The organism is Streptomyces wuyuanensis (genome assembly GCF_900103455.1).
Lineage (GTDB): Bacteria > Actinomycetota > Actinomycetes > Streptomycetales > Streptomycetaceae > Streptomyces > Streptomyces wuyuanensis.
This window is the reverse complement of the sequence record NZ_FNHI01000013.1, coordinates 1-52,180: the sequence shown is the minus strand read 5'-3', so window position 1 is coordinate 52,180 and position 52,180 is coordinate 1. Positions and strand designations below refer to the sequence as shown.

General features: G+C 71.5%; 72 protein-coding genes, 1 tRNA gene and 1 pseudogene (1 of these 74 cut by a window edge). 11 read left to right on the top strand and 63 right to left on the bottom strand.

Going from position 1 to position 52,180, the window contains the following annotated elements:
- Both BLT82_RS19850 and BLT82_RS19845 read left to right on the top strand, forming a co-directional pair.
- Positions 1-2,410, top strand: partial view of a phosphoribosyltransferase gene (locus BLT82_RS19850; protein WP_093656664.1) — the 3' portion only. Its footprint begins 122 nt before the window's first position; the window shows 2,410 of its 2,532 coding nt (coding positions 123-2,532); its start codon lies off the left edge, out of view; it ends in the stop codon at positions 2,408-2,410.
- A complete protein-coding gene (locus BLT82_RS19845) occupies positions 2,407-3,384 on the top strand; it encodes an HAD family hydrolase (RefSeq protein WP_093656662.1) in 978 nt (325 codons plus the stop codon). Before BLT82_RS19850 ends, BLT82_RS19845 begins: the two co-directional genes overlap by 4 nt.
- Positions 3,385-3,583: 199 nt before the next feature.
- Here BLT82_RS19845 and BLT82_RS19840 read toward each other — a convergent pair whose 3' ends face one another.
- Positions 3,584-4,246: a DedA family protein gene (locus BLT82_RS19840; RefSeq protein WP_244292050.1), complete on the bottom strand. Its 663-nt coding sequence runs from the start codon at positions 4,244-4,246 to the stop codon at positions 3,584-3,586.
- Positions 4,247-4,603: 357 nt separating this feature from the next.
- On the opposite strand from BLT82_RS19840, the gene BLT82_RS19835 reads away from it, so the two are divergent.
- Together BLT82_RS19835 and BLT82_RS19830 are read left to right on the top strand one after the other, a co-directional pair.
- Positions 4,604-5,752, top strand: coding sequence for a sensor histidine kinase (locus BLT82_RS19835; protein WP_093656660.1), 1,149 nt, complete (start codon positions 4,604-4,606; stop codon positions 5,750-5,752).
- Positions 5,743-6,396, top strand: a complete 654-nt coding sequence (locus tag BLT82_RS19830; protein ID WP_167746045.1) for a response regulator transcription factor — start codon at positions 5,743-5,745, stop codon at positions 6,394-6,396. Before BLT82_RS19835 ends, BLT82_RS19830 begins: the two co-directional genes overlap by 10 nt.
- 18 nt (positions 6,397-6,414) lie before the next feature.
- On the opposite strand, the gene BLT82_RS19825 is transcribed toward BLT82_RS19830, so the two are convergent.
- From BLT82_RS19825 to BLT82_RS19815, 3 genes are all read right to left on the bottom strand, one after another.
- Complete coding sequence (locus tag BLT82_RS19825; protein WP_093656658.1) at positions 6,415-6,633, bottom strand: FmdB family zinc ribbon protein; 219 nt, start codon at positions 6,631-6,633, stop codon at positions 6,415-6,417.
- 29 nt (positions 6,634-6,662) lie between these two features.
- On the bottom strand, positions 6,663-7,250 hold the full coding sequence (locus tag BLT82_RS19820) for a DUF4383 domain-containing protein (protein WP_093656656.1): 588 nt from the start codon (positions 7,248-7,250) through the stop codon (positions 6,663-6,665).
- A gap of 348 nt (positions 7,251-7,598) precedes the next feature.
- Positions 7,599-8,969, bottom strand: a complete 1,371-nt coding sequence (locus BLT82_RS19815) for a hypothetical protein (RefSeq protein WP_093656654.1) — start codon at positions 8,967-8,969, stop codon at positions 7,599-7,601.
- 458 nt (positions 8,970-9,427) lie between these two features.
- Here BLT82_RS19815 and BLT82_RS19810 point away from each other — a divergent pair.
- Positions 9,428-9,499 (top strand) — tRNA-Val (locus tag BLT82_RS19810).
- Positions 9,500-10,033: 534 nt separating this feature from the next.
- Positions 10,034-10,264, top strand: a complete 231-nt coding sequence (locus tag BLT82_RS19805; protein ID WP_093656651.1) for a helix-turn-helix domain-containing protein — start codon at positions 10,034-10,036, stop codon at positions 10,262-10,264.
- A 372-nt stretch (positions 10,265-10,636) separates the two neighbouring features.
- Here BLT82_RS19805 and BLT82_RS38570 read toward each other — a convergent pair whose 3' ends face one another.
- The gene (locus tag BLT82_RS38570) at positions 10,637-10,771 is read right to left on the bottom strand and encodes a hypothetical protein (RefSeq protein ID WP_280142492.1); all 135 of its coding nucleotides are present in this window, start codon (positions 10,769-10,771) and stop codon (positions 10,637-10,639) included.
- Positions 10,772-11,089: 318 nt separating this feature from the next.
- On the opposite strand from BLT82_RS38570, the gene BLT82_RS19790 reads away from it, so the two are divergent.
- Positions 11,090-12,130 carry a helix-turn-helix domain-containing protein gene (locus BLT82_RS19790; RefSeq protein ID WP_093656645.1) on the top strand — a complete coding sequence of 347 codons (1,041 nt, stop codon included), beginning with the start codon at positions 11,090-11,092 and terminating at the stop codon, positions 12,128-12,130.
- On the opposite strand, the gene BLT82_RS19785 is transcribed toward BLT82_RS19790, so the two are convergent.
- The 32 genes from BLT82_RS19785 to BLT82_RS19640 form a co-directional block, all read right to left on the bottom strand.
- Positions 12,127-12,354, bottom strand: a complete 228-nt coding sequence (locus BLT82_RS19785) for a hypothetical protein (RefSeq protein WP_093656643.1) — start codon at positions 12,352-12,354, stop codon at positions 12,127-12,129. The two genes, BLT82_RS19790 and BLT82_RS19785, sit on opposite strands and share 4 nt — an antisense overlap.
- 783 nt (positions 12,355-13,137) lie before the next feature.
- Entirely contained in the window at positions 13,138-13,485 is a 348-nt protein-coding gene (locus BLT82_RS19775) for a hypothetical protein (protein ID WP_093656641.1), read from the bottom strand.
- Between the two features lie 20 nt (positions 13,486-13,505).
- Positions 13,506-13,751: a holin gene (locus tag BLT82_RS19770; RefSeq protein ID WP_093656639.1), complete on the bottom strand. Its 246-nt coding sequence runs from the start codon at positions 13,749-13,751 to the stop codon at positions 13,506-13,508.
- 11 nt (positions 13,752-13,762) lie between these two features.
- Complete coding sequence (locus BLT82_RS19765) at positions 13,763-14,704, bottom strand: N-acetylmuramoyl-L-alanine amidase (RefSeq protein ID WP_093656637.1); 942 nt, start codon at positions 14,702-14,704, stop codon at positions 13,763-13,765.
- Positions 14,704-15,009, bottom strand: coding sequence for a hypothetical protein (locus BLT82_RS19760; protein ID WP_093656635.1), 306 nt, complete (start codon positions 15,007-15,009; stop codon positions 14,704-14,706). Before BLT82_RS19760 ends, BLT82_RS19765 begins: the two co-directional genes overlap by 1 nt.
- A gap of 61 nt (positions 15,010-15,070) precedes the next feature.
- Complete coding sequence (locus BLT82_RS19755) at positions 15,071-15,520, bottom strand: hypothetical protein (protein WP_093656633.1); 450 nt, start codon at positions 15,518-15,520, stop codon at positions 15,071-15,073.
- 12 nt (positions 15,521-15,532) lie between these two features.
- A complete protein-coding gene (locus BLT82_RS19750) occupies positions 15,533-18,913 on the bottom strand; it encodes a hypothetical protein (protein ID WP_143041509.1) in 3,381 nt (1,126 codons plus the stop codon).
- A 4-nt stretch (positions 18,914-18,917) separates the two neighbouring features.
- The gene (locus BLT82_RS19745; RefSeq protein WP_093656629.1) at positions 18,918-21,188 is read right to left on the bottom strand and encodes a phage tail protein; all 2,271 of its coding nucleotides are present in this window, start codon (positions 21,186-21,188) and stop codon (positions 18,918-18,920) included.
- 212 nt (positions 21,189-21,400) lie between these two features.
- Entirely contained in the window at positions 21,401-21,901 is a 501-nt protein-coding gene (locus BLT82_RS19735; RefSeq protein WP_093656627.1) for a DUF7426 family protein, read from the bottom strand.
- Positions 21,901-22,371: a phage tail tube protein gene (locus BLT82_RS19730; RefSeq protein WP_093656625.1), complete on the bottom strand. Its 471-nt coding sequence runs from the start codon at positions 22,369-22,371 to the stop codon at positions 21,901-21,903. The genes BLT82_RS19735 and BLT82_RS19730 overlap by 1 nt, the downstream gene beginning before the upstream one ends.
- A 12-nt stretch (positions 22,372-22,383) precedes the next feature.
- Positions 22,384-22,812 carry a minor capsid protein gene (locus BLT82_RS19725; RefSeq protein WP_093656947.1) on the bottom strand — a complete coding sequence of 143 codons (429 nt, stop codon included), beginning with the start codon at positions 22,810-22,812 and terminating at the stop codon, positions 22,384-22,386.
- Between the two features lie 16 nt (positions 22,813-22,828).
- Entirely contained in the window at positions 22,829-23,179 is a 351-nt protein-coding gene (locus tag BLT82_RS19720) for a minor capsid protein (protein WP_244292049.1), read from the bottom strand.
- The gene (locus BLT82_RS19715) at positions 23,176-23,487 is read right to left on the bottom strand and encodes a hypothetical protein (protein WP_244292048.1); all 312 of its coding nucleotides are present in this window, start codon (positions 23,485-23,487) and stop codon (positions 23,176-23,178) included. The genes BLT82_RS19720 and BLT82_RS19715 overlap by 4 nt, the downstream gene beginning before the upstream one ends.
- A complete protein-coding gene (locus BLT82_RS19710; protein ID WP_093656623.1) occupies positions 23,484-23,885 on the bottom strand; it encodes a hypothetical protein in 402 nt (133 codons plus the stop codon). Before BLT82_RS19710 ends, BLT82_RS19715 begins: the two co-directional genes overlap by 4 nt.
- A 12-nt stretch (positions 23,886-23,897) precedes the next feature.
- Positions 23,898-24,404, bottom strand: coding sequence for a hypothetical protein (locus BLT82_RS19705; RefSeq protein ID WP_093656621.1), 507 nt, complete (start codon positions 24,402-24,404; stop codon positions 23,898-23,900).
- On the bottom strand, positions 24,404-24,928 hold the full coding sequence (locus BLT82_RS19700; RefSeq protein WP_093656619.1) for a hypothetical protein: 525 nt from the start codon (positions 24,926-24,928) through the stop codon (positions 24,404-24,406). Before BLT82_RS19700 ends, BLT82_RS19705 begins: the two co-directional genes overlap by 1 nt.
- 14 nt (positions 24,929-24,942) lie before the next feature.
- Positions 24,943-25,947, bottom strand: coding sequence for a major capsid protein (locus tag BLT82_RS19695; protein WP_093656617.1), 1,005 nt, complete (start codon positions 25,945-25,947; stop codon positions 24,943-24,945).
- A gap of 15 nt (positions 25,948-25,962) precedes the next feature.
- Positions 25,963-26,748, bottom strand: a complete 786-nt coding sequence (locus tag BLT82_RS19690; protein ID WP_093656615.1) for a hypothetical protein — start codon at positions 26,746-26,748, stop codon at positions 25,963-25,965.
- 97 nt (positions 26,749-26,845) lie between these two features.
- Positions 26,846-27,004: an Rmf/CrpP fold protein gene (locus tag BLT82_RS37205; protein WP_167746044.1), complete on the bottom strand. Its 159-nt coding sequence runs from the start codon at positions 27,002-27,004 to the stop codon at positions 26,846-26,848.
- Between the two features lie 13 nt (positions 27,005-27,017).
- Positions 27,018-28,085 (bottom strand): hypothetical protein, encoded by a 1,068-nt coding sequence (locus tag BLT82_RS19685; RefSeq protein ID WP_093656613.1) that lies wholly within the window; start codon positions 28,083-28,085, stop codon positions 27,018-27,020.
- Between the two features lie 12 nt (positions 28,086-28,097).
- Positions 28,098-29,243, bottom strand: coding sequence for a phage minor capsid protein (locus tag BLT82_RS19680; protein ID WP_093656611.1), 1,146 nt, complete (start codon positions 29,241-29,243; stop codon positions 28,098-28,100).
- A gap of 3 nt (positions 29,244-29,246) precedes the next feature.
- Positions 29,247-30,779 (bottom strand): phage portal protein, encoded by a 1,533-nt coding sequence (locus BLT82_RS19675; protein ID WP_208867987.1) that lies wholly within the window; start codon positions 30,777-30,779, stop codon positions 29,247-29,249.
- A complete protein-coding gene (locus BLT82_RS19670) occupies positions 30,766-32,061 on the bottom strand; it encodes a PBSX family phage terminase large subunit (protein ID WP_093656609.1) in 1,296 nt (431 codons plus the stop codon). Before BLT82_RS19670 ends, BLT82_RS19675 begins: the two co-directional genes overlap by 14 nt.
- Positions 32,051-32,608 (bottom strand): helix-turn-helix domain-containing protein, encoded by a 558-nt coding sequence (locus BLT82_RS19665; protein WP_244292047.1) that lies wholly within the window; start codon positions 32,606-32,608, stop codon positions 32,051-32,053. Before BLT82_RS19665 ends, BLT82_RS19670 begins: the two co-directional genes overlap by 11 nt.
- Positions 32,609-32,679: 71 nt before the next feature.
- Entirely contained in the window at positions 32,680-32,943 is a 264-nt protein-coding gene (locus BLT82_RS19660) for a hypothetical protein (RefSeq protein ID WP_093656607.1), read from the bottom strand.
- A 345-nt stretch (positions 32,944-33,288) separates the two neighbouring features.
- The gene (locus BLT82_RS37200) at positions 33,289-33,426 is read right to left on the bottom strand and encodes a hypothetical protein (RefSeq protein ID WP_167746043.1); all 138 of its coding nucleotides are present in this window, start codon (positions 33,424-33,426) and stop codon (positions 33,289-33,291) included.
- Positions 33,427-33,502: 76 nt separating this feature from the next.
- Complete coding sequence (locus tag BLT82_RS19655; protein WP_093656605.1) at positions 33,503-34,123, bottom strand: hypothetical protein; 621 nt, start codon at positions 34,121-34,123, stop codon at positions 33,503-33,505.
- Positions 34,120-34,629, bottom strand: a complete 510-nt coding sequence (locus BLT82_RS19650) for a hypothetical protein (protein ID WP_093656602.1) — start codon at positions 34,627-34,629, stop codon at positions 34,120-34,122. The genes BLT82_RS19655 and BLT82_RS19650 overlap by 4 nt, the downstream gene beginning before the upstream one ends.
- Positions 34,626-34,799, bottom strand: coding sequence for a hypothetical protein (locus BLT82_RS37195; protein WP_167746042.1), 174 nt, complete (start codon positions 34,797-34,799; stop codon positions 34,626-34,628). The genes BLT82_RS19650 and BLT82_RS37195 overlap by 4 nt, the downstream gene beginning before the upstream one ends.
- Positions 34,799-35,647: a protein transporter Sec31 gene (locus tag BLT82_RS19645; RefSeq protein WP_093656600.1), complete on the bottom strand. Its 849-nt coding sequence runs from the start codon at positions 35,645-35,647 to the stop codon at positions 34,799-34,801. The genes BLT82_RS37195 and BLT82_RS19645 overlap by 1 nt, the downstream gene beginning before the upstream one ends.
- A gap of 75 nt (positions 35,648-35,722) precedes the next feature.
- Positions 35,723-35,875, bottom strand: a complete 153-nt coding sequence (locus BLT82_RS37190; protein WP_167746041.1) for a hypothetical protein — start codon at positions 35,873-35,875, stop codon at positions 35,723-35,725.
- Positions 35,875-36,189 (bottom strand): hypothetical protein, encoded by a 315-nt coding sequence (locus BLT82_RS19640; protein WP_093656597.1) that lies wholly within the window; start codon positions 36,187-36,189, stop codon positions 35,875-35,877. The genes BLT82_RS37190 and BLT82_RS19640 overlap by 1 nt, the downstream gene beginning before the upstream one ends.
- A gap of 145 nt (positions 36,190-36,334) precedes the next feature.
- Here BLT82_RS19640 and BLT82_RS19635 point away from each other — a divergent pair, with 145 nt between their 5' ends.
- The gene (locus BLT82_RS19635; RefSeq protein ID WP_244292046.1) at positions 36,335-36,595 is read left to right on the top strand and encodes a hypothetical protein; all 261 of its coding nucleotides are present in this window, start codon (positions 36,335-36,337) and stop codon (positions 36,593-36,595) included.
- A 57-nt stretch (positions 36,596-36,652) separates the two neighbouring features.
- On the opposite strand, the gene BLT82_RS19630 is transcribed toward BLT82_RS19635, so the two are convergent.
- From BLT82_RS19630 to BLT82_RS19510, 25 genes are all read right to left on the bottom strand, one after another.
- Positions 36,653-36,832: a hypothetical protein gene (locus BLT82_RS19630; protein WP_093656595.1), complete on the bottom strand. Its 180-nt coding sequence runs from the start codon at positions 36,830-36,832 to the stop codon at positions 36,653-36,655.
- A 64-nt stretch (positions 36,833-36,896) separates the two neighbouring features.
- Positions 36,897-37,616 carry a hypothetical protein gene (locus BLT82_RS19625; RefSeq protein WP_093656593.1) on the bottom strand — a complete coding sequence of 240 codons (720 nt, stop codon included), beginning with the start codon at positions 37,614-37,616 and terminating at the stop codon, positions 36,897-36,899.
- A gap of 91 nt (positions 37,617-37,707) precedes the next feature.
- The gene (locus BLT82_RS19620) at positions 37,708-38,340 is read right to left on the bottom strand and encodes a WDGH domain-containing protein (protein ID WP_093656591.1); all 633 of its coding nucleotides are present in this window, start codon (positions 38,338-38,340) and stop codon (positions 37,708-37,710) included.
- A 2-nt stretch (positions 38,341-38,342) separates the two neighbouring features.
- Positions 38,343-38,735: a hypothetical protein gene (locus tag BLT82_RS19615; protein WP_093656589.1), complete on the bottom strand. Its 393-nt coding sequence runs from the start codon at positions 38,733-38,735 to the stop codon at positions 38,343-38,345.
- Positions 38,728-38,952, bottom strand: coding sequence for a hypothetical protein (locus BLT82_RS19610; protein WP_093656587.1), 225 nt, complete (start codon positions 38,950-38,952; stop codon positions 38,728-38,730). Before BLT82_RS19610 ends, BLT82_RS19615 begins: the two co-directional genes overlap by 8 nt.
- A 91-nt stretch (positions 38,953-39,043) precedes the next feature.
- Positions 39,044-39,412 carry a hypothetical protein gene (locus BLT82_RS19605; RefSeq protein WP_093656585.1) on the bottom strand — a complete coding sequence of 123 codons (369 nt, stop codon included), beginning with the start codon at positions 39,410-39,412 and terminating at the stop codon, positions 39,044-39,046.
- Positions 39,413-39,485: 73 nt separating this feature from the next.
- A complete protein-coding gene (locus BLT82_RS37185; RefSeq protein WP_167746040.1) occupies positions 39,486-39,662 on the bottom strand; it encodes a hypothetical protein in 177 nt (58 codons plus the stop codon).
- A gap of 29 nt (positions 39,663-39,691) precedes the next feature.
- Positions 39,692-40,099 carry an RRQRL motif-containing zinc-binding protein gene (locus tag BLT82_RS19600; protein ID WP_093656583.1) on the bottom strand — a complete coding sequence of 136 codons (408 nt, stop codon included), beginning with the start codon at positions 40,097-40,099 and terminating at the stop codon, positions 39,692-39,694.
- Positions 40,100-40,377: 278 nt separating this feature from the next.
- The gene (locus BLT82_RS19590; RefSeq protein WP_093656579.1) at positions 40,378-41,178 is read right to left on the bottom strand and encodes a hypothetical protein; all 801 of its coding nucleotides are present in this window, start codon (positions 41,176-41,178) and stop codon (positions 40,378-40,380) included.
- Positions 41,179-41,267: 89 nt separating this feature from the next.
- A complete protein-coding gene (locus BLT82_RS19585) occupies positions 41,268-41,639 on the bottom strand; it encodes a VVA0879 family protein (RefSeq protein WP_093656577.1) in 372 nt (123 codons plus the stop codon).
- Complete coding sequence (locus tag BLT82_RS19580; RefSeq protein ID WP_093656575.1) at positions 41,636-41,818, bottom strand: hypothetical protein; 183 nt, start codon at positions 41,816-41,818, stop codon at positions 41,636-41,638. The genes BLT82_RS19585 and BLT82_RS19580 overlap by 4 nt, the downstream gene beginning before the upstream one ends.
- Positions 41,818-42,303 carry a helix-turn-helix domain-containing protein gene (locus BLT82_RS38005; RefSeq protein WP_093656573.1) on the bottom strand — a complete coding sequence of 162 codons (486 nt, stop codon included), beginning with the start codon at positions 42,301-42,303 and terminating at the stop codon, positions 41,818-41,820. Before BLT82_RS38005 ends, BLT82_RS19580 begins: the two co-directional genes overlap by 1 nt.
- Positions 42,296-42,532 carry a hypothetical protein gene (locus BLT82_RS19570; RefSeq protein ID WP_093656571.1) on the bottom strand — a complete coding sequence of 79 codons (237 nt, stop codon included), beginning with the start codon at positions 42,530-42,532 and terminating at the stop codon, positions 42,296-42,298. Before BLT82_RS19570 ends, BLT82_RS38005 begins: the two co-directional genes overlap by 8 nt.
- Positions 42,529-42,924 carry a hypothetical protein gene (locus BLT82_RS19565; RefSeq protein WP_093656569.1) on the bottom strand — a complete coding sequence of 132 codons (396 nt, stop codon included), beginning with the start codon at positions 42,922-42,924 and terminating at the stop codon, positions 42,529-42,531. The genes BLT82_RS19570 and BLT82_RS19565 overlap by 4 nt, the downstream gene beginning before the upstream one ends.
- On the bottom strand, positions 42,921-43,226 hold the full coding sequence (locus tag BLT82_RS19560; protein ID WP_342029417.1) for a WhiB family transcriptional regulator: 306 nt from the start codon (positions 43,224-43,226) through the stop codon (positions 42,921-42,923). The genes BLT82_RS19565 and BLT82_RS19560 overlap by 4 nt, the downstream gene beginning before the upstream one ends.
- Positions 43,223-43,525 (bottom strand): WhiB family transcriptional regulator, encoded by a 303-nt coding sequence (locus BLT82_RS19555; protein ID WP_342029416.1) that lies wholly within the window; start codon positions 43,523-43,525, stop codon positions 43,223-43,225. Before BLT82_RS19555 ends, BLT82_RS19560 begins: the two co-directional genes overlap by 4 nt.
- Positions 43,522-44,304, bottom strand: coding sequence for an ERF family protein (locus tag BLT82_RS19550; RefSeq protein WP_244292045.1), 783 nt, complete (start codon positions 44,302-44,304; stop codon positions 43,522-43,524). Before BLT82_RS19550 ends, BLT82_RS19555 begins: the two co-directional genes overlap by 4 nt.
- Positions 44,301-45,353, bottom strand: coding sequence for a YqaJ viral recombinase family nuclease (locus BLT82_RS19545; protein ID WP_093656567.1), 1,053 nt, complete (start codon positions 45,351-45,353; stop codon positions 44,301-44,303). Before BLT82_RS19545 ends, BLT82_RS19550 begins: the two co-directional genes overlap by 4 nt.
- Complete coding sequence (locus tag BLT82_RS19540; RefSeq protein ID WP_143041508.1) at positions 45,350-45,604, bottom strand: hypothetical protein; 255 nt, start codon at positions 45,602-45,604, stop codon at positions 45,350-45,352. Before BLT82_RS19540 ends, BLT82_RS19545 begins: the two co-directional genes overlap by 4 nt.
- Positions 45,604-45,843: a hypothetical protein gene (locus tag BLT82_RS19535; RefSeq protein ID WP_093656563.1), complete on the bottom strand. Its 240-nt coding sequence runs from the start codon at positions 45,841-45,843 to the stop codon at positions 45,604-45,606. The genes BLT82_RS19540 and BLT82_RS19535 overlap by 1 nt, the downstream gene beginning before the upstream one ends.
- Before the next feature lie 195 nt (positions 45,844-46,038).
- The gene (locus BLT82_RS19530; RefSeq protein WP_093656561.1) at positions 46,039-46,398 is read right to left on the bottom strand and encodes a hypothetical protein; all 360 of its coding nucleotides are present in this window, start codon (positions 46,396-46,398) and stop codon (positions 46,039-46,041) included.
- A 72-nt stretch (positions 46,399-46,470) separates the two neighbouring features.
- On the bottom strand, positions 46,471-46,878 hold the full coding sequence (locus BLT82_RS19525; protein WP_093656559.1) for a hypothetical protein: 408 nt from the start codon (positions 46,876-46,878) through the stop codon (positions 46,471-46,473).
- Entirely contained in the window at positions 46,875-47,147 is a 273-nt protein-coding gene (locus BLT82_RS19520) for a phiSA1p31-related protein (RefSeq protein WP_143041507.1), read from the bottom strand. Before BLT82_RS19520 ends, BLT82_RS19525 begins: the two co-directional genes overlap by 4 nt.
- A 79-nt stretch (positions 47,148-47,226) precedes the next feature.
- Positions 47,227-47,493, bottom strand: a complete 267-nt coding sequence (locus BLT82_RS19515; RefSeq protein WP_093656555.1) for a hypothetical protein — start codon at positions 47,491-47,493, stop codon at positions 47,227-47,229.
- The gene (locus BLT82_RS19510; protein WP_093656931.1) at positions 47,477-47,779 is read right to left on the bottom strand and encodes a hypothetical protein; all 303 of its coding nucleotides are present in this window, start codon (positions 47,777-47,779) and stop codon (positions 47,477-47,479) included. The genes BLT82_RS19515 and BLT82_RS19510 overlap by 17 nt, the downstream gene beginning before the upstream one ends.
- A gap of 269 nt (positions 47,780-48,048) precedes the next feature.
- Between BLT82_RS19510 and BLT82_RS19505 the strand changes: the two genes are divergently transcribed.
- Together BLT82_RS19505 and BLT82_RS19495 are read left to right on the top strand one after the other, a co-directional pair.
- On the top strand, positions 48,049-48,420 hold the full coding sequence (locus tag BLT82_RS19505; RefSeq protein WP_093656553.1) for a helix-turn-helix transcriptional regulator: 372 nt from the start codon (positions 48,049-48,051) through the stop codon (positions 48,418-48,420).
- Positions 48,421-48,927: 507 nt separating this feature from the next.
- Complete coding sequence (locus BLT82_RS19495) at positions 48,928-50,076, top strand: tyrosine-type recombinase/integrase (RefSeq protein ID WP_244292044.1); 1,149 nt, start codon at positions 48,928-48,930, stop codon at positions 50,074-50,076.
- A 261-nt stretch (positions 50,077-50,337) separates the two neighbouring features.
- On the opposite strand, the pseudogene BLT82_RS19490 reads toward BLT82_RS19495, so the two are convergent.
- Positions 50,338-51,532, bottom strand: a pseudogene (locus tag BLT82_RS19490) (tyrosine-type recombinase/integrase).
- Positions 51,533-51,965: 433 nt separating this feature from the next.
- Here BLT82_RS19490 and BLT82_RS19485 point away from each other — a divergent pair.
- On the top strand, positions 51,966-52,180 hold a 215-nt coding region (locus tag BLT82_RS19485; RefSeq protein ID WP_208867986.1), incomplete at its 3' end, for a transposase.

Here is a 52,180-nt window from a genome sequence, read left to right as displayed (position 1 = left end):
GAAACGCGCGCACCTGCTGGTGTCGCACGTGCTCGGCAAGCACGTGCCGCAGAAGCCCTCCGTCGTGTACGGCCACGGGTACGAGCTCGGCCTGCGCGTCCGGGGGCTGCTGGGGCGCGAGGAGGCCGGGCGTGCCGTCGTCCTCGGATACGCGGAGACGGCGACGGGCCTCGGCCACTCGGTCGCCGACGGACTGGCCCTCGCGCCGTACCTGCACTCCACGCGCCGCCCCGTGGACGGCGTGGGCAGGGCCGGCGGTTTCGAGGAGTCCCACTCCCACGCCACCTCGCACCTGCTGCTGCCCGAGGACCCGAAGCTGCTGGCAGGCGAGGGGCCGCTGGTCCTCGTCGACGACGAGTTCTCCACCGGCAACACCGTCCTGAACACCATCCGAGACCTCCACGCCCGCCATCCGCGCGGCCGGTACGTGATCGTCGCCCTCGTCGACATGCGCTCGGCGGAGGACCTGGGCCGGCTGGACGACTTCGCCCAGGAGATAGACGCCCGCATCGACCTGGTGGCGCACGCGGGCGGCACGGTCCGCCTCCCGGAGGGCGTCCTCGCGAAGGGCCAGGCCCTGGTCGCGGCCCATGAGGCCGCAGCCGCCGCTCCCGCACCCGGCGGCCCGGGCGCCGCTCGTGTCGTGCGCGTGGACCTGGACTGGCCCGCACACGTCCCCGACGGCGGCCGGCACGGCTTCACGCCCGCCCACCGTGCCGAGCTGGAGGCGGCCCTGCCCGCGATGGCGCAGCGCCTCGCCGAGGCCCTGGGCGGCCTCGGCCCGGCGGAGCCCGGGGGAGCCCGGCCGCGTACGGCCGGGGCCGCCGCGCCGCCGGAGACGGACCGCTCCCCGCGGGTCCTCGTACTCGGCTTCGAGGAGCTGATGTACGCGCCGCTGCGGCTCGCGCTCGAACTGGAGCGGAGCGGCGCCGCGCTCGAGGTGCGCTACTCGACGACCACACGCTCGCCCGTGCTCGCCGTCGACGACCCCGGCTACGCGATACGGACCCGGCTGGTGTTCCCCGCCCACGACGAACCGGCCGACGGCCCGGGCGAGCGGTACGCCTACAACGTCGCCGACGGAGGCTTCGACGCGGTCGTCGCCGTCGTCGACTCGGCCGCCGACACGGCCGCCCTGCACGCCCCGGACGGACTGCTCGCCCAGCTCGCCGCGCACATACCGCACGTCGTGCTCGCCGTCGTCCCCAGTCACCTCCCCGCTCCCGAGAGGGAACCCATGCTGCCCGAGCCGCTCCGCGGACCCGAGTTCTCCTCCTACGCGCCCGACGAGGTCGGCTGGCTGCTCCAGGACCTCTCGGACGTCGAACTCGAGGCGCCCACCGAGGAGCGCGAAGAGGCGATACAGAGCGGTGGCGCGCACTACGCCGAATCGCTGCCCGTCGAGTACCAGCCAAGCGACGCCTACCAGGAGCTGTTCCACGCGGCCCTGGAAACCTCCGCCGCCCGGATCGCCCGCGCCGTCGGCGCCGTCACCGACACCGTCCTCGCCGAACTCCCCCAGCGCCGTCCCGGGACGCCTCCGCACGAGCGCCGCCCCGTCCTCGTCTCGCTGGCCCGCGCCGGTACACCGGTCGGGGTGCTGATGCGCCGCTGGGCCCGCCACCGCCACGGCCTGGACCTGCCGCACTACGCGGTCTCGATCGTCCGCGGCCGCGGCATCGACGCCAACGCACTGCGCTGGCTCGCCGCCCACCACGACCCGGCCGACGTGGTGTTCGTCGACGGCTGGACCGGAAAGGGCGCCATCACCCGTGAACTGGCCGCCGCGCTCGGCGAGTTCGACGGCTTCGTCCCGGAGATCGCGGTGCTCGCAGACCCCGGTGGCTGCGTTCGGACGTACGGCACCCGCGAGGACTTCCTCATCCCCTCCGCCTGCCTCAACTCCACGGTGTCCGGGTTGATCTCGCGCACGGTCCTGCGCACCGACCTGGTCGGGCCGCACGACTTCCACGGCGCGAAGTACTACCGCGAGCTGGCCGCGGCCGATGTGTCCGGCCACTTCCTCGACACCGTCGAGGCACGTTTCGACGAGGTGACCGACGCCGTCGACGCCGACGTCAAGGAACTGCTGTCCGCGGACCGCGCCCCCACCTGGGCGGGCTGGGCGGCGGTGGAGCGGATCAGCGAGGAGTACGGCATCCACGACGTCAACCTCGTCAAGCCCGGCGTCGGCGAGACCACCCGGGTACTGCTGCGCCGCGTCCCCTGGAAGATCCTCGCCAAGCGCGGCGCGGGCGCCGACCTGGACCACGTACGCATGCTCGCCGAACAGCGCGGCGTGCCCGTCGAAGAGGCCGACGACCTGCCCTACAGCTGCGTCGGCCTGATCCACCCCCGCTTCACCCGCGGTGCGACCGGAGCCGACGGAAAGGCGGTGGCGGCCCAGTGACCTCCCTGATCACCAGCGACCTCGACCGGACGCTCATCTACTCGGCGGCCGCGCTGCAGCTGACCGTCCCCGACGCCTTGGCGCCCCGGCTGCTGTGCGTCGAGGTGTACGAGCGCAAGCCGCTGTCGTACATGACGGAGGCCGCCGCCGTACTGCTCACCGAACTCGCGGACCACGCCGTGTTCGTACCGACCACCACCCGCACCCGCGAGCAGTACGGCCGGATCCGGCTCCCCGGCCCCGCTCCCCGCTACGCGATCTGCGCGAACGGCGGCCATCTGCTGGTCGACGGCGAGTCCGACCGCGACTGGCAGCGCGCGGTCGGCGCCAGGCTCGCGGACGAGTGCGCCTCGCTCGCCGAGGTCCGCGCCCATCTGCTCGCGGCGGCGGACCCGGCGTGGCTGCTCAAGGAGCGGGTCGCCGAGGACCTCTTCGCCTATCTCGTCGTGGAGCGCTCGCTGCTACCGGACGGCTGGACCGCGGAGCTGTCGGCCTGGGCGGAGACGAAGGGCTGGACGGTCTCACTGCAGGGCCGCAAGATCTACGCCGTGCCGAAGCCGCTCACCAAGAGCGCGGCGGTCCGCGAACTCGCGCGCCGCACCGGGGCCGAACGCGTCCTCGCGGCGGGCGACTCCCTCCTCGACGCCGATCTCCTGCTGGCCGCGGACCACGCCTGGCGCCCGGGCCACGGTGAACTCGCCGACACCGGCTGGGCGCCGCGCCATGTGACGGCGCTCGCAGAGCGGGGGGTCGGGGCGGGTGAGGAGATCCTGCGCCGTTTCACCGCGACGGTCACGCGCGCGGTCGGGGACGCTGACGCCGAACCGGTAGAGGTACGGGCGGAGTTCCGGGCGGAAGCGCCCGCGGCCGGCGCCGCCGCGGGCACGACGGGCGTCGCCGCGCCCGCCGCCGACGGGACGGCCCGGCCGACGGTGCCGGCACCCGGTGCGGCGGAGACGCCGGCCGCACTGTAGACGGGCCGGCGGCGGCGCCCCGGTACGCGGCCGCGGGCACGGACCGGCGACCGGGCCGGTTCGGAGGCACGGGCCGGGTCACAGGGGTACGGGCGCGGACCGGCGACCGGGCCGGGTCACAGGGGTACGGGCGCGGACCGGCACCCGCCGGGGCGGCGCGCGTGGCCTTCCGCCGGCCCGGACGTACGCCCGGGGAGGGTCAGGCGCGGCGCGCGCCCTTCCCCGGCCGCAGCAGCCGTACCGCCACGAACAGCACCGCCGCGCCCAGCGCGGCGACCAGCACCACCTTCGAATAGGCGTCGACGTACCCCGACACCTGCGTCCAGTTGTCGCCGAGCGCGTACCCGGCGAGGACGAACGCCGTGTTCCACAGCGCGCTGCCGAGCGTCGTCAGCGTCAGGAACACGGGCAGCGGCATGCGTTCGATGCCCGCCGGTACCGAGATCAGACTGCGGAAGACCGGGATCATCCGGCCGAAGAACACGGCCTTCGTGCCGTGGCGGGCGAACCACGCCTCGGTCCGTTCGATGTCCGTCACCTTCACCAGGGGCAGCCGGGCCGCGATCGCCACCGTACGGTCCCGGCCGAGCATCGCCCCGACCCCGTACAGCGCGAGCGCGCCCACGACGGAGCCGAGCGTCGTCCACAGCAGCGCGGCGAACAGGTCCATCCGTCCGGTCGCCGAGGCGAACCCCGCCAGCGGCAGGATCACCTCGCTGGGTATCGGCGGGAAGAGGTTCTCCAAGGCCACGGCGATGCCCGCACCGGGCGCGCCCAGAGTGTCCATGAGGCTGTTGATCCAGCCCGGTGCGCCGCCGTCGGGCATCGGGTCCGCGGCGGCGCGCACGATCATCGGGTCCATGGCCGCCACGCTAGGAGAGCGGACCTGAAGGGACCCTGAAGGCGACCGCACATCGTCCTGTGGAGATCCGGCGGGCAGAACTGCGGTTTTCCGCAGTGCGCGGGGGAGTGACGGCCCGTTAGCGTGACCGGTCACGAGGCCGGGCCGACCGGACGCAGCGCCCCGCGGGGCCGCGATGAGCGAGGACGGAGGACGGGACCGGCCAGACGCAGGGGCGGGGAAGGGCGGGGAGCCGTGGGAAGCGAGGGGCCGGGGGACCGTGGGGCGATGAGGGACGAGCGGCCGGGGGACCGGGGAGAAGCAGGTGACCAGGGGGCCGGGGACCGGGGAGAAGCGGGTGACCAGGGGCCCGGCGGGATGAAGGACATCGCCGTACGGGGGGCGTGGTACGCGGTCGGACTCGCTCTCGGCGCCGCCACCGCCGTCGCCGAACTGCTCTTCTTCGTCCTCGCCGGCCTGGCCCTCCTCCCGGTGCTCGCCTGGCCGCGCGGGCGGCGGGCGGCACTGCGCCGGGCAGGCGCGGCGGGCGGTCGCCTGACGGCGATGGAGCGCCGGCGGCTCGCCCGGTTCCTCGCCGTGCCGGTCCCGCCCGCGCACGGGAACGGACAGGGGACGCGTTACCTGGCCGCACGCTGCCCCCTCGGCCTGCTCGGCGGCGTGGTGCTCGGCTGCGCCGCCATCGGACTGGCCTACGGCAGCTTCGTCTTCTGGGGCTGGCTGGTCACCGACATCAAGTACCTCGGACTGGTGGCCGTGACCAGCCTGGCCGGGTTCCTGCTCCTCTTCCTCGCCGCTCAGGGGATCTTCGGCGTGGCGCTCCTCGAGGGCCAACTGGCGCGGCACTTCCTCGGACCGAGCCCGCAGGACCGGCTGGAGCGGCGGATCGCGCAGCTCGCGACCACCAGGGCCGGTGTCCTCTCCGCCGTCGACGACGAACGCCGCCGCATCGAACGCGATCTGCACGACGGCGTCCAGCAGCGGCTCGTCGCCCTCGGCATGCTGCTGGGCCGCGCACGCCGCAGCCGCGACCCGGAGCGCGCCGGTGAACTGCTGCGCCAGGCACACGAGGAGAGCCGCCGTGCGGTGGCCGAACTCCGGGACGTGGCCTGGCGGATCCATCCGGCGGTCCTCGACGAGGCCGGTCTCAGGGCGGCCCTGGAAACCGTTGCGGAACGCACCCCGCTGCCCCTCACCCTGGAGTACGCGGTGAACGGAGCGGGTCTCGCGAGAACGGTCGAGACCGTCGCCTACTACGTCGTCTCCGAGACGGTCACCAATGTCGTGAAGCACTCCGGCGCCACCCGCATCGGCGTCAGCCTCAGCCGCGACGGCGCGGCCGGCCCGCTGCGACTGCGGGTCGAGGACGACGGCCGCGGCGGCGCCGACCCGTCGGGCGGCGGACTCACGGGGCTGGCGAGCCGGGTCGCCGCCCTCGACGGCCGGCTCGCGGTCCACAGCCCTCCCGGTGGTCCCACCGTCGTCACCGCGGAGCTGCCGTGCGCCTGATACTCGCCGAGGACTCGACCCTGCTCAGGGAAGGGCTCGTGAGGCTGCTCGCCGAGGAAGGCCACGAGGTGCTCGCGGCCTTCGGAGACGCCGAGCGGCTGCCGGCAGCCGTCGCCGCCGAGCGGCCGGACGTCGTGATCGCCGACGTCCGTATGCCGCCCACCCACACCGACGAGGGCCTGCGGGCCGCGCTGGAGATCAGGCGCACCTGCCCGGACGTGGGGGTGCTGGTGCTGTCGCAGTACGTGGAGAAGCGCTGCGCCACCGAGCTGCTGACCGGCGACCACACGGCGGGCGTCGGCTATCTGCTCAAGGACCGGGTCGCCCAGGTCGACGAGTTCCTCGACGCGCTGGAACGGGTGGGGGACGGGCAGGCCGCCTTCGACCCCGAGGTCGTCCGCCGCCTCCTCGTGCGCAGCACGCACACGGACCCGCTGGCCCGGCTGACCGGGCGTGAGGGCCAGGTGCTCGCCGAGATGGCGCAGGGGCACACCAACGCGGCGATCGCGGCGCGCCTGCACGTGTCGCTGAGCGCGGTCGAGAAGCACATCAACGCGATCTTCGACAAGCTGGGGCTGACCGGGGAGTCGGCGACGGGGTACAGCCGGCGGGTGCTGGCGGTGCTGCGCTACCTGGACACCTGAGCCCGCGCGCGGCGTGCGTCAGCCGCAGCAGCCTCCGCCGCAGCAGCCACCGCCACCGCCGGAGGAGGGCGCGGGGGCCGGCCCCGTGCTCGTACCCCCGACCGCGACCGCCGACAGCAGTTTCACGGTGTCGTCGTGCCCCGCGGGGCACGACGCGGGAGCGGAGGACTCGGCCATGGGCCGGCTCAGCTCGAAGGTGTTGTCGCAGGTGCGGCAGCGGTACTCGTAACGGGGCATGGGGACAGACTAAGGGCTGGCCCGGTCGGTCAGCCCTGACGGCCGGCCTCGGGCAGCCCGCGCGCACGCGTCCGCTCCGCACGCGCCTGCTCCTCCGTGGCCGCCTCGTCGGGGTGGCGGGCCTTCCAGTACGGGTTGTCGTGGGGGAGCGTGCTGCTCACCCGCCCGTACATCCCGAACCACATCAGCATGACGCCCACGACGAAGCTGAAGAGGACGTTCTGGATACGGAAGTTGAGGAAGTTGGCGCCGGTGTCCAGCAGGCCGAGGTTCACGAAGCCGCTGACGATGAAGAGGACGCCGAGCACCATGTTGAGGGTGGAGGCGAAGTTCCCGCCGATGACCATGCCGACGAACAGCAGCAGCCCGACGCAGATGGACAGCACGCTCAGCGCGCCGTTGACGTTGAGACCGCCCACGGTCTCGTTTCCCGTGTCGAAGAAGCCGATGTTGTGCGTCAGCCCGAGGATCCCGAAGGCCAGCAGGATCAGGCCCATGAGCCCGGCGCCGTAGCGGTAGACCTGGTTCAGCTTGTGGTCGACGGGCAGATGCTCGTCCAGGGCGACGTGCATGCCGCTGGGGTTCTGCGTGGCCTGCGACGTGTGCGGGGATGCCATTGCGGCCTCCTTTGGCCGTGCGTACCTCAATACAGGATCCGCCCGCTCCGGCACACGGACAAACGGGACGCCGGACCGGCGGGGCGGTCCCCGGCGCCGCGGGGGTGGGGCGGGGTTGGGCGGCGCTTGGCGGGGTCCGGTGCGGGCGTCGGGTGTGGTGCGGGCAACGGGGCCGATCGGCGAGACGCGCGGAACGGTGGCCGCGGGCCGGAGCGCGCACCCGACGGTGTCGGGCGAGCGGCGTTTTGCGGCCGTCAGGCCCTGGCCCGTTCCGTCGCGCCGGGCCGGACGGTGGCCGCTGCGGACCGCTGAGGACCGCACCCGAGGACGGGGCGGACCCCGGCTCGGTCAGGCCGTCGCGCCGCGCTCGCTGCGGATCTGCTCCACGACACGGGCCACGGCCTGCCGTACCGCTTCCAGCTCGGTCAGGAAGTGCCAGTAGTCAGGGTGGCGCCCCTCGAGTCCGGCGATCGCGCGATCGAGCCGGGCGACGGAGTCGTCCAGCGGACGGGCATGATGCGGATCGGGGGTGTTGCGGCCCGCCATGGCGAGGCGCTGGGCGTCGCGGATGGCGAACCGGGTGCGCTGGATCTCCTGCTCCGGATCCTCGGCGACGGCGTCGAGACGCCGCAGCCGGTCCCCGGCGGCCGAGACGGCCTCGTCCGTGCTGTTCAGCAGGGCCCGGACCGTGCCGAGCAGGGCGGTGGCATCGGGCCAGCGCTGCTCGTCGCGTGCCTTGGCGGCCTCCTTGAGCTTCTCCTCGGCTCGGCGCACGTTCTCGTTCGCCTCGGCGGGCACGGGCTGCAGGTCCTGCCAGCAGGCGGCGGTGAAACGGCGGCGCAGCTCGCTGAGGACGGGCTCGACACCCTCCGCGCGCGTGGTGAGGGCCTGGGCGCGGGTACGCAGCGACACCAGACGCTTGTCGATCTCGGCGGCCCGCTCGGGAAGCCGCTCTGCCTCGGCCCGTATCGCCTCGGCCTCCCTCACCACCCGGTCGGCGCGCTGAAGGGTCTCGGGCACACCGTGCCGGCCGGCGCCCTCGTTGAGCCTGGTCAGCTCGGGGGCCAGGGCGGCGAGCCGGGCGGCCAGGTCGTCCGCGCGCATACCGGAGGCGCGCACGGCGTCGAGCCCGTTGCTCGCGGCGAGCAGCGCCTGCCGGGCCCGCTCCACCGCGGGAGCGAGCCGGGCCAGCTGGGTCTCCGCCGTCTCGAGGAGCGGCCCCAGGCTCCGGGCGAACCGGTCCAGCTCACCCTTGACCCGGACCAGCTCGTCCTTCGCGCCGGTCAGCTCCGTACGCGCGCGCACCGCCACCGACGGGTCCAGGTCGTCCCGGTCGAGGTCGTGGGCGTCGACGGCGGTGATGTACGCGTGGCTGACCTCGTCGATCCGCCGTCCCAGCGCGGCGAACTCCTCGACCGCGCGTCGGGCACCCGGGGAACTGTCGACGGCCGTGATCGTCTCGATGGAGATCCGCAGGTCACGCTGGGCGGTGTCCAGCTCGTAGAACGCCGCCGCCGCCGCGTCCTTGGCGGCTTGGGCGTCGGCCCGCTGGCTCTCACCGCGGCCGCCGAACCACCGCCGCGTCCCGCCTCCGGCGAACGCGGCGGGCAACGCGGCGACCACCAACGGCAACGGCAGCAGCAACAGGGCGACCGCATCCCGCACGACACCCGCTCTCGCCTTCGCTCCTTCGCGCGGCCGTGCGTGTGTCGCCGTCACATCCCTCTCCCGTGCCGTGTCCGCCCTGCCGGTTCATTCTCCCACTGGGTAAGGACGAACACACGGGCCTGTCAGTTCGCGCTTCGCGCGACGATCCTGCGGAGACCCGTGCGAACGGCACGGTCGGCGAGCGGTGCACGGGCGCGGGGCGCACGCCTGCCGAGGCGTGCGGCGACGGCGGGGCCGGCGGCGACGACCGCGCGAATGGTCACGGGAAGGCGCGCTGCGACGGGGCGGCGCGACTGCGAGCCGAGCGGCGGGCCCGGCGACGCCCCGACGCCTGGCCCGCGCGGCTGAACGGCGCCGTCACCCTGCCCGGCGGCCCAAGCCGGCGCGGCCGTCCATGGCGGCGCTCGGCCCCGCCCGGCCGAACCTCGGGCCCCTCACCACGGAGGATCCCCATGTGATCTGGTTTGCGGCACCCGCCCCGGGTCCATGTAGGCTGTTGCCTCATTCTCGGGTGCGTAGCTCAGGGGTAGAGCGCTGCTCTTACAAAGCAGATGTCGGCGGTTCGAAACCGTCCGCGCCCACGGTGCTAAGTAGCAGGTGAGAGCCTGTTTCGGCCCCTCGTTCAAGATCGAACGGGGGGCCGTTCTCGCGCCCGGGGCCACATCGGGGCCACATCCCCACGGCGGCGGTCACAGGCGCTCACTCGATTGAGGGATGGACTATTGCCGTGTGAGCCGTAAAGTGGCGCTCGTGAGAGGGGCAGGTGTGTCTCCCCGCGCACGCCTGACGCGTGCCTCTCATGTCCCGTGGCCACCATCGGGGAGGATGGAGTCACAGGAGGAAGGCCCCCGCCGGAGTTATCGGTGGGGGCCTTCTGCGTGTCAACGTAGACCGCCCCACGCGCCGAAGCACGCGGGGCGGGACGCCTTGGCCGACTCTTGCCAGTCTGGCGTCTGACGGCCGGCGGCGGACGCGTGGACGCCTGCCCGGCCGCTGGGGTGCCGCTGCTGACTTACTGTCCAGTACGGCAGTCGGTGGTCATACCCACTCGCAAGATCGCTAAATTTACCTGGGCGGGTAAAGACTCAAGTTCGTGATCATCAGAAGTTGGTCGGATGCCGTCCGACCAGCCCGACTGGGTCCACGCCCGGCGCCGGGCCATCGGCGCTCACATCCGTATCGCACGTGAAAACGCCCAATTCAGCCAGATTCGTCTCGGTGAGCTCTGTGGTGTCGACCACAAGACGATCCACCGCGTCGAGTACGGCATGAGCGACCCGAGCCTCAGCCTGCTGCTCCGCATCGCCCACCACGTCGACGTGCCCCTCAGCGACCTTGTGCGGTGAGCCCTACACCGGCGGCGTCCCCGGAGGAGACGGAGCCGGACCACCCGGCGGCAACGGCGGCCCCGGGTTCGGCGGCGTCTGCGGACCACCCGGGCCGCGGTGCCTGGCCTGCAACTCGCCGCGGCGAACCGCGCGCTCCGTCAGCCCGTAGACCCCGAACGGAGGGAACAAGTCGGCGCGGGCCGGGGCGTTCGCGTCGGCGCACGTCCCGCATCGCTCCAGCGACCCCGTCCGAGTCGACGCGGACCGCCGCCAGCATGCCTGGCACGTCGCCCCGGTCGGCGCTTGCAACAGCGTGATCGTCACGTGTACCTCGATTCCAGTCAGGCCCGCCCGCCGCCGATCCGCCGTCGGTGGCGGCAGGCGGGGGTATCAGTGGCCGCGTGGCCGGTCCGGGCAGACGACGTGGAAGTGCACGACCGTCCCGGATGCCGATGCGGCGTGGATGTCGCGGGTCTCGTACGGCTCGCCGCGGCGGATGCCCTGCTGGCACTTCGCGCAGATCACGACCGGCCCCCCTTCGGGCAGGTCCGGCAGCGGCGCGGGTACCAGCGGGTCCGCATGCCGGCACGGCGGAAATAGTGCTCGCCCTCCACATCGACCGCCGTGGCCGGCGTCAGCACGACCGCGCAGTGGACGCAGTCCATGCCGCGCTGCTGCCTCGCGCTGAGTGTGCCGATAGGGGGGAGCGCCAGTCTGGTTGGCGCGTGGGGTTCGCTCGTCACGTGTGCCTCCGACCCGAACTCGGTGGACGAGTCCTCATCGTCGGAGTGATGTGCAGTCGATCTCATACAACCTTTGCGCGGGTGGACGTATATTTCGCGCATGGGTGGTCGGGCACCGTGGACGGACGTCAGGCTGCGTGCCGCATGGGCGCGCGGTGACTGGGCTGCTGTCCTCCGCGAATACCGTCGCGCCACTGGTCTCACTCAGCAGGCGCTCGAACCGCTCGTAGGCATGGCACAGCCCTACATTTCGGCTATCGAGTCCGGCCGCCGCAAGGTGAAGACCGCAGCGGTACGGGCCCGGATCACTGAAGGGCTGAACGTGCCGCAAGAACTCATCGACGCCGGGCAGAGCGACAGCTACGGGCGGTGGGAACCGTCGCCAGAGCTGCGCGAGCGGATCGCCCACGGGCACCGCACAGGGCGCACCGACCTCCGCACAGCCGACTGGATCGGGGAGGTCCTCGCGACGCAGCGGCGTGCCGAAGACGAGGTAGGCGGGGCGGACCTGTGGCCCGTCGTCCGCTCCCAGCTGGACGCCGTAACCCGACTCATCCCCGGAACGTCCGGCGAGGCCGCCGACCGGCTCATGCTCCTCGCAGCGGAGCACGCGCACTGGCTGTCGTGGGTCGCATGGCAAAACCAGCACCGCGGAGCTGCCCTCGGCTGGCTCGACGTCGCCCACGGGTGGGCAGTCGACGGCAATCACACCGACATGGCGTCATGGGTGCAGCGCGTGCGCGCGTTCTACTCCCGGCAAAGCGGGGACCCGGTGCGGGCGCTCCGCACGGCCGAGGCCGCCCGGCACGTAACCGGGGCGTCCCCGGCAGCCGTGGCGGTGGCCGCGCATGAGGCCGCCATCGCGGCCGCCGCCGTGGGCGAACGGGACCGGGCGCGGCGCCTGTCCGATGTGGCGTTCATCGACGCGTCGCGGGTGCCGGATGAGGCCGACCGGCCGGGCTGGCTGTACTGGCTTACCCCGACGCGTGCGCAGCTCCAGGCCGCGAGTGTGGCGTACGCGTGCCGGGACTGGCGAGCAGCTGCTGAGGGGATCCGCGCCGCCCTCCCCGAGCTGGAGGGGTACCCGCGGGACCGGGCCCATTTTCAGCAGCGGTTGGACGACGCGGAGCGGCGGATCTAGACCAGCCGCACGGCGCCGACGACCGGTTCGGCACCTTCAGGGAGCTCCGCCTGCCTGATGATCGCGGCCTCCATCTCCGGGTGCGACGGCCCGTACCCCTCCTCGCCCGGGACGGCGTCGGGGAACTCGAACCGGCCGGTGCGCTGCTCCAGGTCCGCGGGCTCGTAGTCGTCGGGCCCGACCCCGGCGGGCAGGATCCGGTACGTGATCTCAAAGGTCCGCATGGGCGGATCGTAGACCTCGCCTCGGACATGTGGATGCCCCGGGGTTCGGGCCCGGGGCATGCCCGCAGAGTACCGGGCGTCCGGGCATGACGAAAGCGCCCCCTGCCCGGCCCGAAGGCCGAACAGGGGGCAGTGTTCACAGGTACTGGCGTCGGGACGGGTCCAGACCGAGGGAGAGTAGCCCGCGCCGCTCGGAAGGCTCGGGCTGCGGGGCGCCGTCACGGCGGCACACCAGTGCGTCAGGGTCGTACGCGGGCGCCTGCCACGAGTAGCCAGCCGGACAGTCCGCCCCGTCGGCTCCGTCCTCGCCGGGCTCACCCGGAGGGCCCTGCGGCCCGGGCGGGCCCTGCTCGCCCTGCGGCCCTACGGGGCCCGCCGGTCCGTCGGCCCCGTCCGTTCCGTTCTCGCCCGCCGGGCCCGTCTGCCCGACGCCCACAGGGCCCGTAGCGCCGATCGGACCGGACGGGCCGGTCTTCCCCACGGCGCCGGGAGAGCCAGGTGGGCCGGTGGGCCCCGGGTCGCCCTGCGGGCCCTCTGGACCGGGCGGGCCCTCGATGCTGCGGCCGGGCTCACCTCGGCTCCCAGGCGGCCCGGCGACGGGCTTCGCCCCGAGCTGCTCCACTTGAGCGGCGAGGAGATCCCGCGCGGTGTTCGCTTCGCGAAGGTCGTGCGACAGACCTTGCATGGTGATGACCACCCATGCGAAGGCAGCCAGCGCCAGCGCAGCAGCGACGGCGAATGCCAGATCCGTACGGCGGTGCGATGGTGCGGTGCTCTTGTGCCTCACGATCCCGCCCCCCGGGCGTTCATATAGACGGTGAGGAGCAGCAGCAGCACGGGCGCGACGAGGGCGGTGAACAGGAGACGACGGTCAGAGGCGCGACGATCGGCGAGCTTCTGCTCCTCCTCCCGCTTCTGTCGTTCCTCCGACTCTCGGGCGTCCTCGATCGCCTTGATGCGATCGTCTCGATGAGCGGCGGCCGCGTCGCGGGCCTGCTGCTCCAGCTGGTAGCGCTCCATCGAGACCTTGCTGTCGAGCCGAACCCCCAGCTCCCGGAAGTCCTCCTTCAGGTCCTGGTGTACGTGCTCCAGGCGGCGGACCACCTCACCGAGGGTCGGCTCGTCTCCCATGCTGCGCGGCTCCGTTCAGATCAGACGCGCGTCAGCGGCGACCCGTTGGCGGTCTCCGTGATGCCCGGGCCGGGGGTACCGGCGCCGGACGTGGCCACGGCGGTCAGCAGGGCGAGGGCGGCGGCGAGCCCGCCGACCGAGGTTGCCTGGCCCCAGTCGACGTCCACGATGCCGAGCCCGTCGGCGCTGACGACACCGAGGGTGCCCTGAGCGAAGGTGCGGATCATCCGCTCCCCGGTGGCCTTCCAGAATGCGCGCGTGAACATGTGATCTCCGATCAGGCGGTGACGGTGAAGCCGCGGCGACTGCCCAGCTTCTTCAGGGATGTGGCTCCGGGGACGCCGTCGGCGTCCTTGCCGGAGTAGCCGCACCGGCGCTGCCACGAGGCGTACGCGGTGCGGGTGGCGGTGCCGAAGTGGCCGTCGGCGAGCGACGGTGCGAGGAGCCCCTCACGCACGAGGGCCTGCTCTACGGTCTTCGTGCCGTAGTAGCTGATCGGCGTGCCGCGCCGCGGCGGGTCGGCCTTCGCCGCGGCGACCAGCTTGGACAGGTCCACCACCGGCTTCGCCGGAGGCTTCGGTGCGGCGGGCTTCGTCGGCGTCTTCGGCGGCTCGGGCTCCGGGTCGTCCGCGAGCCGGTCCGCGATCCGGTCCCGCATCGAATCCATCGTGAAGCCGCGCGGGTCCACCTTGCCCGGCTGCCACTCCAGGTGCCCGATCACGCTCCGGGGGCCCCACCGGTGCCACCGGCAGATCGCGGCGGCCGCGCGCTCGATGGCCTCCATCTGCACCGCCGGCCACGGGTCCTTGCCGTCGCCGAGGTTCTCGCACTCGAAGCCGTAGAAGTGCGGGTTGCCGTCGGTGTTCGCCTCGTCGTCGCGGGGCCGGGCCGGGGTCTCTTCCTGCACGGCGCGCAGGACGTCGTCATCACCCGACCCGGCATGGTTCGCGCGGCCGTAGCCCACGAGGTAGACCGTGCCGTCCTTCGCGATGACGCCGTGACACAGCGGCCCGGGCAGACCGCTGTAGCCGGTACGGCAGATGTCCACGGTCCGTTGCGTGCCGGACGTCACGGTGTGGTGGATCATCACCCCGTGCACCGGCCCCCACGGACCCTTCGAGTTGCGGTTGTGGGTGCGCCAGTTGCCGACCTCCACCACGGTCAGGCCCTCGTCGCGCAGGATCTGTGCCAGCGTCACCGCCGGCATCGGGTTGGCCATCACACACGCTCCGGCCAAGCCCAGGTGCCAGCCTCGGTGCCCTCGGCTCGCGAGGTGGCCCAGAAGGCGTCGTTGCCGTCGAGGAACACCTGAAGGTTCACGGTGATGGTGGACTCTTCCCAGACTCGGACGACCACGGCGGGGTAGATGTCCCCCTCCTCGGCGTGGTTGCCCACGTGGCCGATGAAGCCGCGTTGTTCGGAAGCGCCGCCACCCTCGTGGAAGTCGCGGCGTCGGCGGTTGATGGCCTCGGCGTCCTGCTGGCTCAGGGAGTAGTGGACGATGCGGCCGATGGATGGCTTCACAGTGCCTCCAGACATGAGAAAGGCCCCGGCCGGGTCGGCACGGGGCGAGTAGTGGATACGGTCAGACGATTTCCATGACCGTGACGATGATCTTCGTGTCGGACTGAAGGAACGAGCCCGCCCCCGAACCGGACGCCGTGCACCCGCCTTGCAACTTCAGCGTGTGGGTGCCCGCCGCGGGCAGGGTGCCGGTCCAGTGCTGCGCGATCGTGTCCCGGTCCTGCGTGTCCATGGCGTGCACCGCCAGACCACCGGAGTCCGGGGTGCCGTCCACGACCAGCCGGCCCACCATGAGGTTCGTGCCGGACACCGTCGTCACGCTCGCGTCGAAGATCGCCTCCGCCTTGAAGCGCGCGCCTGCGGTGGTCGTCTCGAACGTGACGGTGGCACCGACGATGTCCGCGTAGACGGCCGTCGACACGGCCAGCGGCGACGTCGCCGCCCCCTCGTAAAGACGGGGTTGGATGCGGTCCACCATGCCCGCGGTAAGGGTCTGCCCGGCGAGCGCCATACGGCCCTCCTCTCATAGCGCCATGCGCATCGGGGTGGCGAGGGACAAGTCCGTCCCCGCCGCGTGGGCCTTCGTGATGCCGTTGACGGCCCGGGCCACGGTGAACAGCTGCGGCGTGACGATCTCGAACTGATCGAACCTGAGCTCCATGTTCACGGTCGTCAGCCCCGCGAACGCGGACCCCATGAGGCCGACGCCGCCCGCCTCAATGGGGCTCGACACCACCGTTTCCGTGTGGTGCCAGACCGCGGGCTCCGCCTGCCCCACCGGCCACACCCGGATACGGATGGTGTGCCCGGTCAGCCGGACACGGACCTCGTACTCCTGCCCGGCCGTGTACGTGTACGGCAGGGACTGGCTGACGCCGATCTGTGTGGAGCCGCGGGTAACCGAGCAGAACATCGTCCCGGACACGCCGAAATGGACCCTCGCGCGGTAAAAGTTGCTGCTGTCGACGTAGCGGAGCAGGACCGCGGGGAGCGCCGACTCGCCGGTGGCAACCGCAGACGTGGACACCCGGACGCGGATCTCGGCGTCCCCGACCGGCGTGGTGATGATGCGCTGAAAGCGGAAGTTGCTGACGTTCGCGGCGAGGGTGATGACGCCCCGGGATCCGTTCACGGACCGGTCGGAGGCGACTGTGCCCGTCTCCGTCCACGCGTGCCCGGAGGACGACGTGCCCCAGCTGTTTGCCACCGTCCGGCCGAAGCTGTCGGCGCGGTTGGCGATGGCCGTTACGGTGGCCCGCTCGCCGCCGAACGTCACGTCAAACGGGAACTCGCCCGGATAGCCCACCGAATCGACCCACCGCGGCCCGAGGAACGGATCCGCATACACCTCCAGCGCCGTACCGGACTCCGACACCGACGCCGCGAGGACCGACCCGTCCGTGTCCAGCCGGCCCAACACCGGGTCCTCGAGGACGCCGACGGTCCACGGGCCGGCCGGGGTGCACAGGAACGTGATGGTCCACGTCCTGAGCCCGAGCGTCTCCGTGGTGCCCTGGACGATCAACTCGATAGGCCCGGGCGGCAGCCACGGCGGCGGGTTGGTGATCACGAGTTTGTCGCCGATGTCGAGCGCCAGCACCGCCGGGATCAGGTGCGGGGCCTTGTGCAGGAACACCGTGACGGCCCGATAGCGGGCCTCGTCCCACGTGCCCAGATGGAGGTCCCACCCGGCGATCTGGAGCGCTTGTGCGTCCAGCGCCAGCGAACGGGTCTGCGCGTCGTCGTAGACGCCGACACCGGCCGGCGGCGGCTGCACGGACAGCGGCCCGTCCGCGAGGACCACGCGCGCCGAGCTCCCTCCTTCGCGGGTGCGGGTGATGTCGTTGCGGAGGTCCTGGTCGTCCTCTACCGGCTCCAGCGGCGGCGCGACCTCCCCCGCCGCATAGTCCAGGGTGAGCGCCGGATCCTGGTTGTAGAGACTGGTGCGGTCCCGGTAGGCCATGCCGATCCGGTCCCGCGTCTCGTACAGGATCCCGCCGTCGGTCTCCGCGGCCTGGTACAGCAGATCCAGCAACTCCAGTGGCCGTTGTGGGCCCATGGCCTCACTCGGGCGTGACGGGTCGCCGTCGACCCACGTCAGGTCGATCGTGCCCGACTCCTCATCGGACAGCCGATAAAGCCGGTCGAGGGCGGTCTCCCCGCTGAACCCGTCGTCTGCGTGCTGGTAGATCCCGCTGCCTGGCGTGGTGCCGCTGCCGGCCAGGGCGATAGCGGCAAGGTGCCCGATCGCCATGTCCGTCGTGGCCGCGCCCCAGTCCCCGGCCACGCCGACCGCCGCGCCCTGCGCGCCGGTGATGAGCGTTGCCGCGGTCCACGTGCCGCCGCCGGTGGTGACGTCCCGCCACGTTGCACACACGTTGGTCTGCCCGCCGCCGGCATCGCTGGTGAAGATCTGGAGCCGGTTCCACACCCCGGCGAAATCAGCGATCGCGACAGGGTTCGTGTGCGTGAAAAAGGCGATCACGTCGCCAGTGGAGTCGAGTGTCTCAATGCGGACACCGGCGGTTGAGGCGTAGACGACGGCCGTGCGCATCGTGGATCCGGCGACGGTGACGCGCAGGATCTCGGTCTGTGCTGCGGGCATCGTCGGCAGGCGGTAGACGAGCTCCACCTGCCACCCGGCCGCCGTGGAGCGGGGGATGGTGCCGCGGAGCTTGGCCGAGTTCTTCAGCTTCGGCAGCGCCGAGGACCCGGTGAGGGAGTCGTCCGCGGCGAAGTCGAACCCGGACACGGAGAGCGGCTGAACGCCCGCCACGGCGCTGTACGCCTGCGTGGCGTCGCGACCCTCCTCCATCGGCCAGTACGCGAGTAGGCCCGTCGCGGTGGGGATCCGACGCCGCAGCGTGGACGCCAACGGTTTCTGTCCCTGCCCGAGTCGGCGCTGAATCCCGGACGCCTCCACCGGCGTCCACACGTCCTTACCGCCCACGGACCACTTCGGCTCCCACGTGGGGACCTCGCCCACCATGCGGTACTCGCGGTCGGACACCTGAGCGGCGCCGGCCACGGTCCACGTGCGGCCCGCGGAGTCCGCGAACGCGGTCGCGCCCTCCGCGAGGGCCCGAAAATCGGGGCTCGCGACGACGGTGCCGCCGATCCCGGAACGCACCTCCGCGCGGTGCACACGCCCGCGCACCGGCAGGCGGGGCGGGACGTTCGCGGGCTGGCTGGGGCCGATCTCCAGCGCCGTCGTGGACGCGAAAATCGGGGTGGTGCCCGCGGCAGTTCCCTGCGAGATCTGCGTCCACGGGCCGGCCATCGTCGGCGCCCAATACAGCGTCGCCGTCTTCCCCCCGGCTCCGTTGTCGATGTCCAGGGTGGCCCGGAACGCGGCACGGCGCAGTCCCCCGGGGATGGCGCCTTGGATGAACACGGCGCTCGCGTCCGTGCCGGCCGTGGTCCAGTTGAAGACGAGCGAGCTGTTGAAGAACCGCAGGATCCACGACCGCTGCCCGTCCGTGCTGGACCATTTCCCGATGAGGGTCTGGGAGCTGTTCGGGGCGTACCAATCCGCCGTGGCCTCGATCCGGACGTCCAGGTCCCCGGCCACGTCCAGAGACGCATGGTCCGGGGTCGTGGCGATGTCCGCGGCCTCGCCGGTGAGTTGGAGGTACGCCTCCGGGCCCTGCACCGAGACGCGCATCTCGGTGTTGCGGCCGAACTGCCCGAACCACGGCCCGCGCGGGTTCCGGGGCGAGTATTTCCCGTCGGTGTTCTTGAACGACGCCGACGCCTGCGACACGTCGCACCGGCTGTTGCCGTCGCGGCGTCCGCGGGTGATGGTGATTGGGTCGCGGGTGAGAGCGTCCGCGGTCACGTTCTCCAACGTGCCGCCGATCTGGAGCTCCACCCGCGTCCCGAGCGGGCTGTCAGGGATCGCCACGCGCCTACCCCCTTCGGCCGGTCACGGCCAGCTGTACGTTCCCGCCACGCTTGCCGACCGCGTGCGCGAGCTCACCGAGGATGAAATCCGCCCGCGCGCTGCCGTCGCCGCGGATGACGATGACCTGATGACCTCCGGCCCGCCCGCCGCCGCCTGCCATGCCGGCACCGACGGCGGCCCCGCCCGCCATTGCCCCGAGGTGGGGCGGGGTGACGAGGTTGGCCATCGTCCGGTCCAGGACGCCCGCGTTCTTCTCGGCGCCCATGGCGATGCCCGCGGGGATCCAGCGGCCCACTTCCTTCGCCATGAGCTTCGACGGTGACGCGATGCCGAGCGCGGACGCGATCGGTCCCGGGATCATCGACTTGGCGAACCCGATCAGACTGTCTTTCAGCCAACGGCCCATGGACTTGATGCCGTTCCACAGGCCGCGGATGACATCTTTCCCCTTGTCGACCAGCAGGCTGCCGAGGTTCCCGAGCCCGGACACGATCTTCCCGGGCAGGCTGCGGATGTAGGCGAGCAGGCCCATGGTGCGGCTGATGACGCCCGCCTTGATGCGGTCCCAGTGCTGAATGAAGAACCGCACCAGGGGGATGTTCGCGATGAAGTTCACGATCATCTGCCCGACGCCCTTGATCTTCGACCAGACCCAGTCCCACGCCTGCCCGGTCCACTGCTTGATCCGGTCCCAGTTGGCGACGATCAGGGCCGTGAGGCCGACCACCGCAGCGATGATCCAGCCGATAGGGCCCATCGCGATCAGCCACTGAGCGGCCATCGTCGCGGCCCACACGACCGCCCGGGCGGCCATCAGCGCGAACTGCGCCACCGCCGTCACGCTGGCACGGAGGACTGCCGCAATCCATGTGCCGATCGACACCAGAGCCGACCCGACCCACGCCGCCGCCGTCGTCGCGGCCGACGCGACCGCAGCCGCCCCGATCCGGATGTAGGCCATGAGGCCCACGGCCATCATGCGCATCCACCCGGCCACCGCCGTCCACGCCGACGACGCCATGACCCGGTTGGCCACCGAGACCACCGCGGCGCCCGCGGCGTACAACTTCATGCCGATAGCGACGCTCGCAATCACCGTCGCCAGCACGGTCAGCACCGGAGTCGGGGTGTTGTTGATGACCTGAGCGAGCGCCTTCGCGATCATCGCGGTGGTGCCGATCAGCGGCGCCAGCGCCACGAGGAGATCCACCGCGGCGGAGCCGAGCAGCCCGAGGGTGGCCCCGCCCTCCTTCGCGAGCGCCACGAACTGAGCGAAACCCTCGCTGCCCTTCAGCGAGCCGGCCCAGTCCGCGAACGCCGCCGACATGGACACGAGCCCGCCGGTGACGGCCGCCGACTGCGGCAGGAAGGCTTGCATCAGGGAGCCGAAGCCCTTGCCGAAGTTGCCGATCGCGGTCAGGAAGTTGCGCAGCGCCGGGCCGGCCGCCGCCGCCATGTCCGCGGCCCACTCCCGGAATCCGGCGCTCTTCACCCCTACGGCGATCTTGTCGAGCATGTCGGAGAACGCGCTGGCTGCGGCCTTCACGAACGGGGTGAGCTGCGGCAGCAGATCCCGCAGGATCCCGATGCCCTTGGTGAGGACCGGCATCGTCGTGGACGACAGCGAGTCAGACCACGCCTTGTAATCGCCCTTCAGCCCGGCGAACGCCTTCGCCGTCTGCTGCGTCGCGGGCGGCAACCCTTCCATGGCGACCTTCGCCGCCGCGTCGGCCTCCGTCGCGGCCCGCTGCGCCGACTCCACGTCCTTCAGCGCACGCTCGTACTCCTCGCCGCCCTTCGCCGCGAGCTTCGCCGCCAACTGCTTCTTGAGCAGCACTTTCTCGTGCGCCTCGTCCGCTTTCTCCGCGGCCTGCGACGCCTCCGTGACGCTCTCCAACTGCGGCTGCACGGCGGCCTTGAACGCACCGAACGCGATCCCCGCGGAGACCGCCCCCGCAGCGAGGCCCCCGAGCGCCGTGAGCATCGCCGCCGCGGCCGGGACACCCGCCCCGAGCGCGGCGCCGAACTGGCCCGCGGCCTTCCCCGCGGTGAGGAGCGCACTTCCCGCCGTCCGGGCGGCCGCGGCGAACCGCGCGCCGATCGTGCGGGCCATGGCGTCCGACCTGGACACCACGTTGCCGTGCATGTCGCGGAGGGTGCCGTCAGCCATGCGCGTGAACCCAGCGAGGCGCAACTGCGCGTTCTGGAGCCCGGAGCGGAACCCGGAGTCGTCCGCGCGGATCGTGGCGAACAGGTCACCGATGTTGAGCGCCATCTACCGTCGACCCCCCTTCCGTGGTTGCTTCGGTTCAGGGGGAGCGAAGTGCCGGGAGATCCGGCACTCCGTGGAGAGGAGTCCGAGGATGCGGATACGCAGCCACCGCCACGACCGCTCACGGAGCAGGCCCGGCGTGGATAGGTCGATGCCGTACACCTCGTGGAGGTCCGCCTCGATGAGCGCCCACTCATCGAGGAGCAGCCCCCATGTCAGGTCTGTGCGGCCGTTCGGGCGCGGCTTGTAGCCGGCTGGGTACTCGTACCACTCTGCGAGCCCCGTGACCGGGTCGATTTCGCCGCACGGGATGAGGCGCGGCGCTCCTCCCGGTTCGGGGCCGCCTGAGAAGGGACGCCGTCCGAGTTCCAGAACGCCTCGGCGGTGTCCATGCCCTGTGTGATCCACAGGACGGCGGTCATCGCCATGTGCCGGAAGCGGGGCCACTCCAGGTGCGTCATGGCGTCGTCGTAGGCGGTGCCCAGAGCGGTCCGGTACAGGTCCAGCTCCCGGGCGTCGTCCAGGACCTCGGTGTCCGGGGTGGCGCCCTCCGCGGCCATGCGGATCCCGGCCTCCATGACGGACTGCACGAGGAGCCCGTCCTCGGCGGAGGGGGCCGGAATGTGGAAGGTGCGAACCTCGCCGTCCGTGCACCGGACGGGCAGATCGAGGGAGTCTCCGAGGAACTCGTCCAGGACCTTGAAACCGCCGGCCATCAGGGCGTCACCGGGTTCGTGATCGGGGTGAGCGGGCCCGTGCCGGTGAGCGTCACCTGTACCTGGTCCAGGTCGGTGTACTCCCCGCCCTGCGGCTCCCACGCCACGAGGACCTCACCGGTGTACGCCTCCGGCAGTCCGTTGCGGTCGTAGAAGCGGATCCCGACACGGGAGTCCTCCCCGTAGGCGAGGAACGCGGTGCGCAACTTCTCGTGCACCGGGCTGTACGTGGTCGAGTCCGGCGACGCCTTGCGGTTGAACGTCGCTTCGACCTCCCACTCCTGCGCGGTCTTGACGTTCGTCTTCCACCCGTCGGTGTCGTACGTGGTGTCGTCCTCGTGGTTCGGGTCGGCGGTCCACTGGAACTCGGTGATCGCCGGGCACAGTTGCCAGTCCGGGGAGCCGGACGTGCCCATGTTGACGTCCATCCGCCAGCGGCGGGCCAGAGCGGTCTCGGTCGGCGTCGACATGACGCGGTCCTCCTAGTCGTTCAGGTACGGCGCCGGCCTGACGGTCCGGGCGTAGTAGTTGGCGGTCAGTTCCTCGCGGCCGGTCGCGTCCTGCCCGAGTAGGGCCTGTGACTGCCGCCAGAGCAGCGCCACGCGGACCGCGCCGAAGGTGAGGGCCTGCCGGTTGTGGAGCTCGGCGAACACGGCGTCGGCGAGGTCGAGCAGGGCCATCGGGTCGGCGGCCCGCATGCGGAACTGGACGCCCGTCACGGCGTCGGTCAGGTCGGTGTCGGTCACCGGGTACGGGTTGAGCCAGATCACCCGGTCCGGGGTGTCCGGCATGGCGCCGAACCCGAGCGCGGTCTCGTCGGCCGCGTACACGCCGCCGGGCCGGTACGCCCCGAGTCCCGCGTCCGCGAGGAGCCCGGCGAGCCCTTCCAGGAGGGCGCGCGTGTGAGCCACGGTCACCCCCTCCGGGTCAGCCGCGGAGCCAGTCCCGCAGCGATACGTGCATGAGGCGGAGCATCACGGCCCGCTCGCTGTTGACGGCGCTCTCCAGGTACTTCGCCTGACGGCCCGGGAGGTGCTTCCACGTCAGCTCTTCGTGCTGACGGACCGCATACGGGGTGTCGTAGGAGATCGACCCGTTGAGGCCGTCCACGTCGACACGGCCCGAGCGTTCGAGGGTGCCCTCATCGAGCGGCACCCGCTGATTCGACACCGTCAGGCAGTGCTCCAACGCCCGCTGGAGCCCGCGCGACGCCATGCGCCGGCCCCGGTCGGTCCACAGCCGCTGCCCCGTCCACGACATGCGCGTGTAGAGGGTCACTGGAGCTGCACCTCCAGGTGCGACGGGACGGGGAGGCCCCCGCCGTCCTGCGGCACCGACGCAATCACCGTGGTTGTCCGGCCGCCGGGCAGGGTCACCCGGGACCGGGGCGGCGCCACCGTGTCCAGCGGCGCATACAGCGTGCTGGACGATGTGACCTCCTCGCCGGCCGGGTTCCGCACCAGCCGCGTCGACTGCCGCAGCAGCCCCCGCACCACCACCGGGGGCCCGTACACGGTGCCCGTCGGGCCGGTGCCGAGGAGCGGCTCCATGGTGACCGTGTGCTGCCACAGGAACCCCAGCCTCACGACCACACCACCTCGTCCAGGGCGAGAGCGTCGAGAATCTCGACAGCCTCCGTGGTCAGTTCGGTGTCGTCGGCCGTGGCCACCGGCGCCGACTGCCGCGAGAGGGAGATCCCGCCCGCGCTGATGGACGTCCACGGGCCGGCCGCCGGGTCCTCTCCGTCCTCGGCAGCCGCGTCCCGTCTCGCCCAGACCTCCACCTGTGCCGACACGGCGTCCCGGAACGCGTCCCGGACGTCCGTGTCGGACGGGAACCCGGCCGGGTCGGTGTCGTAGATCGCCGCCGCCATTCGGCGGTCCACGAGCCGCGAGGCTCGGGCGAGGAGCCGGCCGGCGTTCGCCGGGGCGAGCTGCCCGGTGAACGTCTCGTACTCCGCTGCTGTGGCGTAGACCCTGGGCACCGGGCCACCCCCTTACGCGCTCGCGCCGATGATGACGATGTCGTACGTCACCGACGATCCGGCGCCGGAGTTGGCCACGCGCAGCACGTCGCCGGAGCCCGCCGTGACGGCGTACCCGACGTCAGCAGCACCGGCCCCGACGCACACGAACCCGCCCGGCCGGACGATGAGTGTGCCCGTCGCGCCGAGGAGCGCCGTCCACGGGTTCGCCGCGGCCGCGCCGATGACGACGTTGTTGACGTTCCCCGCGGCGGCCGTGACGACCAGGCCCTTCACGCGGGCGAAGGTGATCGCAGCCCCGAAGCTGTCCAGCAGGACACCTGCAAGGTCGAGATCCTCCGTTGCCGACGCCGCGAGCGTGCGCCGGTCATGGAACACCTTGTCGGCCTTCCCGACGCCCGTACCGGACGCCAGGCTCACCGCGTGCCGGACCGTGAGCGGTACCGCGCCCGTCGCCAGGTCCGCGGCGCTGGTGAGCTCCGCGGACGCGGCGACGGACAGCGAACTGGTCAGGGCCATCAGCCCTCACCGCCCCCGCTGTACCGGTCGGCGAGCTGGTCGCGGGTGGCCTTCTCCGCGTCCTCGCGGAGCAGGCCCTGCGCGACCGCGTACTCCACCCACGTCGCCTTCGACGCGGACCGTGCGGGCGGCTCCTGGTTGACCTCGGTCGCCGGTACGACGCCGTCCCCGTCGGGGGCCTCCACGACCGGCGGGGCGCCGATCCCGGGGGCGACGACGAGCGGCCCGTGGGGGTTCGCGATACCCGCGTTCGACGGCGGGACGTCACCCGGCCGCGGATCGACCGCGGCGTCCCGGAGGGGAGCGGTGTCGCCGACGTCCTGCACGAACCGCGGATCGGGCACCGCGGTCACGCGGGCCGCGGGCGGGTTGTCGGTCAGGGCCTCGCCGTTGACCTTGTACCCGGCTCCCTGGCAATAGCCGATGATCGCCGGGTTGTCGGTCTCCGCGACGCCGTCCTGAAAGTGGATGCCGCCCGGGCCGGTGCCGGTGAACTGCGGGTCGGGGCTTTCGATGCGTGCCATGGTCAGTGCCCCTCTCAGGCGCTCTTGACGTTACGGAAGACGCCCGCGGCCTTGGTGGCCTTGAGCACGACGGCCAGGGGCCCCATTTCGACCTCGCCGGTCTTCACTGCACCCGCGCGGGCGAAGTCGGGAAGCCACGTCTGCACGAGGTCACCGACGATGGAGGCGCCGTGGAAGCCGTCCATGCCGAAGCGGACCGCGTACAGGTCACCGAGGTTGGTGATGTTGCCGCCCGCGCCGCCACCGTCGGCGTCCCGGGTAACGAGACCGATGACGTCCGTGTTGGAGCCGGCCTTCGTCTTCAGGTCCACGAGGTCGATCCCGTTGTAACGGGTGATCGGCCGTCCGAACGCGTCCTCGCTCTTCTCGTACTGCTCGGTCCACATCGCGAGCCGCTTGAACAGCGCGAGGGTCTTCCGGTTGCCGTAGATGACATCCGGAGTCTCGTCCAGGGACGCGAGCCACGAGTCAATGTGCGTCATGGCGGCCATGGCGGTCGCCTTGTCGTTGACGGTGGTCCAGTCGACGTAACCCGCGCTGACACCGTTGGCCAGCGGGAGGTACTCCGTGGAGGTGCCGGTGAGGATCTTCGACAGGCCGTCGAAGCCGTTGGCGTCGACCGCCGTGTCTCCATTGATCACGGCGTCGGCGAACTTGGCGCGCGCGGCCTTGATCTTCTGGGACATGTTCAGCGCGACCACACCGGACGCGGCCGGGCCGAGCTTGGCCACGACACGGTCCACCTGGAAGCTTCCACCGAGCGGCTTGAGGTCCACGGTGTAGCGCTGCGTGGTGACCTCGGTCGGGGTGTACTCGGAGTTGATCGCACGGAAGTCGGCGGACACCTGCGTGATGAGGCGCCGGTATCCGTACGTCAGGGTGTCGCCGCCGGTCGGCGAGACGACGTCATCGAACGTCATCCGGTTGAGGATGTCGGAGCTCTTCTGGAACTCATCGATCACGTTCACATCGACGTCGTCCGTCGCGTTGAGCTTCGCCTCCGCGAGAGTGACGGGCATGTGTTGCTCCTAGGGTCAGCCGCCCAGACGGGCGGCAATGGCGTCGTTCAGAGAGGTGGGGCGGCGTTCGGTGCCGGGCCCGCCGGCAAAGTCGCCCCCGCCCCGCCGCGGCGCCCGGCCGGCACGGAGCTGTGGGTTTCCGTCGAGGGCGGCCCTGATGGCCTGCTCCACGGCGGCATTGAACTCCTCGGGGGTCTTCCCCGCGGGGTCGATGTTGTCGATCTGGTCGCAGAAACTGCGGGAGTCGAGGAGTGCGTCCGCGTCGGCACCGAGCCGGTTCGCGGTCTTGTAGACGTGCAGTTCGAGGGTCGCGGACGCGGCCCGCTCCTCCGCGGCGGTCAGCTTCCCGTGCGACTCGGTGAGCTGCTGCGTCAGCTGCTCCGCGGTCGGGGGCTTGTCGCCCTCCAGGCCGAGGGCCTTGCTGATGGTGCCGAGGAGCTCGTTGCGTGCCTCGGTGGCGGCGTTGGCCTTCGCGACGGTGCGGGCCTTGCCTGCATCCTCGCGGGCCTCCCGGATCACCTTGGCGACCGGCTCGGGCAGGGAGTCGACCTTGCCGTCCCACTGGTACCCGGCCCACGGGTCCGTCCCGGATCCGCCCTGTCCGGACTGCGATCCGGACGGTCCGGACCCCTGTCCGCCCTGCCCGGAGCCCGTACCGCCGGTACCGTCACCGGCGCCTCCGCTGCCGGATCCGGAGCCGCCTCCGTCCCCGCCGTCGGCGTAGCAGACGAAAGGGTCGGTGTACGGGTGCGCCCAGCCGGCGCCGTCCAGGCGCGCGCGGGCGAGGGTGTTTCGGTGCATGGTCGCCCTCCAGGGGCATGAGAAAGGCCCGCTCCAGGCGGGCCGTGGTGGGCATGCAAAAGGGCCCGCACAAGGCGGGCCCGGGGTGGCGAGGTGGTTACTCGCCCGGTAGCGGCCTGTTCTTCGCGTAGCCGCGCAGCCACGCGGACCGGCGGAGATCACCGGACGGGTACGGGCAGGCGTTCGGCCGGTCGCCGCGGCGTCCAGCCTCGGCTCCCTCGTTGAGCGCCTTCACGACCTGCTCGCGCGGTCCCATAGCGGCCCCCTGGTCAGAGTCGGTTCTGCTGGTGATTGCGGCTCTGGCGGGCCGTCTCTCCGGCCGCAGTGCGCTGCCCGGTCACCTGCTCCTGATACTCGGCGAGCGTAGTGCGCGGGTTGTCCTGCCACCACCGCTTGAGCTCTTCCGATGCGCGGGCGTAGGCGACGTGTGACGGGCCCGTGAAGAGTGACATGGGGTCGATGCCCTCGCGGTCCGCGTCACGGGACAGGAGCACGCCGCGGAGCTCGTCCTCGGCGGCCATGAACTGCACGTAGACGTGTTCCCGGTACATCTCCTGCACCTGCGCGCGTGAGTACGCGCCCCGGGCCGACTCCTGCTCCTGTTCCCGGTCGGCGATCCATCGTTCCGTTGACGACATGCCCTCGCGCGGGTCCGGCGCGTCGTCGGCGAGGTGCGCCCACCCGTCCGGGTCGGATCCCAACAGGCGGTCGATCGCGGCCCGGTCGGCGAGCTGCCCGTCCACGGTGCCCGCGCCCGCGGCGGCCGGTACGGGTGCGGGCGGGTGCCGGCGGTCCATCTCCGCGGCGATCCGCTCCGCCTCGTCCGGGCGGGCGTAGGCCAGGGACCATCCGAGGGTGTTCTCGTCCATCCCCGTCAGGTCCTCGGCGAGGTCCCCGCCGGGGAAGACCTCCCCGACCTTCTGCCGCCGGTCTGCCTCCTCGGCGATCGCGGCGAGCTCCGGCCCTGTGGCCGTGCCGGCTCGCTGGCCCAGCTCGGCGTCGGACAGGCCGATCAGGTCGGGTCGGGCCCCGGGCAGGCGGGCGGCGGTGTCGCGGCGGTCCATCTCGCCCGCGACGCGTTGCGCCTCTCCGGCGCTCAGCTCGGACAGGGCGCGCCCTAGTTCGGTGTCGGAGAACCCGGTCAGGTCCCGGGACAGGCGCCCGCCGGGCCGCACTCGGCCCATAAGTTCCCGCTGCTCCTCGGCGTCGTCCCGGCCCTGCTTAGCGATCCGCTGGAACGCTGCCTTCCCCAGCTTGCGGCGCCCGATCCATGCGGCGAGGGCCTGCGGATCCCGCGCGCCCTGCCGGGCCAGTTTGGCAACGAACGCCCGTCCCATGGCTGTCTCCCCTCAGCGTGCGGCGTCGATTTGCTCCCGTGCGGGCTTGCGGCGCAGGTGTTCGTGCGCGTCGATGTGCCGCCGCATCTCCGCTTGCCAGGCTCGGACCTTCGCGTTCGCCGCCTGCCGGGCCTTGTCGTCCACGGTCGCCGCGGCGCGGCGCTTCCACCGCCTGATATGCCGCTCGATCTCGCGTTGCCGCTGCGTGTCCTCGTAGCTCGTCCCCGGCGTGGGGTGGTGCGGCGGCCTGGTCGTCACCCCGGGCAGGTAGGCGCCCAACGAGTGCCGGCAGTTGGGGTGAAACAGGCCCGCCGCCCTGGCCTCCGTGAGGCTGCCGGCGACGTGCACGGGGATGATCCGTGGTCGGCGCCGTAGCAGTCGGCCGACGTTCTCGGTGGCGTGCTCGGCCTGGATCGTGTGCGGTCCGGACTGTCCGGACAGGGTGAGTGTTTCGCCCTCCCATGGTCGGCACAGGGGGCACTCGAGCGGGGCGTCCGAGACGATGACGAGCCCGACGCCGATCTCTCCGAGGGCGTCGATGTGGCCCTCGATCGCGGCGCGGGCCGTCACGCTGCGCACGGCCATCTCCGCGTACGACGCCATGTCCCACGATCGGCCCGCTTTGTCGACAAACCCGGTAATGCCGCGGGTGGCGAACTGGTCAAGGGCTCGTTGCGCTGCCTGCCGTCGGGTGTTCGCCCCGAGGAGCACCCCGCCAGACGCGTTCGCGACGATGCGCCGGTAAGCGTCCACCACCGCGCGGGTGATGCGCACGAACACGGGCCGGGTGTCCTCCGCCATGGACGCGGCGAGCCGGTCCACGGCGGGCGCGTTCGGCAGGGTGTCGCGGGCGACCAGCTCGCGGCCGATGTCGAGGGCCCCGAGCTCTGCGACGGCTGCTTGCCGACCGCGGTTGTAGGCGGTGATCAGGGCCTCGCGGACCTTGCCGTCCGAGTCCCGCTGGAGCGCTTCCGCGATGGTCTCGATGGCTTCCCGGAGGTTGCCGACCGCGGCGAGCTTGAGCTCCGCCCACCGCGGCGACTCGATATCGGCCTCCAGCGCCGCGGCGAGGCGTTCGAGGAGCGCCCGCTCCGTGTCCTCGTAGAGGCGCCGCACTTCGGTCGCGAGGTCTTCCGCCATCGCGGGGGACACGGGCATCGGTCACGCCCCCTTCGGCTGCTCCCCGCCTGACTGGCGGCCGAAGCCGGGCGCGCCGGGCCCCTCAGCTCCCGTCATGGACGGGTCGTTGACGGCCTGCCCGGTCTCCTTCAGGATCCGGTCGGTCTCCTCGCGGACGGCGGTGTCGTCCCAATCGGGGCGCAGGATTCGGACCTTCGTCTCTGTCGACACGGCCTGAGCCTGCGCGAGCAGCGACAGGGTCTCCGCGACGCTCTTCGGGTCCTCGGACACCGAGTCGCCGAACTCGATCTTCGGCCGCTCCGGGGTCACGTTGGAGAACCCCAACCGGGCGTCCATCATGAGCAGCACTTCGAGCATGTCGGCGAGCACCGGGCCCCAGTAACGGGACTTCTTATCCCGCGTGATCATGCTCTTACGTTCGCGGGCGACCACCTCGGTCGCCGTCACCGCCGTCTCACCATCCATCCCGAACGACTGCGCGGAGTACCCGGCGAGCTTCACAGCCTGCCGGACGATGGCCTCCGCGGTCCGCTGGTGCTCATCCACCCGGATCAGGAACTGATTCTCGGTGATGCCCTCACCGGACGTCGGCGAGGCGTTGATGGCCGACCACACCTCGCGGTCCAGGTCGAAGGAGGCGCCCTGCCCGGGCCCGTCGTTCGTCAGGTACCCGGACGGGACGATCAGGCGGGCGCGGGCGAGACGGATGTCCCGCATCCACGACGTCCACACCTCGTCCAGCGCATGGAACAGGTGGTCAACACCCTGGAAGTCGGAGCGGCCGAGGGGGGAGCGCCGGTCCCGACGGTCCGGGCCCATGTTCTTGACGTAGCCCGCGGTCAGCCGGTCGATGCCGGTGGTGATGGTCTGCCCGTCGCCGCCCGCGTCGAGGGAGTCGACCAGGTCGGCCGTCGCCGGGTCCTCGGTGAGTGGCACCGCCCGGCCAAGGTTGGTCTTCGTGCCCTCGTACAGGGCGTGGAGGATGCGGCCCGGCTCGTGCCGCTCCAGGTGCCGGCGCACGTGGACGCCGTCCGCGGATACCTCCCGCCAGAACGTGACCGCCGTCAGGAACCCGCTGGTCCACTCCGGGACGGCCGTGTCGGCGTGGTGGGTGGTCAGCAACGTGCGCTTGGCGAGGTCCTGATGCCAGGTCACCCGCAGGTACGCGCCGCGGAGCGCGGCCGCCACTTCGCCGGCCTCCAGCAGGGTGTTCGCGAGCCCGCCCGCTTCGGCGAGCTCATCGAGTCGGGCCTGCGTCTCCGTCCCGTCCACGGTCAGCGTCGGCGGCTCGGAGAACAGCAGATCAGCGGACGTCGTGGCGATGTCCCCGGGGAGGGGGATGTGAAGCGAGTAGTCCGGGGTGTCGAGCCGGCGGGGCCGCTCCCAGAACCTGAGCCGCCGGCCGGTCTCGGTGGCGCGTTCCGCGCTGGGCTGGTGGGCCCGGCGGATCCGGTCGCGGTCGCCGGAGTACCACGCGTCGTCGGTGGCCATGGAGGCGAGCGCCGTGGCCATCTCCGGCGGCGGCCAGGGGGTGTCATTCTCAGGCAGCGGCACCGGACACCTCCTCGTATTTGATCAGGTGGCGCCACTCGTGCGCCGTGGAGTGAAGTGCGTAGCGCAAGGCGTCCGCGGAGTGGTCATCCACCTTCAACGGCTTGTCCTCGCCCCGCTCGGCGGCCTTCTCGTCCCACGCGTATCCGGGGAGCTCCCCCAGGAGGCCCTCACAGGAGCGGTGGATGCGGAGCAGCCCGGACCCGAGGGCGACGCCCACGCTGCGGATGCCGTCGAGCACGTCGTTGATCGCGGGGGAGATCCCGGGCACGCGCTCGGTCCAAAGCTGGTTCATGAACGACGCGGCCGACGGGTCCACGAAAATCCACTCGGGGCGTACGCCGCGCGCCGCGCCGTGCTCCCCGGGCCGGCGCACGTTCGCGAGCCACTGCCGCACGTTGCGGCTGTACTCCGCATCGGTCAGTTGTCGGTGCGCGGCCGTGGAGTCGTGCCGGTACTCGGATACGGCGTACAGGTGGTCGTCCTCGCCGTGCCCGATGAGCACCGCGCTGAAAGGGTTGACCGTGCCGTAGTCGACGCCCACGGCGGTCCAGCGCCGCATGTAGGGCATGAGGTCCACGACGTTGCGGGCCTCATCGAACATGTCGTAGACGGCCCCGCTCGCGAGGCACCACTCGCCGAGGATGAACCGCCGGTACCAGAGGCCGATGTACTGGGCTTTCAGCCGGCGGACGAATCCCGGGTCCAAGCTGGGGTTGTCGTCCAGGGTGAAGTGCCAGTTCGTCAGCCCGACCTCCGCGGCGCGGAGGATGAACTCCTTCCGCAGCCAGTGAAACGGCCCGTCGGGGTTGGTCGTCGCGAGGAGCCTGGACTGCGAGCCGACGCGGAGCCGGGACAACAGCATCATCCAGAACGCGTGCGGCACGAGGGTCGCCTCGTCCACGTAGGCGAGGGCGATCGTGGAGCCGCGGATCCGGCCTTCCGCGCGCGCGTCGCTCGCGCCGATTAGGTGCACGGTGCGCCCGAGGATGGTGGCGGTTGTCGCCCCGGTGGTGTGGTGGACGTGCGCGGCGAGCGGCCCGAACAAGTGCCGGGACTGCAACGGGTCGATGATGTTCCGCTCGATGGTCTGCAACGTCCGGCCGATGACGACGATCAGTCCGTGGTCGGGGGCGAGCGTGAGCCGGATGAGGAACGCGATCAGGGACGCGATGGTCTTGCCGGACGACACGGCCCCGGACCATAGGGCGATCGGCGCGTCCTGCGCCTCAACGATGCTCGCTACCTGCCGGGGCGACAGGGGGAGGGGCACGTCACGGAGCATCACCGTCCCCCTCGTCGTCGGCGGGTGGCGCCTGCTCGCCGGCCTGCTGCTGCCGGTAGACGGCGGCAAGTCCGGTCATGAGCTGGCCGACCAGGGACTGTGCAGCCTCGTTGCCGCCGTCGTCCTGCGGCGGCACGAGCTTCAGGGAGCGGTCGATCGCCATGCCCGCGGTGGCCATGAGGTTCTTCTTCGCGTCGGCCGGCGGCTCGGGCACGTTCTCGTACTCGTAGGTGTTGTCTTTGCCGCCGAAGTTGTAGATCACCGAGGGCTGCCACAGCTGCTCGGTGAGCCGCTCCGCGTCGGACTGGAGCGCTTCGGCGAGGATCGCGCGGCGCTCGGCGAGGTCGGCGACCCGTGCCCGGGTGGCCTCCTCGGTCGCGGTGCGGTCGAAGGTCAGGCCCATCTCGGCGGCGAGGACGCTGATCGTGCGCGGGGAGCGCGCCAGCCGGCGGGCGATCTCGTTCCGGCCGTGGCCTTCGGCGTGGAGGCGGCGCACGTCGGCGCGGGTTTCGTCGGTGACTGGGTTGGTGTGCTGGTTGCCGCCCACGGGTCACCTCCGGGCATGCGAAGGGCCCGACCGCCACGGGGGTGAGCGGTCGGGCCCGGTTTGTGGGTTGGTCAGCCGCGGCGCCGGAAGAGGCAGACGAGCGCCGTACGGTCGCCCGACAACGCCTTGCCCTCGGCTGCGGCCATGTTCGCGAGGTCCCAGCCTTGCGCCTCGATGGCCTCGATCTGCTCGCCGACGCCGGTCATGAGCCCCGTGGAGCGGCTGGTCACGTTCGCCTCGATGATCTTAAAGGTCAGGACCCGTCGGCCCTGCGCGTACGCCTCGCGTGCGGCGTTCGTCGCCGCGTCAGCCTTGGCGTTGTTGATCCACCCCATGGAACCCCCCTGGCCCGATGCTCGTGTGGGGGACCAGAGTTGCACGAGGGTGGTCGGCGCGTAAGCGGAATGCGAAAGGCCCACCGCGCGGGTGGGCCTGTCCTGTATCCGGGCACGCCGGATCTGCCGCCCATGATGGGGCACGATCGCGGGGGATGCAACTACGGGCGTAGTGAAGCCCCGCCGGGTGGAGGCGGCGGGGCTGTTGAGTGACGACAGGCCAGGCGTCGGCTTGGCGGCTCGCAGCTCACCACACCGATACGCACGAGTGCGCATGGGCCCGCTCCTGGCCTGCCGTCGGATTCGCTACCGTACGCCCGCATCCGGCGCGGCGGAAGCCCTCGTTCAGCGCTTCTTCGGGGCACCCGGGACGGGCTTCTGCCCGGTCGGGTAGTGCCCGCCCCTGCTCGCGCTGTACGTCGTCTCGTGCTTCGGGTCGGGCCGGGTCTGCGGGGCGGCGGGCATCGTCTTCTTCAGTGCCATGATGGCGTCCTCGTCTCGTGATCGGGATGGGACCGGGGCGGTCGCTCGCCTGGCAGCTGGTCGGCCGCCCCGGGGTTCAGCGGGCGCGCACCTCGTGCCGGCGGCGCGCCTCGTTCGGGTCGATGATCCGGGCCCCGGCCTGCCCGATGGGCTCTACACGCAACCCCTCTCGGGGCCCCTGCCCGGACTCGTTGTTGGTGTTGGCGTTGGCGCCTGACCTGCACAAACAACGCTCGGAAGGGGCTCCCGAATCGGAGAGGGGAAGCGGCGGGATGTCCTTGTGGTGCACGCCCGGGCCGTTCCCCGCGGGCGTACGGACGCCCGCCCGCACGCGCACCCCGGCCGCCTTCAACAGCCCGCGTACGGCCTTCGTGTCCGGTAGGTCGGCCGCCTTCTGGAGCTGTGTGAGGAGCACCGACTCGCCGTCGGTGGCGGCCTCGTGGAGCGTGGCGAGGATGTCGACAGGCTCCGGCTGCTCCCCCTCGGCAGCCGGCTCCCGTCGGCGGGCGTTCCATGCGCGGGCGCGCTGCACGCCGACGGTGCCCGCGCAGCCGATGAGGACGTATGCCGACTCCGGGGCGATCCGCACGAGGGCGAACAGCGGGACGCCGACGAGGACGACGGCGACGCAGCCACCGGCAAGGCGGCTCCCCTGCTCCTCCCCCGCGGGCTGCTCCGCGGCCTGGTCGGCGCTCACGCCAGTGCTCCGTACAGTGCCTGCCCTGCCCAGTTCGTGGCCTGAGCGAGCGGCACGGCGGCCATGCCAGCGATGCCCGCAGACGTACCGAGGCAGAGCCCGCACCAGGCGCCCATCTTGATGTCCCGGCCGTACCGGCTCCGCTTCACGGCGGTGACAACGGCCACGGTGAGCAGCAGCACGAGCGCGGTGCCGGTCTGAGTGAGCGGCAGGTACTGAGCGCCCCTGGCTACCTGCCCGGTCTGACCTCCCACGCCTGCTACGAGGGCGACGTCTCCGAGCCAGTTGGACGCCCACAGGGCGGTGTCTGCTGCCCATCCGATGAGGCCGCCGATACCGAGGATGGCCAGGACGCCGTACGCCCATGCGGCGAGGAACGGCAGCAGGCCGCTGAGGTGGGGCAGGGGGTTGCCGCGCAGGGACTTCGCGCCGGGCCACCAGACGATGACGAAGCGCACGAGGATGGCGAGGCCGACGGTGACCCCTCCGAGGGTGACGACGATCACGGGTGGCTCCAGATGGCTGCGATGTAGGCGATGGCGGCGGTGAGGACGGCGACGGTGCGCACTGCGGGGAGCACGTAGGCGGAGCGCTGGAGGGGCGGGGCGAGGGCGACAAGCGCAGCCCCGGCGAGGAGCGCGAGCATCCCGAGCCCGATCACGGCGAGGGCGGCCATCAGCCGGCCATCCGGGCGAGGCGGATGTACCGGTCCACGGTGTCCGGGCGGGCGTTGGCGTCGGCCCGCTTGCGGACGTAGGCGAGGACCTTGTCCGGGGCGGTGATCCCGGAGTCCACGGCGGTCCGGACTGCGTCCTTCACGGTCATGGGCGGGCCCGCGGGCGCGTCGGCTTGCTGGTCCGGATCGTCCGTGTCCTGTCCGGACTGGTCCGGATCGACGTCCGGACCGGGTCCGAGGGCAGCCCGCTCTGCGGCGATCAGTGCCTCGCTGCGCATCAGGTCCCGACGCACGGGGATCATCGCCCGCTGTCCGTCGAGCGCGGCGCGGCGCTTCGCTACCCACTGCTGCGTGCGTGCGTCGAGCGGGTGGGCGTGCACGGACATGGCGATCGTCCATGCCCCCTTGGCGAGCGCGGACACGAGCGCGCCCACGATGCCGACGACCCACGCGCTGGTGACGTAGCCGTGCGCGCCGACGGCGCCCATAGCGACCACGAGTGCCCAGTGGCCGGCGGTTCGGGCCTTCGCGGCTCGGGGCGGGTCGTAGCGGTGGAGCCACTCGACAGCCATGCACATGATCCATGCGGTGTCGAAGGCGACGGCGGCGCCGTACGCGGCGGCGGCGACGGTGATGCGCGCGAGAAGCTCGCCGATGCTGGCCGTTGACCAGACCACGGAGACCGTGACGAGGACGACCGCGCCGATGGTGACGCCCGTGCGTACGAGTTGATCCCAGTCCCGGGGCGGCTGGGGCAAGTCGACCTCGTACGGCACGTCGATGTACTCGGTGATGCCGTCGACCGTGTGCGGTTCGCGCCGATAGCGGGTGACGGGGCGGGTCTTCACGTGCTCCTCCGGAAGCGGGAGAGGGTGGCCGGGCCCCGTGGGCGTGAGTGGCTGGGGCCCGGCCGGCTGGTGGTGTCAGCGGCCCTGTGCGAGGCGGGCGCGGACGTCGGCGGCGGCCTCGTAGTCGGCGGCGCAGTTCTGCGGCGTCGCCGGCTCGGAGAGGATCCGGTTCGGTTGCGGCTGTGTGACCTCGGTGCGCTGCTCGGGTGCGTCGTGCTCGGGCGCCATCACAGGGCCTTCGCTGCGTCGCGGAGGCGGAGGGCGTATTCGCCTGCCGTCTCGCCGCCGTGGAACCGGGCCCGCGGGCACACAGCCCGGGCGCGCTCGTTGGCCTCGTCGCCGACGACCTTCGGCAGCCCGGCGAGGACGACGCGGGTTGCTTCGCGGCCGGCGGCGTTGAGCTGCTGCTCGGTGATGGCGAGGTGCGGCCACTCGTGTTCGAGGATCCGGGCGGTCTCGGTGAGGAGACGGGCGGCGCGGGTGGGCTCGGTGAGGATGCGCCGCAGTAATGCGTCAAGGTCGGGGCGGTCGGTACGCTCCATGGCGGGCCTGCCTTTTCGATCGCTTCGGGGTGGGCCTGGCCCCGGCCATGTGGAGCTGCGAACTCCGGCCGGGGCCTTCGTTGTTGCCGGTTTGACCGTAGCGAGAAGTGTGGACATTGTCCACACCTCGCGAGAGGATGTGCCCATGCCCGAGACCCCGGAGAGTGAGGAGCCGCGGGAGACCATGACCATTCCGAAGCTCGCGGAGCGGGTGGGGCGCAGCCGCACGCTCATCCACCGGTTGGCCACGAACCCTGACGAAGGCTGGCCGGCACCCACGTTCCGCCCGGGGAGTAGCCGACCGGAGTATTCGGTGGCTTGGTTCGACGCCTACTGGGCGAAGCGGCAAGCGGGCATCCGGCAGGGTAAGCGCACGGACCTGGAGCCACCCGCCGACGAGGCGTAGCTGCGCACAGCAGAGCCCCCGGACCGGGATGGTCTGGGGGCTCTGTCGTGCCGACGGTCAGTGCGGTTGCGACGGTGCCACGACGAACGCGTACGCCTCGGCGAGGTTCTTCAGCGCTTCGGCCGCGTTGCCGGGGTTGAGCTTCGGCGCTGCGTTGGCGGCCGCCGCGATCTGCCGCAGTAGGGCCTCACGGGCTGCCTCCTGCGGGTGCTGCTCGGACTGCTCGGGCTGGCTCATGGCCCCTCCAGGATCGGGATGATGGTCACGTTGTCGCACTGTCTCAGGTGTTCGTGTCCCTGGCCTATGCCGCGACCACCGCTGTCCAGGACGCGATGATCCCGCGCTCCGTCCACAGAGCCCCGCACGCCTTGCACCGCGCCACCGGGGACGCCCCGGCCCCGCCGTAGACCTCAATGGTCCCGCCGCACTGGCACGGGTGGGTACTCGTCAGCTCCCGTCGCTGGTCGGCGAGGTCGAGGGCGGTCTCCATGCGGCGCAGCGCCCCGGCGGCGACGGCGGCCACGTGCTGGTGCTGCTGCTCCGTGAGCGCTGTCCCGGGCCACGAGATCCCGTGGACGCGGGCGCACAGCCACAGTGCGGCGTACGGGCCGGTGCGCCGGCCGGTGAACCGCCAGCGCTGCGGGAGTGCAGCGTCGGCGGCGGCGAGCTTGTCGCGGCGGGCGCGGTCGGCGGGGGTCCAGCCGGGGCCGGCGGGCTGGATCTGTGTGCGCTGGTTGGCGGCGGCGATCTGGTCGGCGGTGTCCACGAGGGCGGCTTCGACGGCGCGGAGGGTGTCGAGGATGGCGAGGTTGATGGGTACGGGGCGTTGGCCGATCTGTGCGGGGTCACGCTCGAGCGCGCGGAGGGCTCGAGCTTCCTCGAGGTCGTACTCCTCGAGCTGCGCGAGGTAGCCACGGAGGCCGATGCCGAACCCGGCGGGCGTGCTCGGGGGGGCGAGGGCGTCGCGGAGGTCGGTCCAGAGGGTGGCGATGGTGCGGAGGTGCTGGGTGGTGGTGGTCATCGTGTGCTCCGTGGGGCGTTGGGGCGGTACGGTGATCGCACCTGGGGGCGCGCCGGTCTGGGGAGACGTGAGGCGCGCCCCTCGCGCGTGCTCAGCGCTTCTTGCGGAGAGTGAGCGCCCGCAGCCGCTTGTACTTCTGCTCGGTGGTGTGGCCGTCCCAGCCGGGCCCACCCGGGCGGGAGCGCGGGACGTGCTCGAACAGGTCCATGTCCGACGGGGCAACGTGCCAACTCATCTGGCCCGTGGGCGTCTGGACGATGACGACAGCCCAGTCCGGTGCGCTCCGGTCGGTGTAGCCGATGTGGCTGGGGTAGATGCTGGCGAGGTGGGCGACGAGTTGTGCGCGCTCGCGGTACGCCCCGTCGCGCTCCTGCTCTGCTCGGAGCATCGCGTCCCGGACGTCGGCGACGTCCTCGACGACGCCCCGGGTCGGGCCGGTCACGCCGCCTACGGCTGCGGCGTGCATGTCGGCGATGGTCTTGCAGGCTCCGAGGTAGTTGTTCTTGTATTCCTCGGCTTCGTCTTCGGCCGGGGTCTTGGGGACGACGCGCAGGAGTTCGGCGATGACGGCGCTCGCGGTGAGCCCGGCGAGGGCCTCGTCGTCCACGGGCTGGCCGGTGGCGCGTGCGGTGGTGAGGGTGTCGAGGATGGCTACCTGGACTCGGGTGCCGAGTTCGATGGCGGGGCTGGTGTCGACGGTGACGGTGAGGTTGGCGGTGGCCATGGTCATTTCTCCTTGGGCTCTTCGAGGGCGGTGAGGATGCGTTCCGCGGCGTACGGTTCGCTCCCGCTCCAGGGGCATCCTTTGGCGAGGTCAGCGGCGACGGCGCGCACGCGCTCGATGGCGGCCTCTGCCCGCTCAGCGCGCGCCTGCCAGTCGATGACCTCGGGCACACCGGCGGGGGGCGGCAGGTCGGAGCGGAGCGGGTACTCGCGGCCTTCCCCGGCGAGGGTGCAGTAGCGGATGACGCGGGCGCCGGGCGCCAGGTCTGCGACGTGAAGGCCACCAGCGAGGGGGACCTCGTTGGGGTTGATGTCGTTGTCGGTGAGCCAGTTGGCGATCTGCTCGCGTTGGGCGGCTTGCAGGTTGGCGTAGTCGATCGGTCCGAGGTCAGGCACGGCGCTGCTCCTTGTCGATTCGGGCTCGGGCGATGGCTGCGGCGTCCTGCGCGGCGGTGCCTACGCGGGCGCTGTGTGGTCTGGCGCGGTACTCGGCGGCTCGGGCGGCGTCGCGTCGGTCGCGCCACGCGAGGGTGAGCGCGCAGCCGGCTGCCCCGAAGATGACGATCAAGCCGAGGCAGGCGAGCCACATCAGGGCGGTGAGTGCGGTGGTCATCGGTGTCTCCATGGCTGGTCGGCCCAGTGGGCGAGGGGGATGCCGGTGGTGATGGTGACGAGGGCGACGTAGGCGAGGGCGAGGAGGAACGTCACGGGGCGCTCCCGGTGTCGAGGGCGAGTTGCCCGGAGGCTTCGATCGCGGCCCGTCGGGTCGCGGCGGCGGTCTGGCGGTGGTGGTCGCGGTCGTAGTGGAGGTGGCAGCCCTGGCACATGGCGCGGAGGTTCTCGGGGTCGCAGTTCTCGGGGGTGTGGTCGAGGTGGGCGACGGTGAGGACGACGGTGGACCCGGTGCCGTACGCGGGGCGGCCGTTGAGGTTGGGGCAGCGACCGGGGTGGGTGCCGCGGCCGCATTCGCCGTGGCATTCGCAGCGGCCGGCGGCGCGGTCGGTGCGGATGCGGAGGCTGATTTCGGCCCAGTCGGGCGGGTAGCGGTGGCGGTTCTCAGGCCGGATCGGCATGGGCTGCTCCTTGGGTGTGGGATGGTCGGTGGTGCGGCCCGCCCGACTGAGCCTCGGGCGGGCCGTCCGTCCGTCATGGGGCGGTGCTCGGCGGCTTCCCAACGCCCGGGCACGGCTCCCCAGTCGAGAAGCCGGCCAGCGTCATCCCGTGGTGACGACGCATGGTGCCGTCGGCCTTGAGCGCGTAGCTCAGGCCGCAGCTGGGGCACTCTCCGCGGGCGACGGGGCGGCGGTTGGGCTGCTCGGGCATCGGGGTCTCCTTGTGCGCGGGGTGGGCGGTCAGGCGGCGAGCTGGTGCGCTGCGGGCGGCACGTACGACGACCGGTCGGCGGGGGTGCCGTCGTGGCACTCCAGGCACGTGCCGAGGGTGCGCAGCGGCAGGCAGTGGTGATAGCGGCGGCGGCACTTCGGGCACGTCTGCCGGGCGGCCATCGCCTTGTCGAGGCTGGCCTCCTTGGCGAGGGTCATCGGGATCTTCGGGGCGGCGAGGTCGATCCGGTACAGCCACGCCCGGCGCAGGCCGCGCCGGCACTCGATCTCCGCGACCGGGTCATGACCACCCGGCCGGAGCCCCATGTCGCGGAGTTGCCGGCGTGTGGCGAGGCCGGCGGGGGCCTGCCGCCACGGGTAGACGGGGATGGTGGCGGCGGTGTCGGCGTACGGGTCGACGTCGACAACGTCGGGCATGGCTGCTCCTTGTGCGCGAGGGCCGCTGGAACCGGATAACCGCGGTCATGCGGCGTCTGCGTCTGTGTCGGTGGCTGGCGGGTCAGGGAGGGCGCGGAGGGGGCGCGGGTCGTGGTCGGAGTGCCAGTTGTCGAGGGCTTCGAGGAGGGTGCGGCGGTGTTCGAGTTGTTCCAGGGCTGTCCAGTGGCGCTCTGTGGGCCGTTCTGGGCGCCGTGCGGGTTGTGCGCCACCGAAGGTGCCAGTGGGGATCTGTTCGGCCATGAGGCGCTCGTATGGGGTCATGACGCGGTCCTCTCGGGCTTCGGGGTGCAGTGGGCGTGGGTGGTGCGGTTGCCGCGGGGGACCATGCGTTCGTGGCAGCGGGCGCAGCGGATGAAGTCGCGCGGCTGCTCGGCGTGGTGGTCTTGTTCTTGGGTGAAGTCGATCTTTTGGGGTTCCGCGGCCCCGACTACCTGAGGTTTGAAAACGACCCCGGCCCCGTCATGGGAAGGCTCATGGGTAGTACCTGGGTTGTTCGGGGCGCGGTCCCCCGAACCGTTCGGGGCGCGGTCCCCCGAACCCATACGGGGCGCGGTCCCCCGAACTTCTTCCGGCTCCGGGGCCTCAAGTTCGGGGCGCGGTCCCCCGAACTGGTTCGGGTCGCGGTCCCCCGAACTTTCGGAGTCCTTCCGCCACGGTGCGGGCGCCCTCCCCGGGGTGCGGCGGGACCCCTTCAGCGATGCCTCGGCCGCACCCCAGTCGGGATCCGGGACGACCATCAGGACGTACAGGGTGGGCTTCCCGCGGCGCTGCTCGCCCTTGACGGCGATCACTCCGGCCGCGATGCCGGCGTTCACGTACCGGCGGGCGTCCTTCTCGTCCGCGCCCGCGGCACGGGCGATGTCCTGGATACGGATGGGCTTGTCAGGGAAGCGGAGTTCCCCGTTGGCGTTGGCCATGGCGCGAAGGGCGTAGAGCAGGGTGAGGAACCCGCGGCGCAGGGCCGTGGGCATCTCTCGCGACCAGCGCCAGGCGAGGGCGTTGCCGTACGCGTGCGGCACGCTGCCGCTGGCGCGGGTGGCCTGCTCGTCAGTGCTCAACTGGGTGTCTCCGTCGCGTGTGGTGGTGCGGGTCTTCGCCCGGGGCGGGGTCTGGTGGCCGGCCGCCCCGGGCGGTGGTGCGGAGAGGGTCAGGCGGCCGGCGCCAGCGGGAAGGCGTGCATGCTGCGGCCGTCGGGCAGGGTGATCTCCCACGGGCCGGCGAACAGGCCGTAGGCGGCCCAGTCGCAGCCGCGGCCGCTGTACTTCCCGGCGCCCTTGGCGAGGGCCCCGAGGGTCCGGCCGATGCACTCCTGGCCGACGAGGTCGGAGGCGATGACGGCCTCACCGGCGCGGTTCTTCCGCGGGTGGTCGGCGAGGGCGTTGGAGAAGTCCTCACCGGTGGCGATGTCGCCGCAGGTCGGGCAGATGAACGCCCACTTCAGCGGGTCGTCACCGAAGCGCTCGCGGGCCTCGGCGAGCAGTTCGGCTTGCGTGAGCTTGCGGTGGTCGTTGCGGCTCATGAGCGGTGTCCGTTCGGTGTGATGAGGCGGGCGAAGAGGGCGCGGTCGAGGCGGTCGGCGAGCTGCTGCCGGCGGCGCGCGGCTGCCTCGGTGGCGGGCGGGGTGCCGCGCAGTGCCTCGATGAGGTCGGCGGCGGCGGTCAGGTCGCGCAGTTCGAGTGCGACCGCGGGCCGGGCCATCACCGGGCCGTTCTGCGGGTCACGCCGAAGCGGGGGCGCAGCCGGACTCCGGCCTCCAGGAGCAGCGTTCGGGTGTTGCCGTACGAGCGGTCGATCACCTGCGCAACGCCCTTGATCGTGGAGCCCTGCTCGTACAGGTCGGCGGCGCGGCGGGCGACCGTGGTGCGGGCTTCGCCCTTCAGGTGCGGGGCGTACGCGCCGTGGTGGACGTAACCCGGGTCGCCCGGCTTGGGCTTGCACGTCGGGCACAGGTCGCCCGACGAGGTGCAGGACCAGCCCTCGCGGCGCAGGTGGACGCGGGCGGCCTCGAACCGTTCGGCCTTGCTCATGCGGTCCGAGACCACGATGTCCCGCTCCACGGTGGTGCCGCAGCCGTCGCAGTACACGCCGATCAGGGACGGGTACGGGGCGTCGGGGCCGGTGTCGTCGGAGCGGAGCATCGCGAGGACGGCGTCCGGGTCGGCGGTGTGGGTCTGGTCAGGCATGGAGGTGTCCGTTCTGGTGGTAGGCGTCGGCCGCTTCGGCGGCCTGCTGTGCGAGGGCCTGCTCCGCGCAGACCTTGTGCGCGGGCGACCACTTCGAGTCGCGGAGGTTCGTCGGCTGGCCGCAGTACCGGCAGGGCTTCTCCTCGCGGGACCAATGGGACGAGTCGCGCCAGTCGAGGAGCCCGCCCGGGGGCGGCGCGGCGGGTGCCGGGCGGCGGCGGCCGGTCACGACCGCTCCGCCCGGTCCGCGAGGTGCCCGGGCTCAACACACCCCGGGTAGTTGCAGGTACGGCGCACGTAGCCGACCGGGTCACGGCCGGTTCGGATCCGGAACGCCACCCGCAGCGCGCTGACCGTGGCCTTCTTCGCGAGGGTGATCTGCGGCATGCGGCCGGCCCACGGGCCCGTCCAGCGGCGGTGGCCACCGTCCACAGGCTGTGCGTACAGCCGGAACGTGTCCTCGGCGGGCCGGTGCGGGCGCGGTCGCGGTACGACCGGGATGCCGTACTCCTTCCGCACCGACGACGTCACCGAGTCGCTACCGACCCCGAGTTCGGCGCGGACCTCCGCGTACGTGGCCCCGGCCCGGAGCATCTTGGCGATGGCCGCGCGGTCCGTCATGCCGCCGCCCCCTTCTCCAGGGCGATGCGCTCCCGGGCCCCGAGGCCGCCGCGGATGCCGAACCGGCGCTCGTGGCTGGTGCCGTGCTCCTCGCGCATGGCGTCAGTGAGGCACTCGCGGCGGACCGGGCAGCGGTAGCAGACCTCCTTGGCGTCCTGCCCGCTGCGCCCCTTCTGCGGGAAGAACAGGTCAGTGCCGACCTGCGCGCACAGGGCGTCGTCCTGCCACATGGCGGCCTGCCCGGGCATCACCGGTGCCGGCGGCTGGTCGAGGAGCCGGCGGGCGTGGTCGAGGCTGGTCACGATCCGGCCCTCCGCGCCTCGCGCGCCCGACGGATCGCCCTGCGCTGCCCGGCGGTCGTCCCGCCCCACACGCCTGTCTCTCCGTACGTGATGGCGTGCTCCAGGCACTCCGTACGGACCGGGCACGAGGTACAGATGCGCTTGGCGTGGTTGCTGGACTCGCCGGTGGTGGGGTGGAACAGGGCGGGGTCGTGCTTCCGGCAGGCGGCATGCTCGCGCCACGGGGTGGCGGTGCTGGCCCCGGCCGCGGCCGGGCGGGTGGTCAGCCCGGCCGCGGGGGTCTGGGTGGAGGCGGTCACGACGACGCACCGCCCTTGGTGCGCTCCGTGTAGTGCCGCATGCCGAGGGCGTCGAGGGTCTCCTCGTCGCCGTGCTCGTTCTCGACCTTGACGTGCAGCATGCGGGCGTTGCGCAGCTCGTAACTGATCTGCTCCAGCCGGCCGGGCGACGTTCGCGGGTCCACGATCTCGTCCCGGTAGTCGGCCGCCGACCGGACGGCGGGCTCGTCGCCGCGCTCGATGTTCGTAGCGTCCGGGTCGGTGTCGTTGGTCGGCACCAGGCCACCGAGGAACAGCAGCGACCGCAGCGAGGTGGACAGGGCCTTCGCGGTTCCCTTGTCGGCGTTGTCCATCGACTCGCCCGCGGACTGGACCTCGATGCTGTCGCCGGTCGGGCCGATGATCCGATACGTCACAGTGACGGTGCACTCGCGGGACGGCTTCCCGCCGGACGTCTTCACATCCCGGTACGCGGTCTCGACATGCACCGGCAGGACGAGGACGCCGTGGAGCCGGCACGCGGGGCCGAACGCGTTCAGCGCGGAGTCGACGCCTCGGAACTGGTAGCTACCGCGTTCGCCGGGCCTGCCGTACCAATCGCCCTTGTCGATGCCGCGGACTTCGCCCATGACGCGGGACCAGGCGACCCAGACGGGGACCTTCTCCGGCCCGTCCGGGCCCGGCTCGGGGATGCCAGGGTCCGGCAGCGGCGCGGGCGTGTAGGTCGGGGCGGGACCAGCCTCGGGCTCGGGCGTGCTGCCGTTCGCGTGCTGCTCCGCGCGCTCGGTCAGGCTCGTCATGCTGCGTACTCCTCACGCACGTACTTCGGGATGGAGATGCGGTCGTGCGGCTTGTCCTCCACGCACGCGCGGTATGCCTCGGGGAACTCCTCAGCGAGGCGCGCCAGATCAGGCGTCTTCTTGTGGGACTGCTCGATGGAGAAGAAAGGGCGGTCCTGGATGTGGGCGGCCTGAGCCCCACCGAGGGCGGCGAGCAATTTCGCCTTGGCGGCGGCCTTCTGGCGCTTGCCGTCGCGCTCCAGCGCGACGCCCTCGAGGTACTCCGTCATGGCGTCGCGGGCGTCCATGTCGCGGTCCAGGACGGCGACGCCTTCCCGGTCCGGGTGCAGCCGGTCGTACAGGCTGATCAGGGCCTCCGGCGGCTCCAGGCCGGTCGGTGCCGGGGCGCGGCCGGGGACGATGTGGTCGTGCCACAGGCGGCCGGCTTCGGCGTTCAGGTAGGCGACGAGCTTCACGTGTTCGTCTCGGCGAACCGTGTACTGCCGGTAGTCCTGGCCGCCGATCAGGCACACCACGTGGACGTGATCCAGGCCGGTGACGAGGATCTGCCACAGCACCTGCGCGAGGACGTCGTCCGGCGGGCCCTGCCGCCACAGGTTCGCGACGAACGCGTTTCGGGTCTTCACTTCCAGGGCGCACAGGGACCGTACGGACCGGTCGAGCGGGCACTCCGTGCACAGCCGGTCAAGGGTGCACATCTGCCACGCCTCGGCCTCGTTGGCGATGAGCCCGACCGGCTCCACGACGGTGCGGTTCCGGCGGGCCCAGTCACGCGCCAGCGGGTCCTCGAAGAGCACGCCGAAGTGGGCGGCCTCGGACCAGTCGTCGTCATGGGGGAGCCGGCCGCGCTTGTCGTGGAAGACGTGGAGCGGGGTTTTGAACCCGGACAGGTTCATCACGGCGGGCAGGTCGGAGGAGCCGATACCGCGGCGGCGGGCGTTCAGCCACACGTCGCGCTCGGCGGTGTGGTGGAGCATGAGCCGGCCGGTGGGCGTGACCCTGCGGCCGGCGGCCGGGGCCGAAGCCCCGGCCTGCGCGGTCGTCGTCATCGGGCACCACCGCCCACGTACCGGGCGCGAACGAGGGTGCCCTCGTCAACGTTCCGGATCTCCGCCTCGAAGGCCCCCGCCGGCTTGTAGCCCGCGACCTCCCGGCCGCCGGTGCGGATGCAGCGGGCGATGCCCACGGCCGTGTACCGGGTGCGGTAGGTGTGGACGTCGCTCCACTGGCCGGGGTTGGCCCGGAGGTTGGCGGCGATCTGCTGGTGGTTGGCCATCGGCCGTCGTGCGCGTCGGGCCATCACGCTGCCGCCTTTCCGGTGTTCGGGGTGTACGCGCGGCGGCCGGTCGTCTGGTCGTGCCAGATGGTCAGTTCGCCTCGCGAGGCAAGGGCCTTCAGGTCCTTGCGGGCGGTGTTGCGGCCGGACGTCGGCCACGGCGAGTGACGCAGCACGGATTCGGCGCGGAGGGTCGTCCAGAGACCAGCTCGGGTGCGGATCTCGGCGAGGAGCCAGCCTCGGCGGGTGATCAGCTCAGGCACGGCCGGTACCGCCCTTCGTGTGGATTCGGTTGCTGGGCCGCTTGCCGCAGCGACGACAGCGGGTGTGAGAGCGGTCGGACCAAGACGGCACGACGGACACGGCGTCAGCCGGGTGCGGGTTCTCGCTCTCGTGGTCGCAGCCGGGGCATGAGTCCTGCATCAGGACGTAGCCGTGGGCGCAGAGGACGCGCTCCTTCACGACACCCTCCGGCCCTGCTGCTGCGGCAGCCGCTTGGGCGCGGCGATCTCCCGCAGTCGGCGGGACAGCTCCAACAGCCGCTCCCGGCCGTAGATCGGCACCCGGTACGAGCAGCGCTCCGCGAGGTCCGACACCAGCTCCTCGTACGGGAGCCGGCCCTCCGGCAGTCGCGTCTCCGGGGTCAGCTCGGCGACCTCGTGCAGCCGGTCCCACAGGGTGGTGTCCGTCGGGTCGAGGAGCGCGGTGAGGACGTCCTGCACGATCAGTTCGCGCAGCCCGTCCAGCTCCAGGCGGGCGCCGCCGGGAATGGCACGGAGGTGGAACGGGGTCGGCCCGTCGATACGGTCAGCGGACATCGGTGCCTCCGAGGAGCAGTTCAAGGAGCCAGAAGGCGAGCCAGGCGAAGGAGAAGGCGAAGAGGAGCCAGATCACGGCCGGACCCCCGTCTCCGGCAGGTCGTGCGGGATCGCGTAGTCGTGGTGCAGCGGGCTGGTGTAGGTGTCCTCCCGCTGCCGGGCGATCAGGTCGCGCAGCTTCGCGACCGACTCGGCACGGCGGGGGCTCGGCGCGGCCTTCTCCGTCAGCTCGGACGGGATCGGGTCGCCCACCGGCACCGGCAAGGCGCCCACCTCGGCGACGATCGTGGCCAGCGGGTCAACGCACTGGACACCGTGCTCCGCCAGCTCCAGGAGCGTCGCGAGCACGTAGTCCGGGCACTCCCGGACGTTCGCCAGGGCGTACAGGCCGCGGCCATCGCGTGTCAGGGCGCGGCGCGTCCACGTACAGCCGTCGAGCGTGGTGACGGTGAGCGGGTCGTGGGTCTGCGGGGTGCTCATGACGACACCGCCGAACGCGTCGTGAGCGGGCCGAACCACGCCTGTACCGCGCGCAGCGTCCACGGGTGCGACCGGCCCTCGCCCTGGTCGTCCGGGTTCTGCGGCGCCGGGCACGCGAGGACCGGCTCGCCGTCGGGCGTGGTCTCGTCGGTGGGGTGCCACTCGTCGCCGTCGCGGTCGACGTACACGACGGGCGCCGGCTCGATGCCGACGACGCGGATCGTGCGCCGGTCCCCCGAGGGGATGTTGGTCGGTAGAGTGATGCTCACGGTGAGCCTCATTTCTCTGGTGATGGGGTGAACCGAGGGGCGCTCGGACCTGGCCGTCCGGGCGGCCCCGACGTTTTGGTCAGGCAGTCGCGGCGACCAGCTGCGGGGCGCCGGCGTCCTCGCCGTCGTCGCTGGCCGCCGGGTCGTTCTCCGCCATCCAGCGCTGGACCTCCGCGAGGTCGAACCTCTTCTGACGGCCGGCGAACGGCTCCACGGGCATCCCGGCCCGGATCCACTCGCGGACCTGCCAGTCCGAGACGCCGTAGAACGTCTCCAACTGCGGCTGGGAGAGGAGGGGGTGGAGGCCGGCCGGCAGGGGGACGAAGCGGTCACTCTTCTTCGGCATCAGCCCTTGACCTTTCTACTGTCGAAGTCGAATGTGGGGGCATGCTGAACAGGCGGTGGATCCGGGCGTCAAGCGCCGCGTTGATGAGCCACGCCGTGTGCAGTTCGCATCGGTCTCGCGCGGTGCGTCCCTTGCCGGTGATGCGGCCGATGGCGGCCGGGCTGACTCCGCGTCCCGCCGGATCGACCTTGCGGGTCTTCTCGGAGAGTTGGTCGAGGGTCAGTCCTTGTCGCCGCATTTCGTCGCGGAGTGGCTGGCCGTCGCTCTTGCGGAGCAGCTTTGGCATGGGTACCTCGTGCGGGGTGAGGCGGTTGAGCTTCTCGGTCTGAGTCGCTTGCGACATTTCTACAGTCGCAGTCGAAGGCTTGTCAACGAGAAGTGCCGAGAACTCCGGAGGGGTTGCCCAAAGAGCGGCGATCTTCGAACGGCTGTTCTATAGTGTCGGCATATGCCAATGCGACGGCGCGTGGCGGGGAGGCTACGCGCTGCATGAGTTCTCGCCACGCTTCTACTTTTACTTGCGAAAAGTAGAGGGCGAAGGGCACCCTTACGCATGTGGAGACCGCCGACACCCCCACCGACGAGACCTTCGCGCAGCTACTCCAGCGCCTGAAGGACACATACCCGGGCCTCACCGACAGCGAGATCGCCCGGCGAGTCGGCGTCCACGTTTCCACCGTCAACACCTGGGTCCACGGCAAGCGCACCCCACGCCCCGACGCGCTACGCGCCATCGCCCGCGAGTTCCCGAAGTTCACCGAAGCCGAGCTCTTCGCAGCCGTCGGCCGGCGAGCACCCGGGCCCCTCTCCCCGGACCAGGAGGAGCGACTCCTCCAGCTCTTCCGCGAGCTCACCGCGGAACAGCAGTCCATCACCGAGACGCAGATGCGGGCGCTCGCGGAGTACAACCGTTCCGACGGCTCGTGAGTCTAAGACTGGTTTCTGTCACTCCCTGCACATAACGGATCATCAGCTTCCGCAACAACAGTCGCATATTCCACTACATGGCTGTACGGTCGAATCAGTGGCCGTTGCCCTCCCCCTTCGGCGCACGCAAACCCTGTCTGCCTGCGTCTTTGGGGGTACACATGTGTGTCCTCGTCCGCTTTTCCACCCACGAGCCACATCCTGTGTGGGATGCCCGGTCCCTCATCCTGACTGTGCCAGACGGCCTCATCCCGTCACTCACCGCCATCGCCGTGCGGGCGGTTCTTGAGCAACTCGGCATCGCTCAGCCGCAGTTCGGTGCACGCTGCTGGTGCGGGGAGTCCGTAGACCTCACTCCCCGCGTTCCCGAGCAGCGGAGGAGTGGACAGGTGATCCGCAATGGCGCGTAGAGCGTCACAAAACCCGCGGCAGAAACGCAGCAAGCTGTGCGGCTGTGCGTTGTGCCTGGCGGAGTTCCCGCCGGGCCAGTACAAGGAGCGGAAGCCCGTGCGGGACTGCACGGGCCCGTGGCAGGCCCGGTATCGGGATCCCTCGGGCAAGCAGTGTGGCCCGACGTTCCCGAGCCTGAAGGAGGCGCAGGCGCATCTCGATAAGGTGCGCACGCAGGTCCGGGAGGGCACCTATCAGGATCCGAAGCGGGGCTCCATCACGGTTGACGACTGGTACGCGGTCTGGTGGCCCACGGTCAAGACCAAGTCGATCACGACGCGGAACCGGAAGCTGTCGGCGTGGAAGGTCCACGTGCAGCCGAAGTGGGGCCGGCGCAAGCTCAACAGCATCACGTGGATCCAGGTACAGGACTGGATCACGAACGAGGTGAAGGGGCACGCCACCCAGAAGAAGGTGTTGGAGCTGCTGCGGCACATGATGGTCGCCGCGCTCCGAGACCGCCGCATCAGCGTGAACCCGACCCTGGACATCGAGGTGTCCGCGGCACCGGCCAAGCACCCCGACGACATGATCCCGCCGACGCACGCACAGTGCGACGCGATCCGGGAGCAGCTGACCGACTACTACCGTCCCCTTGTAGTGTTCGCGGAGGAGACGGGCATGCGGTGGGGCGAGTACACAGCCCTACGGGCGTGCAATGTGGACCTCGGCAGCGCCACGGTGAAGGTGAAGGAAGTTCTCATCGATGACCGGGGCCGGATCCGACGCAAGATGGCGCCGAAGAGCCGAGCTGGTTTCCGTACGGTCCCACTCACCCCGGCCGCCGTCGCGGCGGTTCAGACGATGCTCGACAAGTGGGCCCCGGCGGAGACGGAATCGCCCGTCGGCGACGGCGAGGACCTGCATGAGGAGGAGCTCGTCTTCCGCGGCCCGCTCGGTGGCGCGCTGACGCGGCCGAACTTCCGCCGGCACTGGATCCCTGCCATCAAGGATGCGGGCCTGGCCAGGCTGGTCGTCAACCCGGAGACGGGCCGCAAGGAGTGGTGGCCGCGGGTGCACGATCTGCGGCACACCTTCGCCACGCGGCTGAAGGACGCCGGGGTGCCGGAGAAGGATGTCCAGGTCATCATGGGCCACGAGCGGGGCGGCCGGGTGACGTGGCTGTACCAGCACGCGGGCCCCGAGCTGGTTGAGGAGGTCCGGGCGGCGCTGACCACCGGCCGGCATCTGCGGGCGGTCTCATGAGGCCGCGAGGCCGCGCGGGGCCGCAACGGGGCCACAATCCCCCCTCGAATGGCCTCGGAAGTTCTCGGAAGTCCTCGTTTTCGCAGGTAGGGAAGCTGTGGGGGAGTTCTCGGAAGTTCTCGGAGGGTCTGACCTTCGGTTTACGGGTTCTTACAAAGCAGATGTCGGCGGTTCGAAACCGTCCGCGCCCACCAGTGCAAAGGCCCCCAACCGATCATGGTTGGGGGCCTTTGACGGTAGTGATTGACGGCAGCCGCTCCCTCACTCGGGCCGGCGCCGCCGCAGCAGCCGGTCCATGCGCCCCATCGCCTCCCGCCGGTGATCGTCGGAGACATGGGTGTAGATGTTCATCGTGACGGCGATCTGCGAGTGCCCGAGGATCTCCATCACGACGCGGGCCGGCACACCTGCGGCAAAGAGGAGCGTGGCGCACCCGTGCCGGGCGTCGTGCAGGCGAATGCGGGGGAGCCCTGCGTCCTCCGCGATGCGCTGAAACGAACGGCTGAGGTTCATCGGCTCGATCGTGCGCCCGGTGCGAGTCGTGAACACGTAGTCGCTGTCATGCCACGTCTGCCCCGCCGCGAGTCGCTGACCGGCTTGCCGCAGACGCTGCCACCGCAGCGGTGCCACCGCACATGAGGGGGAGAGGGACGACACGGGTGCGACGGTTCTTCGTCGAGTCCTCGTACAACTCCTTCTGTACGCGCTGGATCTGGTTCCGCACGGTGAGCGTGCGGCGCTCCAGATCGATGTCCGACCAGCGAAGCCCAAGGACCTCCCCTCGGCGCAAGCCGAGAGCCACGGCCAGAACGAACGCTGCGTACAGCGGATCCTTCCTCGCGGCCTCCAGAAGGGTCGTCGTCTGCGCCAGGTCCCACGGCTTCAGCTCTCGCGGCTGCACCCGAGGGGCCGGAACGAGCTTGACCACGTTCTGGCTGATCAGTTCCTCGCGGCATGCGGCCGTGAGCGCACTACGCAGAACGCGGTGCGACTCCTTCGCCGTGGCGGTCGACGCCTGAGCCGCCACGGCCGCGAGCATGCGGCGCACATCCGCTGCTCCCAAGGTCTCCAGCCGTTTGGTCCCGATGTGCGGGATCAGGTAGCGGCGGACGTGCGTCTCGTACTTGGCGTATGTCGTCTTCTTACGGTCGCTCCTGACGAACTCCTCCAGCCAGTAGGGCAGCCACTCGGAGAGCTTGGCGGAGCGGGTGGAGGTGGGGACGTCCTGGCGGTCCCGCAGCACCAGCTCCTGCCGCTTGGTCTCGCACTCCTCCCAGGTGGCTCCGTAGACCGTCTTACGCTTTCGGGTGCCGTCAGGCTGGGGTACGTAGACGCGGGCTTCGTAGCGGCCGTCCTTGCGGCGCCAGAGGGTCTGCTGCAGGTTCGGGTGACAGGTTGACCTGCCCCACCTCTCAGGTTCCAGTTCTGCTGGCCCCCCCGGACTGCGTTTCAACATCTGCGGCTCGTGTGCTCCTGCGGAGGATGATCGCACGATGGGCAGTCGACACCGTCAGGAGCGCGAACCAGGTTCCCCCCACGCATGGCCCGAGGAGATCCCACCAGTCCAGGACTGGCTCCGCAAGGATCCTCGCGACCCACCAGACGTCGTAGGACACGATGCCGACGAGTGCCACAGCTACGAGAGCCGTCGTCCACCAACGCTCAGGCCAACCCTTGCTCACGTTTCCCCCAGCCAGAACCGCCGATGCCGACACGCCCAGTGTGCCGTGCCCGCTGCATGCCCGATCCAGCGGGGGTTGCGTCCTGGGAAGTGGTGTACGGGTTCGACCTGATCCGGGGGTTTGCTCCGGCATCGGGATGGCGCCCGCATAGACGAACGGCCACCGGCTGATCTTCGAAGTGTCGAAGCCTCGAAGGAGATCAGCACGATGACCGCACCAGACAGTCTGCCCCTGCACGCCCTCGCCGAGGACAACCTCGCCTCGGCGAGTCCCGATCTGCTGCGCGCGATGGTGAAGACGTTCGCCGATGCGCTCATGTCGGCGGAGGCCGACGCCCTCTGCAACGCGGAGTACGGGCAGGTCAGCGAGGAACGCGTCAACCATCGCAACGGCTATCGCCCGCGCGAGTGGGACACCCGCGC

What these genes read in the sequence shown, in the direction of transcription:
- BLT82_RS19840 (WP_244292050.1), bottom strand. Translation starts at nt 4,246, where the DNA reads ATGGACCCGATGATCGTGCGCGCCGCCGCGGACCCGATGCCCGACGGC.
- BLT82_RS19835 (WP_093656660.1), top strand. Translation starts at nt 4,604, where the DNA reads ATGAAGGACATCGCCGTACGGGGGGCGTGGTACGCGGTCGGACTCGCT.
- BLT82_RS19825 (WP_093656658.1), bottom strand. Translation starts at nt 6,633, where the DNA reads ATGCCCCGTTACGAGTACCGCTGCCGCACCTGCGACAACACCTTCGAG.
- BLT82_RS19820 (WP_093656656.1), bottom strand. Translation starts at nt 7,250, where the DNA reads ATGGCATCCCCGCACACGTCGCAGGCCACGCAGAACCCCAGCGGCATG.
- BLT82_RS19805 (WP_093656651.1), top strand. Translation starts at nt 10,034, where the DNA reads ATGCCGTCCGACCAGCCCGACTGGGTCCACGCCCGGCGCCGGGCCATC.
- BLT82_RS19790 (WP_093656645.1), top strand. Translation starts at nt 11,090, where the DNA reads ATGGGTGGTCGGGCACCGTGGACGGACGTCAGGCTGCGTGCCGCATGG.
- BLT82_RS19785 (WP_093656643.1), bottom strand. Translation starts at nt 12,354, where the DNA reads ATGCGGACCTTTGAGATCACGTACCGGATCCTGCCCGCCGGGGTCGGG.
- BLT82_RS19775 (WP_093656641.1), bottom strand. Translation starts at nt 13,485, where the DNA reads ATGGGAGACGAGCCGACCCTCGGTGAGGTGGTCCGCCGCCTGGAGCAC.
- BLT82_RS19770 (WP_093656639.1), bottom strand. Translation starts at nt 13,751, where the DNA reads ATGTTCACGCGCGCATTCTGGAAGGCCACCGGGGAGCGGATGATCCGC.
- BLT82_RS19765 (WP_093656637.1), bottom strand. Translation starts at nt 14,704, where the DNA reads ATGGCCAACCCGATGCCGGCGGTGACGCTGGCACAGATCCTGCGCGAC.
- BLT82_RS19755 (WP_093656633.1), bottom strand. Translation starts at nt 15,520, where the DNA reads ATGGCGCTCGCCGGGCAGACCCTTACCGCGGGCATGGTGGACCGCATC.
- BLT82_RS19745 (WP_093656629.1), bottom strand. Translation starts at nt 21,188, where the DNA reads ATGGCGCTCAACATCGGTGACCTGTTCGCCACGATCCGCGCGGACGAC.
- BLT82_RS19735 (WP_093656627.1), bottom strand. Translation starts at nt 21,901, where the DNA reads ATGGCCGGCGGTTTCAAGGTCCTGGACGAGTTCCTCGGAGACTCCCTC.
- BLT82_RS19730 (WP_093656625.1), bottom strand. Translation starts at nt 22,371, where the DNA reads ATGTCGACGCCGACCGAGACCGCTCTGGCCCGCCGCTGGCGGATGGAC.
- BLT82_RS19705 (WP_093656621.1), bottom strand. Translation starts at nt 24,404, where the DNA reads ATGGCCCTGACCAGTTCGCTGTCCGTCGCCGCGTCCGCGGAGCTCACC.
- BLT82_RS19700 (WP_093656619.1), bottom strand. Translation starts at nt 24,928, where the DNA reads ATGGCACGCATCGAAAGCCCCGACCCGCAGTTCACCGGCACCGGCCCG.
- BLT82_RS19695 (WP_093656617.1), bottom strand. Translation starts at nt 25,947, where the DNA reads ATGCCCGTCACTCTCGCGGAGGCGAAGCTCAACGCGACGGACGACGTC.
- BLT82_RS19690 (WP_093656615.1), bottom strand. Translation starts at nt 26,748, where the DNA reads ATGCACCGAAACACCCTCGCCCGCGCGCGCCTGGACGGCGCCGGCTGG.
- BLT82_RS37205 (WP_167746044.1), bottom strand. Translation starts at nt 27,004, where the DNA reads ATGGGACCGCGCGAGCAGGTCGTGAAGGCGCTCAACGAGGGAGCCGAG.
- BLT82_RS19685 (WP_093656613.1), bottom strand. Translation starts at nt 28,085, where the DNA reads ATGGGACGGGCGTTCGTTGCCAAACTGGCCCGGCAGGGCGCGCGGGAT.
- BLT82_RS19680 (WP_093656611.1), bottom strand. Translation starts at nt 29,243, where the DNA reads ATGCCCGTGTCCCCCGCGATGGCGGAAGACCTCGCGACCGAAGTGCGG.
- BLT82_RS19670 (WP_093656609.1), bottom strand. Translation starts at nt 32,061, where the DNA reads ATGCTCCGTGACGTGCCCCTCCCCCTGTCGCCCCGGCAGGTAGCGAGC.
- BLT82_RS19660 (WP_093656607.1), bottom strand. Translation starts at nt 32,943, where the DNA reads ATGGGGTGGATCAACAACGCCAAGGCTGACGCGGCGACGAACGCCGCA.
- BLT82_RS37200 (WP_167746043.1), bottom strand. Translation starts at nt 33,426, where the DNA reads ATGGCACTGAAGAAGACGATGCCCGCCGCCCCGCAGACCCGGCCCGAC.
- BLT82_RS37195 (WP_167746042.1), bottom strand. Translation starts at nt 34,799, where the DNA reads ATGGCCGCCCTCGCCGTGATCGGGCTCGGGATGCTCGCGCTCCTCGCC.
- BLT82_RS37190 (WP_167746041.1), bottom strand. Translation starts at nt 35,875, where the DNA reads ATGGCGCCCGAGCACGACGCACCCGAGCAGCGCACCGAGGTCACACAG.
- BLT82_RS19640 (WP_093656597.1), bottom strand. Translation starts at nt 36,189, where the DNA reads ATGGAGCGTACCGACCGCCCCGACCTTGACGCATTACTGCGGCGCATC.
- BLT82_RS19635 (WP_244292046.1), top strand. Translation starts at nt 36,335, where the DNA reads ATGCCCGAGACCCCGGAGAGTGAGGAGCCGCGGGAGACCATGACCATT.
- BLT82_RS19630 (WP_093656595.1), bottom strand. Translation starts at nt 36,832, where the DNA reads ATGAGCCAGCCCGAGCAGTCCGAGCAGCACCCGCAGGAGGCAGCCCGT.
- BLT82_RS19625 (WP_093656593.1), bottom strand. Translation starts at nt 37,616, where the DNA reads ATGACCACCACCACCCAGCACCTCCGCACCATCGCCACCCTCTGGACC.
- BLT82_RS19620 (WP_093656591.1), bottom strand. Translation starts at nt 38,340, where the DNA reads ATGGCCACCGCCAACCTCACCGTCACCGTCGACACCAGCCCCGCCATC.
- BLT82_RS19610 (WP_093656587.1), bottom strand. Translation starts at nt 38,952, where the DNA reads ATGACCACCGCACTCACCGCCCTGATGTGGCTCGCCTGCCTCGGCTTG.
- BLT82_RS19605 (WP_093656585.1), bottom strand. Translation starts at nt 39,412, where the DNA reads ATGCCGATCCGGCCTGAGAACCGCCACCGCTACCCGCCCGACTGGGCC.
- BLT82_RS37185 (WP_167746040.1), bottom strand. Translation starts at nt 39,662, where the DNA reads ATGCCCGAGCAGCCCAACCGCCGCCCCGTCGCCCGCGGAGAGTGCCCC.
- BLT82_RS19600 (WP_093656583.1), bottom strand. Translation starts at nt 40,099, where the DNA reads ATGCCCGACGTTGTCGACGTCGACCCGTACGCCGACACCGCCGCCACC.
- BLT82_RS19585 (WP_093656577.1), bottom strand. Translation starts at nt 41,639, where the DNA reads ATGAGCCGCAACGACCACCGCAAGCTCACGCAAGCCGAACTGCTCGCC.
- BLT82_RS19580 (WP_093656575.1), bottom strand. Translation starts at nt 41,818, where the DNA reads ATGGCCCGGCCCGCGGTCGCACTCGAACTGCGCGACCTGACCGCCGCC.
- BLT82_RS38005 (WP_093656573.1), bottom strand. Translation starts at nt 42,303, where the DNA reads ATGCCTGACCAGACCCACACCGCCGACCCGGACGCCGTCCTCGCGATG.
- BLT82_RS19565 (WP_093656569.1), bottom strand. Translation starts at nt 42,924, where the DNA reads ATGACGGACCGCGCGGCCATCGCCAAGATGCTCCGGGCCGGGGCCACG.
- BLT82_RS19550 (WP_244292045.1), bottom strand. Translation starts at nt 44,304, where the DNA reads ATGACGAGCCTGACCGAGCGCGCGGAGCAGCACGCGAACGGCAGCACG.
- BLT82_RS19545 (WP_093656567.1), bottom strand. Translation starts at nt 45,353, where the DNA reads ATGACGACGACCGCGCAGGCCGGGGCTTCGGCCCCGGCCGCCGGCCGC.
- BLT82_RS19540 (WP_143041508.1), bottom strand. Translation starts at nt 45,604, where the DNA reads ATGGCCCGACGCGCACGACGGCCGATGGCCAACCACCAGCAGATCGCC.
- BLT82_RS19530 (WP_093656561.1), bottom strand. Translation starts at nt 46,398, where the DNA reads ATGTCCGCTGACCGTATCGACGGGCCGACCCCGTTCCACCTCCGTGCC.
- BLT82_RS19525 (WP_093656559.1), bottom strand. Translation starts at nt 46,878, where the DNA reads ATGAGCACCCCGCAGACCCACGACCCGCTCACCGTCACCACGCTCGAC.
- BLT82_RS19515 (WP_093656555.1), bottom strand. Translation starts at nt 47,493, where the DNA reads ATGCCGAAGAAGAGTGACCGCTTCGTCCCCCTGCCGGCCGGCCTCCAC.
- BLT82_RS19510 (WP_093656931.1), bottom strand. Translation starts at nt 47,779, where the DNA reads ATGCCAAAGCTGCTCCGCAAGAGCGACGGCCAGCCACTCCGCGACGAA.